This is a genomic window from Citrobacter sp. C13, assembly GCF_014596815.2.
GTDB lineage: Bacteria > Pseudomonadota > Gammaproteobacteria > Enterobacterales > Enterobacteriaceae > Citrobacter > Citrobacter portucalensis.
The window spans coordinates 57,672-115,342 of sequence record NZ_CP115025.1 but is presented as its reverse complement, the minus strand read 5'-3'; the positions used below and the strand labels follow the sequence as shown (position 1 = coordinate 115,342).

The window sequence follows — 57,671 nt, the reverse complement described above, 5'->3', positions numbered from 1 at the left end:
GCCCCCGTTCCGATTCGCATTATGGCATTGAAACCGGGATGTTCGCCATTGAAGCCGCGCAGCGTCATGGTATTAACCCGGGCCTGAGTGTTGATAACGAAACGTCTTACAGTACCGATATGTTTATGGAAATGCGTGTGGCCTTTTACCTGCAAAGGGTAATGGGCATGCACCAGCAGCACTGCTGCGAGTCAACCCACTCGCTGAAAACGCTGCCGGCAGCGCAGCTCCTTAAATCCGCGACTGTCGATGGCGCAGCCTGTGCAGGGCTGCAGGACAAAATTGGCAGCCTGACACCCGGCAAACAGGCAGACCTTATCCTGATCAACGCCGACGATATCAACCTCTACCCGAACGGAAATGTGTTTGGCACCGTGGTGCATGCAACGGAGCGAAGCAACATTGATACCGTCATGATCGGCGGACGCATCGTCAAGCAGCATGGCAAAGTCGTGGGCGTGGACAGCGCGCGTCTTCACGCTGCAATTGATGAATCCCGGGCGCATCTGTTCGCCGCTGCCGGGTATGAGCCAGACATTTTTGCAGAGACCTTCCTGCCGCCGGAACAGACTCACTGACAGGTATGAAAAGTATGGGCATGATTTATTACGTCATCGCTTTTGCCGCAGGTCTTGGTATCACCCTGCAGACGACCCTGAACAGCCAGCTGGCCAGGGGGCTGGGGGGGATCCCGTTACCGCTGCATTATTTTCGTTTACGGTCGGCGCATTCAGCCTTGGCGTTTACGTATTGCTGCGTGGAGGATTGTTCACCTCGCTTGTGGCAATTCCTTCTCAACCGCTGTGGAGTCTGGCGGGAGGCCTGATCGGGGCCTGCGCTCTTTTCAGCTAGGTTGTGCTCGCGCCCAAAATTGGGTTTTCAGCCCTGCTCGGCCTGGCCATTGTCGGACAGTTACTTTCATCTCAGATGATTGACCATTTTGGCCTTCTGGGTGCCATAAGACGACCGGTCTCGTTGCTCAAACTGGCTGGGATGCTGGTCATGCTGGCCGGTCTTGCAATCATGCTCTTCGGCGATCGCCTGTCACACCGTTTCGTGAACTGATAGAGAAAAATCATACGCCGGTGGCGTCAGAATTAATCCATTAAGGCAGGAATCCTGCCTCACGGAGGTAACAAAATGCTTACGATCGCAGCTCATGTCAGCAATGAACTGGGAGAATGCCCTCTATGGTACGAAAGAACGCGCCGCCTGTACTGGACAGATATTGAGGGCCGTGAATTACTCGCCATGCAGGAAGATAGTGAAGAAATCAGCCGCTGGTCCTTACCGGAACGCCTGGGATCATTTGCGCTGACTGATGAAGAAAGCGTACTACTGATGGGTTTTGAATCCCGCCTCGGCTATTACGATCTGCAGAACGATGTTTTTACCCTGATTGCTGCTGCACCTGGTGCCTAGGGTACACGTATCAACGACGGGCGCTGCGATCGTGCGGGAAATTTTGTATTCAGCTCGATGCACGACGGCAATCCCCTACAGGCTATTGGCAAATTTCACAGGCTGAACGCAGCCACTCTGGAAACAGAGACGCTGAGCCTGCCTGCGGTAGCCATACCTAACAGCATCTGCTTCAGCCCGGATGGCTGCACCATGTATTACAGCGACTCCATGCAGGGACATATTTTTTGTTGTGATTACCCTTCGCTCAGCAATCAGAGAATTTTTGCTGAAGTAGAAGGTGGCGGCGCGCCTGATGGATCCTGCATTGATGCGCAGGGCTATCTGTGGAACGCAGAATGGGGCGGTAGCCGGGTTGTTCGTTACAGCCCTACAGAAGAAATGGACAGCGTTCTGTCTACTCATGCCATTCAGACGACCTGTCCGGTAATCGGCTATTCGTCATTTAAAACGCTTTTTTGTACCAGTGCACGCGTTGGTCTCGCTGAGCCTACCAACTATGATGGTGCACTTTTCAGTATCCGTTCACCTTTTTTGGTGATGCTGCCAACTTACTGATTTAGTGTATGATGGTGTTTTTGAGGTGCTCCAGTGGCTTCTGTTTCTATCAGCTGTCCCTCCTGTTCAGCTACTGACGGGGTGGTGCGTAACGGCAAAAGCACCGCCGGACATCAGCGCTATCTCTGCTCTCACTGCCGTAAAACATGGCAACTGCAGTTCACTTACACCGCTTCTCAACCCGGTACGCACCAGAAAATCATTGATATGGCCATGAATGGCGTTGGATGCCGGGCAACCGCCCGCATTATGGGCGTTGGCCTCAACACGATTTTACGTCACTTAAAAAACTCAGGCCGCAGTCGGTAACCTCGCGCATACAGCCGGGCAGTGACGTCATCGTCTGCGCGGAAATGGACGAACAGTGGGGATACGTCGGGGCTAAATCGCGCCAGCGCTGGCTGTTTTACGCGTATGACAGGCTCCGGAAGACGGTTGTTGCGCACGTATTCGGTGAACGCACGATGGCGACGCTGGGGCGTCTTATGAGCCTGCTGTCACCCTTTGACGTGGTGATATGGATGACGGATGGCTGGCCGCTGTATGAATCCCGCCTGAAGGGAAAGCTGCACGTAATCAGCAAGCGATATACGCAGCGAATTGAGCGGCATAACCTGAATCTGAGGCAGCACCTGGCACGGCTGGGACGGAAGTCGCTGTCGTTCTCAAAATCGGTGGAGCTGCATGACAAAGTCATCGGGCATTATCTGAACATAAAACACTATCAATAAGTTGGAGTCATTACCGATTTGTCGGTACTATAGCACCAATTTTTAGATCTTCTCGGTTAGGGAAGGTGCGAACAAGTCCCTGATATGAGATCATGTTTGTCATCTGGAGCCATGGAACAGGGTTCATCATGAGTCATCAACTTACCTTCGCCGACAGTGAATTCAGCAGTAAGCGCCGTCAGACCAGAAAAGAGATTTTCTTGTCCCGCATGGAGCAGATTCTGCCATGGCAAAACATGGTGGAAGTCATCGAGCCGTTTTAACCCAAGGCTGGTAATGGCCGGCGACCTTATCCGCTGGAAACCATGCTACGCATTCACTGCATGCAGCATTGGTACAACCTGAGCGATGGCGCGATGGAAGATGCTCTGTACGAAATCGCCTCCATGCGCCTGTTTGCCCGGTTATCCCTGGATAGCGCCTTGCCGGACCGCACCACCATCATGAATTTCCGCCACCTGCTGGAGCAGCATCAACTGGCCCGCCAATTGTTCAAGACCATCAATCGCTGGCTGGCCGAAGCAGGCGTCATGATGACTCGAGGCACCTTGGTCGATGCCACCATCATTGAGGCACCCAGCTCGACCAAGAACAAAGAGCAGCAACGCGATCCGGAGATGCATCAGACCAAGAAAGGCAATCAGTGGCACTTTGGCATGAAGGCCCACATTGGTGTCGATGCCAAGAGTGGCCTGACCCACAGCCTGGTCACCACCGCGGCCAACGAGCATGACCTCAATCAGCCGGGTAATCTGCTTCATGGAGAGGAGCAATTTGTCTCAGCCGATGCCGGCTACCAAGGAGCGCCACAGCGCGAGGAGCTGGCCGAGGTGGATGTGGACTGGCTGATCGCCGAGCGTCCCGGCAAGGTAAAAACCTTGAAGCAGCATCCGCGCAAGAACAAAACGGCCATCAACATCGAATACATGAAAGCCAGCATCCGTGCCAGGGTGGAGCACCCGTTTCGCATCATCAAGCGGCAGTTCGGCTTCGTGAAAGCCAGATACAAGGGGCTGCTGAAAAACGATAACCAACTGGCGATGTTATTCACCCTGGCCAACCTGTTTCGGGTGGACCAAATGATACGTCAGTGGGAGAGATCTCAGTAAAAACCGGAAATAACGCCAGAAATGGTGGAAAAAATAGCCTAAATAGGCTGATTCGATGTGTTTGCGGGAAAAAAATCGGCCCAGATCCGCGAAATTTTAATCAGCGAGTCAGCTTGGGAAGAAATGACCTGCTTATTCGCACCTTCCCTAAGGTACCAGCACTGGCTCAATGGCTACATACGGCACCTGGTTTACGATTACGATATAAAAGCTCAAGGATGATGAATTCTTTTCTTTATGATTTCGACGTTATTTGTCTCCTGCAACACCACGGGGTTGCTATAACCAGCGACGAACCCGTTGGGTATAGCGTTCCCATTCCAACCCGAAACGTTTTCGAAGCTGTACCTCTTCAACATGGATATGTAATCTGGCTACTACAAACATAAACAACGGTACAGCAAGTATCCCCACCAGGCTGCCAAAGCAGAGAGCAACGGATAACTGGAGCCCGCTCATTCCAAGGTAAATAGGGTTTCGACTCCATGCGTAACAACCGACAGTTACCAGCTTGGTGGTTCTATCCGGATGAAGCGGATTAAGCGTCGTGCCGTTCGTGCTCATCTGCCAAGCGGTGTGCAGTATCATGGTAATACAAACACCGGTCAGCAACACGCTTAGCACTATATTCACGATGTCGAAGGTAAAACGCGGGATTGCAGTCAACACATCAGTGACGAAAAACAGCAATAAGATGAGTGGGGGCGGAAACCATACTCTCAATCGAGTCACGAAGTTACGCATTACACAGACCTATCTCTGAACTAAGCAGCCTGATGGCTGCAAAATGAAAATCCAGTCCTTGCCATTCCTATAGTGACCATGAATCTGACATTATATGCCTGATCTGAAAAGTTATTTTTTTCATAACTGTCCTTATAACGGTGCGGGGTCAGTCCACACCTCTGTTCAGGTGAACAAATTCAGCAGACCACTTCACTGTTAAACCTGTGGCGATTCAGGGTGCCATGTGTATGGCACCTCATCTCTTATTTACTTATTGACTCCGTTACCGCCTGCCAGGTTATAAAGCCACCACTCAGATTATATGTCCTGAAGCCGTGGGCCTGAAGAATACGGTATGCCACATGCCCGCGCAGGCCACTCTGGCACCCTATAAAAATCTCTTTATCTTTAGGCACTTTTTCAAGATTCTCCCGCAGGGAATCCAGTGGAATGGATAGCGCGTCAGGATATTCGCCAAATTGTTTCAGTTCGGCAGGAGAGCGAATATCAAGTAAACAATAACTGCCCGGTTCCCGTTGTAACACATCGCTGACATGACATATGACCGTATCTCCTTTCATTACATTTGTCGCCACCATACCAGCCTGGTTAACGACGTCCCTTGCACTGTTAAAAGGTGGAGCATAAGTCAGCTCAAGATGTTCGAGATCGTTGACGGTAAGCCCCGCGCGCTGTGCGACAGACAGGACATCGATGCGTTTATCAACCCCTTTTTTCCCTGATGCCTGAGCCCCGAGAATTTTACCGGTATCGGGGCTGAACAGCAGTTTCAGACTGATCATCGTTGCCCCCGGGTAGTAACCGGCATGATCAGCGGCATGGACGTAAACCTTCTCGTATCGGGTGCCATGAACTTTCAGCTGCTTTTCATTCGCACCGACGCTGCCAATACTCAGCGAAAATACCTTACAAATGGATGTCCCCTGACTGCCATGGTAAAGGCTGTGACGATCTAGCATGTTATCAGCAGCAATGCGTCCCTGGCGGTTGGCGGGCCCTGCCAGAGGAAAATTAGCGGGTTCCTGAAAGACAAAGTCTGGAGTTTCAACGGCATCCCCCACGGCGTAGATGTCAGGGATACTGGTCTGCATACAGGCATTGACGCTTATGCCTCCCCGTTTACCCACTGCGAGCCCGGCTCCTGTGGCAAGGCTGTTCTCAGGTTTTACCCCGATGGCGAGAATAACCATGTCGGTCTGCAGAAACCCACCCTCAGACAGTGCAACGCGGAATCCCGTCTCTGTCCGCAGTACCTCGGTGAGCGCCGTTCTGAGACGCAGATCCACGCCATGACTCCGGATTTCCTGATGCAGGGCAGATGCCATTTCAGGATCAACCGGAGCCATAACCTGTTCCCCCATCTCCAGCAGGGTCACACTGATCCCCCGTTCGCTCAGAGCCTCCATCACTTCAAGTCCGATAAATCCCCCCCCGACAAGCGTGGTGTGAGCTACGTGATGTTGCTCAATCCACCCCAGGATAGCATCCATGTCAGTAAGATTTCGCAGCGTAAAGACACCCTCTTCCTGTAGCCCGGGCAAAGGAGGGACAACCGGAGCGGCGCCGGTACTGAGGAGCAGACGATCCCATTCTTCGCTATAGACCTCCCCTGAGGTCAGATTTTTAACCGTCACCGTTTTATTAACCGGATCCACTGACGTCACTTCATGACAGATACGGACGTCTATGTTAAAGCGGGATTTAAAATCCTCCGGGGTTTTCAGAATCAGTGACTGCCTTAAAGGAATTTTTCCGCCTATATGATAAGGTAATCCACAGTTGGCGAAAGAGACATCGCTTCCCCGTTCAAACACAACAATACTGACATCCTCTGATAACCGACGAGCTCTGGCTGCAGCGGATGCCCCGCCGGCAACACCACCAACAATCACTATTTTCATTACATCCTCTCTGTTCACCCGGGGCAAAAATGCCTGCCAGATATAATCGTTTCCCCGGGCCGGCAGGACGCTGCAGACCTGACGAACACGATGGCAAAATTACGATACCGTTAGTATACTAAATTATATTATATAAAAACACATAGTATGAGAAATCAGCAATGCTCATGAATGAAGACACAAAACGTCAGACAGATATGAAGAATGCGGCCCTGAGGGCAGCAGATGTCTTACGGGGACTGGCCAACAGCGACCGGTTGCTGTTGATGTGTCAGTTAAGCCTGGGGGAAGCGAATGTGGCCGGGCTGGAAGCGGCGGTCGGTATCACTCAGCCGACCCTGTCCCAGCAGCTGGGTGTAATGCGCCGCCTGAAGCTGGTCGAGACCCGACGGGCAGGTAAAATGGTATATTACCGTATTGAGGATAACCGTATCATGACGTTGTTAAATACCTTATATGATCTCTACTGCCCGCAGGCAGGCACCGGTAAAGGAAGCCATAACAACGAATAATATGATCCTGCTTTCCCCGTAAACCGTTTTATCCATGCATCATTAACCCTGTTCAGGCTGTGAAATGCCAGACCGGAACCTGCGATACCTTAACGGGAAAACAACAGTGGTCCGGATATACCAGCCGATGATGCCCGTCACGGACTGTATTTCTCGTTCACGCATTCACTGATTAACCCACTGATTCAATGGTGTTTAATACTGTGACGGTCAGAAAAAACAGCCACAGGAACACGGATGATTCTGCACTGTCAGTAATAGCCTGTGGCTGACAAACCGTTTTTTCTGCTGCCACGGGGTGACATTATTCAAGCAGGCTACGCAACATCCAGGCAGTTTTCTCATGTAACTGGATACGTTGTGTAAGCAGATCTGCTGTGGCTTCATCATTCGCATTATTAACGAGCGGGAACAGGGAGCGTGCAGTTTTAACCACGGTCTCCTGGCCCTGGACAAGATTTTCAATCATGTTTTTTGCTGCCGGAATATCCTTATCTTCATTAACCGCTGTTAAACGTGAAAATTCATGATATGTGCCGGGCGCGAAGCATCCGAGCGAGCGTATACGTTCAGCGATATCATCAACGGCAGTGGCCAGCTCATTGTATTGATTTTCAAACATTAAATGTAAGCTGTTAAACATGGGGCCAGTTACATTCCAGTGATAGTAATGTGTTTTTATATACAGGGTATAGGTGTCAGCAAGAAGCCGGGACAGGCCGTCTGCAATCTCCACCCGGGATGATTCAGCAATACCAATATCAATGATTTGTTTACTCATAACTACCTCTTACACGGTTTCAGTGGAATATACGATATGCGATTATTCTTTCCGGTCTGAGCAAAACACGCCTCAAATTTTTATAATAACCAGGTACACCTGTCGTCTGTCACACTAGCGATGCGCCAGAGCAATATCCTGCGACGGAACAATGAATTTCGCCGTGGCACGTGCCACTGTCTGCTGTCCTTTTGTCAGCCATGCTTCAAGCAGGTAAATCCCCCTGCGTTGCCCAAGCAGTCTGGCACATACCATCAGTTTGTCTCCGGTACAAACGGGTGAAATGAATCTTACCGTCAGTTCAGCCGTCAGGGCTTGCACACCCTGCATGAACAAACAATGAGTCATTGCTGCATCCAGCAGGGTACTCGTCATTCCGCCATGTAAAAGACCCGTATACCCCTGATGCCTGTGATTGGCCGTGTAGTCCGCACATACAGAGCCATCCGGGTGCTCTGAAAACATTAAGTTCACCGTATCAGGGTTGTTGTCGCGGGAACTACAGACCATACAACAGGTATGGGCCTTTCTGGCATCAAGATAACAATTCATCTGTTTCTGCTCAGCGTCCGGTTGTACTGACGGGAGGCATCCGGAATTCAGTCAGCTGAGGGGCTCCCCCGGCATCATTACTGCCTCCTCCACACATTCCGGCTCCTGGTTTATACACAATACGGGTCTGATAAAAATCACCGCCCGTGATGAAATAAACTCATGAATGGCAACAGCGCCCGTTTCCGTGATGATGCTGACGCCCACCCTGGCACGCATTTTCTGCTGTGTTCCCGTCAGAGTGACAGCATTTTTTCCCTTTCGCCTCATGATGAAAGGACTGGCGTCCCTGCTCCGGCTTATTCAGTTCAGTCAGAACACGGGTATCCGGATCACACAGTTCAGTGAACAAACGACGACCACAGTCAGTCTGGTACACCGCGATCTGATGCCCCAGTAATTTACCCAGCATCCGTTCCCCGATGTTACGGACCACAACGCGGCTGACTTGCTGTTGAACCAGCAGGTCAACCAGCTTCCGTTTACCTGAACAATCTGCGCCCAGCGCGGGATTTTCTGTCCGGCTGAGCTCCACACCGCGCTCATCCACCAGGACAAGGTGACTCGCTTTGGTAAAATGATTTGCTACCCGGTCGTCATTCACTGGAATGGCTGTGATCATCTTGTGTAACTCCTTCCCTTTCAGAGTGCATTATTAAGGCCTTGCCCTGAGTGAGACAGTCCACAACCTTAAAACGGGCTGCTTTCAGGACATTGGCCAGTGTCTGCCTTGAAACCCCCATTGCAACAGCCGCTTCCTGCTGTTGCATGCCCAGTAAATCGACCAGCCGTAACGCTTCAAACTCATCTTCTTTTAAATGAACATGTTCAAGCTGGCTCATCGGTCGCGCATTGGGCTTAAAACAGGTATCCGCAGGGCGGCCACAGATGTTACGGGGAATTCTGGGTCTTGGCATGAAGGCTCCTTATTGGCATATGCTATATATACACTCATAAACTGGCATATGCAATATACTCTGCTCACCGGTGGAGAATTTTTTGCTTTACCCTGGAGTCTGTAAGTGGGCAGCAGGTCATGAGAGATGAAGAGAAAGAAAACAGATACTGTATGAGACTCAATTTAAAGTGCTGCCATAAGGGGGTCGTCTCAGAAAACGGAATCTATGGTCACTCCCGTTTTTGCAACACCGATTTTGACGACAAGTTGGCTTGCTTGAATCTATCCGGCGTCTGAATGGGATTTTATTCCCGCGCCTCGATGAGTTCCGCGCCTGATGAACCTCCAGAAAATATACGGCTTCAATGAGCCTTTCCGTTTTACAGGTTCCTCAACAGGCCGGTGGGCCGTTAGTATCATCAATATCAGTATTCGCAAAACCAGATGAATGATTGTTTAAACTGGTGTATTTCTGCCTTTATGCTTCGTAAGTTTGCTGTCGCGCCGTCAGTGCCCAGGCTATTCTGGCCAGCTTGTTTGCCAGAGCACAGGTGACGACAAAGTTGCTTTTCCGACACAACAACTCCCTGACCCAGTCGGCCAACTTGCCAGACTGGTGTTCCAGTTTTTGTATGAATACCCTGGCACACTGAACCAACAAAGTTCGGATCTTTTTGTTGCCCCGCTTGCTAATCCCTAACAATGTCGTCCGACCTCCCGTGCTGTACTGTCGGGGTACCAGCCCTGTTGCCGCCGCAAAGTCACGGCTGCTGGCGTACTGCTTCCCGTCGCCAATCTCAGTTGAAATAGTACTGGCAGTCAGCGTTCCAACGCAGGGAATACTCAGCAAGCGCTGTCCAACCTCATCTTCGTCCAACTTTCGTTTCAACTGAGATTCCAGATCTTTAATCTGCTCAACAAGATAGTGATAATGCTGTTGTAATTTCAGCAGTAACTGGCTGAGATAAAGAGGCAAACTACTGTCCTCAAGAAGGGTACTCAGTCGACTAATAACGGCAGCACCTCGCGGAACGCTGATACCAAATTCCAGCAGAAAAGCATGCATCTGATTAGTTGTTTTCACCTTATCCTGAACCAGGGATTCACGGACACGATGCAGAGCTCGCATTGCCTGCTGAGATTCGGTTCTGGGCTGCACGAAACGCATAGATGGACGTGATGCTGCTTCACAGATAGCTTCAGCATCAACGAAGTCATTTTTGTTGCTTTTAACGAATGGGCGGACAAATTGCGGTGATATCAGCTTTGGAAAATGCCCTAACTCTGCCAGCTTGCGTGCCATAAAGTGAGAACCGCCACAGGCTTCCATCGCGATGGTTGTTGCCGGGCATGTCGCCAGAAATTCGATTAGCTTTGGTCGGGTGAATTTTTTACGGTAAACGGCCTTCCCACGATGATCCTGACAATGAATATGGAAAGAGTTCTTACCCAGATCGATACCAATAAGCGCAATGTTTTCCATGATGGTTCTCCGAATGAAAGCCTGTCCTCAGCATAGTACTGGGAAGGAGGGAGTGACCATCTCATTAAATAAAGCACGTTAAGCCCATTGCAGACTCTAGATATTGACGAGTACGTCGGGTTTTCTCTTGTTTGAGTTGCCTCTTGTGGTAAGGTAGTAATCAATTACTATCTTACAAGGAGTGCTCGTGGACACCCATCCAAAGCATCTGCCGGCCGATGAACGTCGTGCCGTAACTGTCGAGTCCGTCGTGGCGCTTGCCGGTTCACAAAACCCAAGCGAGATAACCACTGCGGCTATCGCTAAACACATGAACTTGACCCAGGGTGCGCTGTTTCGGCACTTCCCGAACAAGGAAGCCATTTGGCAGGCGGTCATGGAGTGGGTAGCAGAGCGCCTATTAGCCAGAATCGATCGATCCGCACAAGGAATCGAGTCGCCCTTGGCAGCCATGGAGGCGATGTTCATGAGTCATATCGAATTCGTAGCTGAGCACCCAGGCGTGCCAAGAATGATGTTTGGTGAGCTTCAGCGTGCCGAATCGACACCGGCCAAGCGCATGGTGCAAACCTTGATTCAGCGCTACAGCGAACGTTTGCATCGTCTCATCGAGAAAGGCAAGGCCAGCGGCGAGTTGTCTCCCTCGCTTGACAACGAGGCGGCGGCAACGCTGTTCATTGGCACGATCCAGGGCTTGGTCATGCAATCGCTGTTGGCGGGTGATGTGGGACGTATGCACCGCGATGCGCCGCGCGTCTTTGCAATTTATCGGCGTGGCATAAGGAGTGCGCAATGAAAAAGTTACCCTTGCAAGGCCGCACCCTGGCACTGCTTGCCGTCATCATTCCTTTGCTGGTGCTTTTTATTTATGTCGGTCTGCGATCAGGGCCGCTCGCCCCGGTCGCTGTGACGGTGGCAAGCGTGGAATCACGGGCTATCACACCGGCGCTGTTCGGCATCGGCACGGTGGAGGCGCGCTACACCTACAAGATCGGGCCGACGTTTGCCGGGCGCGTCAAACGCCTGGAGGTGCATGTAGGCGACCAGGTCAAGGCCGGACAGGTGCTCGGCGAGATGGAGCCGGTCGACCTTGATGATCGGGTGCGCTCACAGGAGTCTGTATTCAAGCGGGCGGAAGCGGCTTTGCGCGAGGCAGAAGCCCGGCAAGCCTACGCGCAAACCCAGGCGCGCCGCTATGAGCAATTGTTTGCGGTGCGCTCGACCAGCGAGGAAATCGTCACCACCAAGCGGCAGGAACTGCAGATCGCCGATGCCGCCCTATCCGCCGCTCGGGAAGATATTGCCCGGGCACGCTCCGACCGCGAAGCACTCGTCGCGCAGCGGAGCAATCTGCGCCTGATCGCGCCGGTCGACGGTGTAGTCGCCGTGCGCGATGCCGATCCCGGCACGACCATCGTCGCGGGCCAGGCCGTGGTGGAAGTGATCGACCCCAAGAGTTTGTGGATCAATGTGCGCTTCGACCAGATCAGCGCATCGGGGCTGGCTGGGGGGCTGCCGGCTCATATCGTCCTGCGTTCGCGTGGTGGCCAGACCTTGAAAGGTCGCGTGCTGCGGGTGGAACCCAAGGCCGACGCGGTAACCGAGGAAACGCTTGCCAAGGTGACATTCGATAACAAACCAGAACCTTTGCCACCAGTGGGTGAACTGGCCGAAGTCACGGTTGACTTGCCGGCGCTCCCGGCCGCTCCACTGATCCCCAACGCTGCCGTCCAGCGTGAAGGCGATAAAGTTGGTGTCTGGCAAATCGTGGATGGTGATCTGCATTTCTCCCCGGTCAAGCTCGGCACTTCCGACCTCAATGGTTACGTGCAGGTGCGCGAAGGGCTCAAGAATGGGGACCAGGTTGTGACCTATAGCGAAAAGGCACTGACGGCGCGCAGCCGCATCCATGTGGTCGAGCATATCCCGGGAGTTTCACGATGATCAGCCTGGCCGGCCGCGACATTCTCCATGCCTGGGGGAAATTCGTCTTCACCGGCATCGGTCTGGGTCTGCTGATCGGCGTCACCCTAGTCATGGCTGGGGTGTACCGAGGCATGGTGGACGACGGCAAGGCGTTGCTCGACAACAGTGGCGCTGACCTTTGGGTGGTGCAAAAGGATACTCTGGGTCCTTATGCGGAGTCGTCCAGCCTCAACGATGACGTGTATCGCGCCATTCTCGCCATGCCGGGAGTCTCACAGGCAGCGAACGCGACCTACCTGACCATGCAGGTACGCAAGGGCGAGAGTGATGTACGCACCATGGTGGTCGGCATCGCGCCCGGTGCGTTGGGGGCTACACCCGGATGGCCTCCTTATCTCGTCGCTGGACGCCAGATCACGCGCGGTCACTACGAGGCTGTGGCCGACATCGCCACCGGCTTCAAACTGGGAGATCGTCTTACCATTCGCCGCAATCATTACACCGTCGTGGGGCTGACACGGCGTATGGTGTCGTCCAGCGGCGACCCGATGGTATTCATTCCGCTCAAAGATGCCCAGGAGGCCCAGTTCCTCAAGGACAACGATGCCATCTGGCAAAGCCGGCGTCGCACCGAAGCCAACCCGGTCTTCAATCGACCCGGTGATCCAGGTTTGCTGGATGCCGTGATTGCTTCACAGAGCAGCAACGCGTTCGTCAATGCCGTGCTGGTCACTCTGAAACCTGGTCATGCGCCGGACGAGGTTGCCGAATCCATCCAGCGCTGGAAGCGTTTGACGGTCTACACCCGGGCACAGATGGAAGACATCCTCGTCGGCAAGCTGATCGCCACCTCGGCCAAGCAGATCGGCATGTTCCTTGTGATTCTGGCCATCGTTAGCGCGGCCATCGTTGCCTTCATCATCTATTCGCTGACGATGGACAAAATCCGTGAGATCGCGGTGTTGAAGCTCATCGGCACACGCAACCGAACCATCGCCGCGATGATCATGCAGCAGGCGCTCGCCCTGGGCGTGATTGGCTTCGTGGTCGGCAAGATCACAGCCACCTTTTCAGCACCGGCTTTTCCAAAATATGTCCTGCTCACGCCAATGGATTCTGTCGCCGGTTTTTTTGCCGTGCTCGTGATCTGCGTTCTAGCTAGCCTCGTCGCCATTCGCATAGCACTCAAGGTCGATCCGGCCGAAGCCATTGGAGGTTGAGATGAGTGGCAAAGGGATACACATCGAAAGTTTAAGCAAGCGGTATGGCGATGGTGACACCGCTGTCTTTGCCTTGAGAGACGTGAATATGCATGTTGCGCCTGGTGAAGTGGTGGGACTGATCGGCCCTTCCGGGTCCGGCAAGAGCACGCTGCTCAAGTGTCTGGGTGCGGTGATCGAACCGACCGCCGGTCGCATGACGCTGGGCGATGAAGTGATCTACGCCGATGGCTGGAAAGTCCGCGACCTGCGCGCCTTACGGCGTGACAAGATCGGTTTCGTTTTCCAGGCGCCGTACCTGATTCCGTTTCTCGATGTCACCGACAACGTGGCGCTGCTGCCGATGCTTGCAGGCGTCGCGAATGGAGAGTCGCGCGCGAAGGCACTGGAATTGCTCACAGCGCTTGATGTGCAACACCGAGCTCGCGCAATGCCCTCGCAACTCTCCGGTGGCGAGCAGCAACGGGTCGCCATCGCGCGCGGACTGGTCAATCGTCCGCCGGTGATCCTGGCCGATGAACCCACTGCGCCGCTGGATTCCGAGCGCGCCATGGCTGTAATCCGCATCCTCAACGACATGGCCCGGAAGTTCGAGACCGCCATCATCGTCGTCACCCATGACGAAAAGATCATCCCCACATTCAAGCGCATCTACCACATCCGCGACGGCGTGACCCATGAGGAAGCTGGCGAAGGGCGGGAGTTCGAATGAGAGAACGATTGAATTACAGGAGAATTTCATGACCCACCGCAAACACAGCCACGCATTTGGAACTATCACCCTGACCGTTACGGCCTGCCTGCTTTTATGGGGTTTTCAGTTGCCAGCTTGGGCTGGTGACGCTACCCAGGTTGAGCCACTGGCGCTACGCAAGATCATGCAGGAACTCGGGCGCAACATGCAGGCTATTACCGGTGCGATTTCGCAGGAGGAATGGGTTCAGGTCGTTCAGCTCGCCCCAAAAGTTGCTGCACACCCCGAGCCACCGCTTACTGAAAAAATGCGCATCCTTGCTTACCTCGGCGCTGATGCGACCAAGTTCAGAAACTTTGACGCGCAGACTCACGAGGCGGCGCTGGCCATGAAGCTGGCTGCTGCGAGCAGCGACGGCAAGGCGGTGACCCAATCATTCGCCCACGTGCAGGAAAGCTGCTTGGGCTGCCACCAAGCTTTCCGTAAACCTTTCGTGGAGCATTTTTATGGAGCACGCTAAAACATGCCAGCGCCCCATCAGCCTCGAAAGACGGCTTGCGGCAACTTACCTGGTAGCTGGTCTGGTCACCGCCGGTCTGGCCGGCTGCGCCGCCGGCCCTGATTTTCAGCGTCCCACCGCACCCGATGTGGCTCGCTACACTGCAACACCGGTAGCTGATAGAACCGTGTCCGCTCCCACGCAGTTCGGCGAAACACAACGTCTAGTCGAAGGGCTTCCGATCGAAACGCAATGGTGGCAAAGCTTGGGTTCATCCGCACTCGACGGACTGATAAACGAAGCTTTCCATGTCAGCCCGACGCTGGCGAGCATCAGCGCCAATTTGCGACAGGCGCAGGAGCTTCTTGCCGCACAGGCGGGCTCGACGCAATATCCACAGGTAGATGTCGCACTGGGATCTCAGCGCCAGCAAATGAGTCCCAGTAGCCAAGGGTTGAGCGGAGACGCACGTCAATTCAGCCTCTACAACGCCAGCGTTGGCGTGCATTACAACCTCGATCTGGCTGGCGGCAACCGGCGCGCACTCGAAGCCTTGGCTGCTCGCGCCGACTACCGTCGCTTCGAACTGAATGCTGCGCGCCTGGCCCTTGCCGGCAACATGGCAACCGCTGCCATTACCCGAGCACGCCTCGCCGCGCAACTAGAAGCCACTACTGCCATTTTGCGCGTGCAGGATGAGCAACTGCGCCTGGCCCATGAACGCGTGCGTATCGGTCAGGCCTCACCTGATGAAGCGTTGAGCCTACAAGCTCAGGCGGAGCAAACGCGGGCAGAACTGCCTGCGCTGCGTAAACAACTGCAACAAACCGAACATCTACTGGCGGTGCTAGCCGGTCGTGCCCCAGGCACGGGTGGCATCCCGGCCTTCACTCTGGCCGATTTCACTCTACCCGTCGAGATGCCGCTCGTCGTGCCCTCAGAACTGGTGCGCCGCCGACCGGATATCCAGGCGTCAGAGGCGCTGTTGCATGCGGCCAATGCAGACTATGGTGTGGCTGTCGCCAAGCTCTACCCACAGATCAACCTGAGCGCCAACCTTGGTTCTCAGGCGCTGACCACCGGTGCCCTGTTCGGTGGTGGCTCGGCAGTGTGGGGCCTGGTTGCGCAGCTCACCCAGCCTCTTTTTAATCCAGGGCTACCCGCTGAAAAAAGAGCGGCGCTCGCCGCTTTTGATGCCGCCGTAGCCAATTACCAGAGCGTCGTATTGGAGTCTTTGCGTAACGTCGCCGACACCCTGCGCGCGGTGGAAAGCGATGCACAAACTTTGACTGCCCTCGCTGCCGCTGATATGGCTGCACAGGCCTCCTTGCAGTCGGTCGAGCGGCAATACCGGCTGGGCGCGGCCAGCTACCTGCAACTGCTCATCGCGCAGCAACAGGCACAGTCAATCCGGATCAATATGGTTGCGGTCCAGGCACAACGCCTAGTCGATAGTGTTGCTTTATATCAGGCCCTGGGAGGTGGTGTCAGTTAAGACTAACCCTAACCTGATGTCAGATGTTGAGCACAAACAACGTCAGAGTAGGGTATTAATTTATATTTATTGACACATTCAGCCAAGGGTAATAGATTTCATCCTGACATTTTTACCTTTGGAGGCATCTTGCAAGGTCAACGTATCGGCTACGTTCGCGTCAGCAGCTTCGACCAGAATCCTGATCGACAACTGGAACAAATAGAAGTCGGCAAGGTATTCACCGATAAGGCTTCAGGCAAGGACACACAACGTCCCGAACTTGAAAGGCTGCTGGCCTTCGTCCGCGAGGGCGACACCGTGGTGGTGCATAGCATGGACAGGTTGGCACGCAACCTTGATGACCTGCGCCGCATCGTCCAAGGGCTGACACAACGGGGCGTGCGCATGGAGTTCGTCAAAGAAGGGCTAACGTTCACCGGCGAGGACTCACCGACGGCCAATCTGATGCTGTCGGTCATGGGAGCCTTTGCTGAGTTCGAGCGCGCTCTGATCCGCGAACGTCAGCGCGAGGGAATCGTGCTGGCTAAGCAGCGCGGGGCCTACCGGGGACGAAAGAAATCGCTGAACAGCGAACAAATTGCCGAGTTGAAACGGCGAGTTGCGGCAGGCGAGCAGAAAACCTTGGTGGCCCGTGACTTCGGCATCAGCCGCGAAACCTTGTACCAGTACCTGCGGGAAGACTGACCATGCCACGCCGCTCAATCCTGTCCGCCACCGAGCGCGAAAGTCTGCTGACACTGCCAGATGCCAAAGACGAACTGATACGGCACTACACGTTCAACGAAACCGACCTGTCGGTGATCCGTCAGCGTCGCGGCGCCGCGAATCGATTGGGCTTCGCCGTGCAGCTTTGCTACTTGCGATTCCCTGGCATCTTCTTGGGCGTCGATGATCCTCCATTTCTGCCCCTGCTGCGCATGGTGGCCGCACAACTCAAGGTGCCGGTGGGAAGCTGGAACCATTACGGCCAGCGCGAGCAGACACGGCGGGAGCACTTGGTCGAGCTGCAAACGGTGTTTGGATTCAAGCCCTTCACCATGAGTCATTACCGGCAAGCCGTGCATACATTGACCGAACTGGCCTTGCAAACAGACAAAGGCATTGTGCTGGCCAGCACCCTTGTTGAAAACCTGCGGCGGCAGAGCATCATCCTACCCGCCATGAATGCCATCGAGCGCGCAAGCGCCGAGGCCATTACCCGTGCCAACCGAAGCATCCATGCGGCATTGGCCGATTCCTTGATACCTGTCCATCGCCAGTGCCTGGACGAACTGCTCAAGCGCAAGGATGGTAGCAAAATGACGTGGCTAGCGTGGCTGCGCCAATCGCCCGCCAAGCCAAACTCGCGCCACATGCTTGAACACATCGAACGCCTCAAAGCCTGGCAGGCGCTTGACCTACCTGCTGGCATCGAACGGCAGGTACACCAAAACCGCTTGCTCAAGATCGCCCGCGAAGGCGGCCAGATGACGCCCGCCGACCTGGCCAAGTTCGAGTCGCAGCGGCGTTACGCCACCTTGGTAGCACTGGCCATCGAGGGCATGGCCACCGTCACTGATGAAATCATCGACCTTCACGACCGTATCATCGGCAAGCTGTTCAATGCGGCCAAGAACAAGCATCAACAGCAGTTCCAGGCTTCCGGCAAGGCGATCAACGACAAGGTGCGGATGTATGGGCGCATCGAGCGCACGCTGTTCATTCTGGATTGGCTGCAAAGCGTGGAGCTGCGCCGCCGCGTCCATGCGGGGCTGAATAAGGGCGAGGCGCTGGACGACACGTTGCTGCAATATCTGTCCCCGCTGGGGTGGGAGCATATCAACCTGACCGGCGATTACCTATGGCGCAGCAGTGCCAAGGTCGGTGCGGGGAAGTTCAGGCCATTGCGACCGCTGCCACCGGCTTAGCGTGCTTTATTTAATGAGATGGTCACTCCCTCCTTCCCAGTACTATGCTGAGGACAGGCTTTCATTCGGAGAACCATCATGGAAAACATTGCGCTTATTGGTATCGATCTGGGTAAGAACTCTTTCCATATTCATTGTCAGGATCATCGTGGGAAGGCCGTTTACCGTAAAAAATTCACCCGACCAAAGCTAATCGAATTTCTGGCGACATGCCCGGCAACAACCATCGCGATGGAAGCCTGTGGCGGTTCTCACTTTATGGCACGCAAGCTGGCAGAGTTAGGGCATTTTCCAAAGCTGATATCACCGCAATTTGTCCGCCCATTCGTTAAAAGCAACAAAAATGACTTCGTTGATGCTGAAGCTATCTGTGAAGCAGCATCACGTCCATCTATGCGTTTCGTGCAGCCCAGAACCGAATCTCAGCAGGCAATGCGAGCTCTGCATCGTGTCCGTGAATCCCTGGTTCAGGATAAGGTGAAAACAACTAATCAGATGCATGCTTTTCTGCTGGAATTTGGTATCAGCGTTCCGCGAGGTGCTGCCGTTATTAGTCGACTGAGTACCCTTCTTGAGGACAGTAGTTTGCCTCTTTATCTCAGCCAGTTACTGCTGAAATTACAACAGCATTATCACTATCTTGTTGAGCAGATTAAAGATCTGGAATCTCAGTTGAAACGAAAGTTGGACGAAGATGAGGTTGGACAGCGCTTGCTGAGTATTCCCTGCGTTGGAACGCTGACTGCCAGTACTATTTCAACTGAGATTGGCGACGGGAAGCAGTACGCCAGCAGCCGTGACTTTGCGGCGGCAACAGGGCTGGTACCCCGACAGTACAGCACGGGAGGTCGGACGACATTGTTAGGGATTAGCAAGCGGGGCAACAAAAAGATCCGAACTTTGTTGGTTCAGTGTGCCAGGGTATTCATACAAAAACTGGAACACCAGTCTGGCAAGTTGGCCGACTGGGTCAGGGAGTTGTTGTGTCGGAAAAGCAACTTTGTCGTCACCTGTGCTCTGGCAAACAAGCTGGCCAGAATAGCCTGGGCACTGACGGCGCGACAGCAAACTTACGAAGCATAAAGGCAGAAATACACCAGTTTAAACAATCATTCATCTGGTTTTGCGAATACTGATATTGATGATACTAACGGCCCACCGGCCTGTTGAGGAACCTGTAAAACGGAAAGGCTCATTGAAGCCGTATATTTTCTGGAGGTTCATCAGGCGCGGAACTCATCGAGGCGCGGGAATAAAATCCCATTCAGACGCCGGATAGATTCAAGCAAGCCAACTTGTCGTCAAAATCGGTGTTGCAAAAACGGGAGTGACCATAGATTCCGTTTTCTGAGACGTCCCCAGTATGGCAACCACGATCAGTCTGCTGGAGCCGGTTATAGCCGCACTGCTGGCCGTTGTGCTCGTCGGTGAAAGGCTGCCGCCTTCCGGATGGGCAGGCGTCGGACTGATAGTTGCGTGTCTGGGGCTCATCACCGTTCCGGCTGGAAAGTTACGTTTCAGTCTGTTCCGGCAACGGAAAGAAAACTTTGAAATCGCAAAAAGGAAAGAATTATGAAAGATAAAGCGTCATTTGACTCATTTTCGGCTCTCGATATGCGTGCCGGTACCATCATCAGGGTTGAGGAGAGTAAAACATCAAAGCCCACCTGGCGCATGACTATTGACCTAGGACCAGAACTGGGAACAAGGGTGTCATGCGGTGCGTATACTAACTATGCAGCAGAAGACCTGCAGGAAACGCAGGTAATCTGCATCGTCAATCTGGGTACCATGAAGATGGGACCTGAAAAGTCAGAGGTGCTGGTACTTGGTGTGTCTGATGGTTCAGGCGGGACGATCCCGCTGACGACAGAAAAGCGCGTCGATAACGGTGAATGCGTTTTCTGAAAATCGGCAGATAAAGCCACGTATGGGCAAGAAAATGCTTCCTAAAAATTTCAGTGAATATGTCTGCTTCACGCCCTGAGACATTCGACAAGCTTTTTATGGCTTCAGTAAGGGCGAGTGTCTCGCTTCGAGAGCCAGCAAATATTTCGCTTCGTCATAACAGGTTCTGGCCTTCCAGCAGCGGTAAATGATCCTTATCCATTTGAACGCCAGTGCCCGGATCGCAGACTGATGAGATTTGCCCTTTTCTCTGAGGCCCTGATAATACAGTTTGGCCCAGTATGATGAATTAACCGTCTTGGCAGCCCATTCAACAAAGGTCTGCCTGACGAACTTGGCACATTGCCATCGCCAGTGAACCCAGGATTTTTGGCCGCTTCGTTCGGTCACCGGTGCTATACCTGCGTAGTTTTGAATTTCTTCAGCGCTGTTAAACCGGTCACGGTTATCACCAAGTGCAGCAAGCATCCGTGGGCCCATGCACGGTCCCATGCCCGGAAGTGATTTGAACAGCCCCGCATCTGGCAATGTGTCAAACAGCGTTTCGATTCGTTCGTCATAGGTTTTGATGATTTCACTCACGACTTTAATTTGTGTCGCCAGTGCTGCTGCCATCAAAGCATTAGCCTCTATAACACTCGGGTCTGTAGTCAATGGGATCGCATTATCAATACTCGCAACACGTTGCTCGGTAAGGGCCATAGCGCGACCACCTTTGGCATTCAGAAAGTTGCGGATCGTGTCGCGTCTGGCTCGTTTCAGTTGTTGCAGACTGGGCCACCGGATAATCAGCTCACACAACAGTAAGCTACCCCGATGTGAGAACCACTCCAGTGGCTGAGGATAATACTGTTTAAGCGTGTTGATTATCCGGTTCACAAAGCGTCGTTTATCTTCAACCAACTGACGACGTTGCTCAACCAGTTGCTGAAGTAAGCGAATATCCGCATTGTCGGGTTCAATAGCTTTTATCTTCTGGGGGTAACGCAGCATTAACTCTAATGCCAGCTCGGCATCCTGCGGATCATCTTTAGCGCCGCTGGGCGAGAAGGCTTGCCGATAACGAGCCAGGGACAATGCGTGGACGGGGAAAACGGTGATAAAGGGGTATTTTTGAAGAGCATATACCACGGGGCCCTTCTTCAGTTCGAGAGCTATTGCGATTCTACCTTTTACTTTCTGGTGTAACTCAGTAAGCCAGGCATCAAGCGCTTCTGCTGTATGTTCAATCACATCGAATACGCGTTCACCGTTTTTAAACTGAACACAGACATCGTGTTTTTTATCAGCCCAGTCCAGACCAACGTGCGCAGCAAATTGATTAGTCACAGTCATCACCAACTCCTTTTTATCGGGGATTGGTATGCATTCCACGCTCTTCGAAAGAAATATAGCCAGCAGTTTATCTGCATGCCCTGAGTATTCGTTAGCGAACGTGGAGCACCTACTGGCTCGAAAGAAAAGCGGCGATCATCACATGATTCTCGCTCAATATTCGTAACCAGTAAGCGCATACCCTGAATCACTTCAAAGTGTAATTCTCAGGGTACGAATGACTATATATCGCTCAAAGCTGCCTGTCAAAGTGGTCAAGCTTCACATAGCTCAGAGGTACAAAAAATAACCTTAACGAATGGAAGGGACTTCCCCTGGATATGCGCCTGATTAACTCTTGTGCAATCATGGGGTAAACATAGCCCCGGAGGGATTCGTTATGACCATCACGACTGTCGGTATCGATCTTGCTAAAAATGTGTTCGCTGTTCACTGCGTTGACCAACACGGTAAAACTGTTCTGGTTAAACCCAAAGTATCGCGTGCTGCCCTTCCTGAGCTGATTGCCAGTTTACCTCCCTGTGTTATCGGGATGGAGGCATGCTCCGGGGCTCACTACTGGGCAAGGTTGTTTCGGCAATATGGTCATGAACCACGGCTGATGGCTGCTAAATTTGTATCTCCTTACCGCATGGCCGGTAAATCAGGCAAAAATGATGCAGCTGATGCTCAGGCTATCTGTGAAGCAGTTCGTCGCCCGCATATGCGGTTTGTACCAGTGAAGGATGAGAGCCAGCAGGCGATGCAATGCCTACACCGTATCAGACAGGGTTTTATCGAAGAGAAAACAGCAACATATAACCGATTGAGAGGTTTGATATCGGAATTCGGTGTCATCGCCCCACAAAGTACAGATGCCCTGCGTCACATGGTTTCTGAGCAGAAGAGTTCTTTGCCACTTCAGGTTCAACAATGTGTTAATGACCTGCTGGAACACATTGATCGTATTGAAGATAATATTACTGAATATGACCGGATTTTGTCCCGCATGGCAAAAACAGATCACCGCAGCCAGCGATTGATGGAACTGAAAGGGATTGGTCCCACAACGGCCTGTGCGCTGGTCGCCAGTATCGGTAATGCACACGATTTTAAAAATGGGCGACAACTGGCAGCCTGGCTGGGACTAACGCCATCGCAGTACAGCAGTGGTGGGAAATCAAAGCTTGGCAGGATAACTAAAGCTGGCGATTCGTATCTGCGAACGCTACTGGTTCAGGGGGCTCGTTCGGTTCTGATTGGTGCCGAGAAAAGGACTGATTTATTCAGTCGTTGGGTCTGTTCACTGGTCGATCGCAGAGGATACTGGCGTGCCGTTGTAGCCATCGCCGCCAAAAACGCAAGGCTGTGCTGGGCATCATTGCATTACGGTGATGATTTCAGGCTGTACTCAGCCAGCTAAAGCACGAAACAAAATAACCATCTGACCTGCAATTCGTTGATGATAAAGGGTTATACCCCGTGAGGCCTATCTGGCTATTGTACAGGATATACGTATCCGCTTAACGAACAAGAACCTCACGCGCGTCTTTCATCAGGGTCCGAATCGATGACGATTCATCATGGCCGTTTATAGTACCGCAGTCTCTCCCCTTTATTTTTACTGAAGAGCAGACAGAAACCATAAACACCGGCGTTGACACGCCGGGGAAGCCCTTATAGTACAATAATTTTCGAAATCCAACCCATCCCGCCTACAGGAATGACGGATTTTTCGGCGGTTCCGGCGTAGACCCACCACAACTGCTGTATAGCTTGTGGGTAAGTGATAATGAAGTGCAAACGAGATGGCGCAAATACTCTTTTGGTTTATCTTTTAATTACTTACGTATTAAAAGATAAACCAAAAAATAAAAGACATTACTGTTATCCCCTTTAAAAAGTGGATAACCGAACAGCATCGGCGCGAGCGCCTCAAAAGTAGCTCCCCACGCTAAAGCGCGGGGCATTCAGAACGGAATCCCTCGATGGCTAACAGCTCGCCTGTTAGCCATCGAGGGATTGGACAAATCCGGCCACGCCGGATACGTCAGCAAATATCGCTGAAGAATTAGCTTACACGCTCGTAAGCGGCTCTTACGACCCGCTAACGCGGAGATACGCCCCAACTGCGGCTTCGCCTTGTTGTGACCACTCCGACCGCGCACAAAAGCCTCTGAGCCGCTTTTAGCGGAATATGGCTTTGCAAGGTGAAGGGATGGATAGGCGATCCCTTTCGATCCCTCACTGGTATCGGCGGCTAACCCTCGGTGCTACCTGTCATTTCATCCTGCCGCCTTACATGCGCTAACGCGCATAAATCCCCGTTCCTCAGTGGAACGAAAACTCACGCTAACAGGGTAGTGACCGGGTAGCCACGATAACTGCCAACAAAATTAGCTTATAGGTTAATTCTACCTTGTCTGAAATTAGCCTATAGGTTAATATTAATAGAAATGGGAGGTCACATGTTTAGCGTTGTTTATCACCCGGAAGCCAGGGAAGAAGCCACAGCATTACCCGTAAAAATCAGGGTGAAGTTTGACCGTCTCATCGGCAAACTGGAGTATGACGCCCGATTACTGCGGGAGCCGGACACGAAGCCCCTGGGCGATGGACTTTTTGAGATCCGCACGATGGGGACGGACATAGCCAGGGGAATCTGGGTATACCACAAAGGCAATACCATCATCATGCTCCGTGTTTTCATCAAGAAGTCACAGAAAACGCCAGCGAAAGAAATCGATCTCGCCAAAAAGCGGTTAGCGGAGGTACTTAATGAAACTGGTAAGCCATAAAGAACTGCATAACGAGTGGATGCAGGACGATGAATATCGCGCTGCATGGCAGGAAGAAGAACGTAAGGAAAAGCTCAGGGAGCTGCTTGCTGAATGGCGCAAGCATGACAACCTGACAAAAGCGCAGGTTGCTGAACGCATGGGGGTTACACCTCCGGTTATTTCTCGCCTGGAAAACAACATCACCAAAGCCAGCATCGACACACTGACCCGCTACGCTCACGCCTGCGGCATCAAGAAACCTGTCATTGCCCTGTACTGAATAGCCAGCCCTCCGGGGCTGGCCTTTTTGTTTCGGTCAGTCCCAAAATTTTGTTAAAGCAAGTTTAAAATGTCACCTGTTTCTCCAAAGTTGAAATGTCACTTCTAAGCCAATCTATTTATACATAATCTTTACATCTTTCCCCGGTGACAAAGTGCTAATTGGTCTGTAATGTTCAATGTGTGGCAGGCAAGCCGCCGGTGACTTAGGGAAGGTGCGAACAAGTTCCTGATATGAGATCATCATATTCATCCGGAGCGCATCCCAGAGGGACATCATGAGCCATCAACTCACCTTCGCCGATAGTGAATTCAGCACTAAGCGCCGTCAGACCCGAAAAGAGATTTTCCTCTCCCGCATGGAGCAGATTCTGCCATGGCAGAATATGACCGCTGTCATCGAGCCGTTTTATCCCAAGGCGGGCAATGGCCGACGGCCCTATCCGCTGGAGACCATGCTGCGTATTCACTGCATGCAGCATTGGTACAACCTGAGCGACGGTGCCATGGAAGATGCCCTGTACGAAATCGCCTCCATGCGCCTGTTTGCCCGATTATCCCTGGATAGCGCCCTGCCGGATCGCACCACCATCATGAATTTCCGCCACCTGCTCGAGCAGCATCAACTGGCCCGTCAATTGTTCAAGACCATCAATCGCTGGCTGGCCGAAGCAGGCGTCATGATGACCCAAGGCACTTTGGTGGATGCCACCATCATTGAGGCACCCAGCTCTACCAGGAACAAAGAGCAGCAACGCGATCCGGAGATGCATCAGACCAAGAAAGGCAATCAGTGGCACTTTGGCATGAAGGCCCACATTGGTGTCGATGCCAAGAGTGGCCTGACCCACAGCCTGGTCACCACCGCGGCCAACGAGCATGACCTCAATCAGCCGGGTAATCTGCTGCATGGAGAGGAGCAATTTGTCTCAGCCGATGCCGGCTACCAAGGAGCGCCACAGCGCGAGGAGCTGGCCGAGGTGGATGTGGACTGGCTGATCGCCGAGCGTCCCGGCAGGGTAAAAACCTTGAAGCAGCATCCGCGCAAGAACAAAACGGCCATCAACATCGAATACATGAAAGCCAGCATCCGTGCCAGGGTGGAGCACCCGTTTCGCATCATCAAGCGGCAGTTCGGCTTCGTGAAAGCCAGGTACAAGGGGCTGCTGAAAAACGATAACCAACTGGCGATGTTATTCACCCTGGCCAACCTGTTTCGGGTGGACCAAATGATACGTCAGTGGGAGAGATCTCAGTAAAAACCGGAAATAACGCCAGAAATGGTGGAAAAAATAGCCTAAATAGGCTGATTCGATGTGTTTGCGGGAAAAAAATCGGCCCAGATCCGCGAAATTTTAATCAGCGAGTCAGCTTGGGAAGAAATGACCTGCTTATTCGCACCTTCCTTAATATAAAGACACAAGCAGAGACATTTTTGGCACGATATAAAAACGCTAAGTTAAAAAATCACTATGACGTGTTGGGTATCAAATGTTCACTGGCATAAACCTCTGTTTCTGATGTAAAACAGATTTTCTGAGGAGGCGTAAAACCTCCTCGTACTGCGAAATTGATTTAGTGATAGCAATCGATCACGCCAACCAGATAGTGGTCGGTTTGCTGCATGTTGATGCCCGCTTTTTTAGCGCTGCGGACTTCATCCAGAATGATTTGCAACAGCGTCCCGTCCACGATTTCCTCTTTTCTGTATCGCTTCAGGAAGTTAATCGCTGACTTATCGTTTGCTGCCTGGGCGTCTTCCGTCAAAGAGGTCAGCGCATTAATGCGCTTCTGGTAATCGCTTACCGTCTGCTCAAACAGATCTTCCAGCGTGGAAAATTCACCGCACCGGGTGTGTTGCTCCTGTAACACCGGCGTGGCGCCGCTCTGTTTGATGTATTCGTACATGCGCATCATTTGCGTCACCGTATTTTGCGCCTGATGACGCAAAAATAGTGCGGTGCCATTAAGGCTATTCTCGCTGCACCTCTGGCTGAGCTGAAGATACAAATTTGAGGTATAAAACTCCTGATTCATTTGCGCATTCAGTTTTTGAACTATTCCGCTAGCGATCATAGGACTTCCTTATTTCTTGTCATCTCAGAAAACGGTCACTCTTCGAAAAAACAACCAGAATAAAAGCGATTCTTTCGCTTTTTTTATTGCGCCTGGTTACGCAGTCATATTCATTTTAAGTCGGGATGCTCCTTATTTAAATATCCAACCCTACTATCGCATTTCTATCTGGCATTATTCTGTGATGGTGTTTCGATATTCACACTCCCTGTGCCAATCCTTTCTTATCGACAGTAGGAAACTTCCTCCGGCTATTCTGCTGAACACGATTAGGGGCACTGTTGCAAAGTTAGCGATGAGGCAGCCTTTTGTCTTATTCAAAGGCCTTACATTTCAAAAACTCTGCTTACCAGGCGCATTTCGCCCAGGGGATCACCATAATAAAATGCTGAGGCCTGGCCTTTGCGTAGTGCACGCATCACCTCAATACCTTTGATGGTGGCGTAAGCCGTCTTCATGGATTTAAATCCCAGCGTGGCGCCGATTATCCGTTTCAGTTTGCCATGATCGCATTCAATCACGTTGTTCCGGTACTTAATCTGTCGGTGTTCAACGTCAGACGGGCACCGGCCTTCGCGTTTGAGCAGAGCAAGCGCGCGACCATAGGCGGGCGCTTTATCCGTGTTGATGAATCGCGGGATCTGCCACTTCTTCACGTTGTTGAGGATTTTACCCAGAAACCGGTATGCAGCTTTGCTGTTACGACGGGAGGAGAGATAAAAATCGACAGTGCGGCCCCGGCTGTCGACGGCCCGGTACAGATACGCCCAGCGGCCATTGACCTTCACGTAGGTTTCATCCATGTGCCACGGGCAAAGATCGGAAGGGTTACGCCAGTACCAGCGCAGCCGTTTTTCCATTTCAGGCGCATAACGCTGAACCCAGCGGTAAATCGTGGAGTGATCGACATTCACTCCGCGTTCAGCCAGCATCTCCTGCAGCTCACGGTAACTGATGCCGTATTTGCAGTACCAGCGTACGGCCCACAGAATGATGTCACGCTGAAAATGCCGGCCTTTGAATGGGTTCATGTGCAGCTCCATCAGCAAAAGGGGATGATAAGTTTATCACCACCGACTATTTGCAACAGTGCCCTTACGTTCATGTTACATACTGCGAATAAAATGACTGTCATTGAAATCTCTGAGCCTGGCGGGCCAGAGGTTTTAACGCCCGTTCAGACAACGATTCCGGTGCCAAAGGCTGGGGAAATTTTGGTTCGCGTCAAGGCCGCAGGTGTTAATCGTCCTGACGTCATTCAACGCCAGGGTCATTACCCTATGCCTGACGACGTAACCCCTATTCCTGGTCTTGAGGTCGCTGGAACGGTTTCATCAATTGGAGAAGGCGTCACGGGCGTAAAGATTGGTGACCGAGTCTGTGCTCTGACGAATGGCGGTGGTTATGGTGAGTATTGCATCGTGCCGGAAAGCCAGACACTGCCGGTGCCAGACAGCATGTCAATGATAGCAGCGGCGGCACTTCCTGAGACTCTGTTCACCGTCTGGGCAAACTTGTTCAAGATTGGTGGCGCAACACAGGGTCAGAGTGTTCTGATTCATGGGGGAACAAGTGGTATCGGCACAACCGCGTTGATGCTATGCCGCGAAATCGGTATCGAGGCATATGCGACGGCTGGATCAGATGATAAATGCGATGTGATCGCAGAGCTTGGCGCTACGCCAGTCAACTACCGGACAACTGATTTTTCTGATTTCATTTTGAAGCAAACGGATGGCCGTGGCGTTGATATCATTCTCGATATAATGGGTGCATCCTATTTCTCCCGAAATATGAGGAGTTTAGGAATGGATGGCCGGCTGGTAATCATTGGCTTCCTTGGCGGAGCTTTCGCAGATCAAGTGGATCTGCAAGAACTCGCGTTGAAGCGAGCGGTTGTCACGGGTTCAACGATGCGAGCACGAACTTCGGTCGAAAAAGCCGAAATTGCCAATGACTTGCTTAAAAATATCTGGCCGATTCTCAATGCAGGTCGTTGCCATCCCATGATTCACAGCACATTCCCGTTACGCGAAGCAGCACGCGCGCATGCATTGATGGAGTCCGGCAAGCATGTTGGGAAAATTGTTCTTACGGTGAATTAGCTTTAAGCCCGACACAACTCCCACGTTAGGTCATCAGGAATATGACCATTTAAATATCCACCAATGTTGAGCCAGCATTTATTAATACGCTTATCGGGTGATAGTAATCAAATATCACAGGACACGATATGTGGCGACTAAAATATCTGATTTCGTTTTCTGGCTTTTCTATGGTGGACACCGTCTAACACATTCGCGGTAATGACTCCAACTTATTGATAGTGTTTTATGTTCAGATAATGCCCGATGACTTTGTCATGCAGCTCCACCGATTTTGAGAACGACAGCGACTTCCGTCCCAGCCGTGCCAGGTGCTGCCTCAGATTCAGGTTATGCCGCTCAATTCGCTGCGTATATCGCTTGCTGATTACGTGCAGCTTTCCCTTCAGGCGGGATTCATACAGCGGCCAGCCATCCGTCATCCATATCACCACGTCAAAGGGTGACAGCAGGCTCATAAGACGCCCCAGCGTGGCCAACGTGCGTTCACCGAATACGTGCGCCACAACCGTCCTCCGTATCCTGTCATACGCGTAAAACAGCCAGCGCTGGCGCGATTTAGCCCCGACGTATCCCCACTGTTCGTCCATTTCCGCGCAGACGATGACGTCACTGCCCGGCTGTATGCGCGAGGTTACCGACTGCGGCCTGAGTTTTTTAAATGGCGGAAAATCGTGTTGAGGCCAACGCCCATAATGCGGGCGGTTGCCCGGCATCCAACGCCATTCATGGCCATATCAATGATTTTCTGGTGCGTACCGGGTTGAGAAGCGGTGTAAGTGAACTGCAGTTGCCATGTTTTACGGCAGTGAGAGCAGAGATAGCGCTGATGTCCGGCAGTGCTTTTGCCGTTACGCACCACCCCGTCAGTAGCTGAACAGGAGGGACAGCTGATAGAAACAGAAGCCACTGGAGCACCTCAAAAACACCATCATACACTAAATCAGTAAGTTGGCAGCATCACCCAGTTTGCCAGTCGATTTGACTGTGGCGATAAAAGACCCGGCCAGGTGCTCGGGTCTTTATCGAACTAAATATGCTTCAAGCGCGATCAGAAGGGAGCGTTGATATCCACCACGTTGATCAACTTGTGGTTGACGAACTCTTTCAGGCCTAAGTCGATCAGTTCACGACCATAGCCGGAGCGGCGGATGCCGCCAAAGGGCAAATCAGCCTTAACCATGGTGGGGTGGTTGACAAACATCATCCCGGTAGAGACTTGCTTGGCTACCGCCAGACCGCGCTGTTCATCGGCGGTGAACACAGAGCCACCGAGGCCGAAGGGCGAATCGTTGGCAATGGCAATCGCTTCCTGTTCATCCTTTGCCTTGAGGATCATGGAGACAGGGCCGAAGAACTCCCAATAGTAAGCCGGGTTGTCCGGGGTCACATTGGTAAGTATGGTCGGCTGTACAAAAGCGCCTTGCTCCGGCACTTTGGGACCAACTTCGGTAGCTGTGGCACCATGCTCAACCGCTTCACGAATTTTCTGCTTCACTTCATCGGCAGCACCCTGGGAAGACAGGGGCGCCAGAGTCGTGTTCGGATCCATAGGGTCACCGGCTTTAAGCGCGGCTACGCCTTTGGTATAGCCTTCCATAAACTTGTCATAAATGGCTTCCACCAGGATCATCCGTTTGGATGAAACACATACCTGACCGGCATTCCAGTGACGGCCGAATACCGCCCAATCTATGGTTTTCTCAAGCTCGGCATCTTCCAGCACGATAAAGGCGTCAGAGCCGCCCAGCTCCAGAGTGGATTTTTTCAGCGCCTTACCGGCCTGAGAGGCAATAACGGCGCCTGCACCTTCAGAGCCGGTCAGAGCCACGCCATGTACCTTGGGTGAGTTGATGATCTGCTCGACTTGATCCCGGGTAGCATACAGGTTCTGGAAGGCGCCCTGTGGCAGTCCGGCATCCCGCATCAGGCTCTCAAAAGCGGCGGCGCACTGAGGCACATTGGAAGCGTGTTTCAGCAGCAGGGTGTTGCCGGCAGAAAGTTGCGGAGCCAAGATCCTGGCTATCTGGTAATAGGGGAAGTTCCAGGGTTCAATGGCCAGCAAGACCCCAAGAGGTTCATTGACCAGCAGCGCTTCCCCTTCGGCGGGATCGGCCACAGGCAGTTTCTGCGGTGCCAGCAGTCTCTCGGCATGCTCGGCATAGTATTCGAGGATCTGCGCCGACAGTTCTACTTCGGCCTCGGCCTCTCCAATGACTTTACCCATCTCTAGGGTCAGCAGCTCTGCATAGCGGCGCTTGCTGTCTCTGAGCAGGGCTGCAGCCCGATTGAGTATTTCAGCCTTGTTGGCAAAAGAGGTATTGCGCCAACTCAAAAAGGCCTGGTGGGCCGATTCAATTGCCTCTGTGACTTCGGCATCAGTGGCATTGGGAAATTCTTTGATGAGCTCTCCCGTGAAGGGATTGATCGTTGCATATGTCATGTGTTCCTCCCAGCGTTGCAAGTAATAGGGGTCAGTTTGGAGATCGGAAATTTTTGTACGTTAAGCGCATTATTTAACCAATCTTGGTTCGTAAGGGGTTGATTTTGCGTCAGTGGCTATCGCTTTTAAGTTGTCGCTCTTGCAGTATCGCATTTAGGTTATCCGATTAAGGTCAAACCTCTGAAAATGCCGTATAGCGCGGGAGTACACCCTATTGCCATAGGTAAGTCTGTTCAAAAAACAGGCTTACCGTACAATAATTCTCTATATCCAAACTGACCCCGATATTAATCAATTCTCTCATGGGTGCAAGCCCATCATTTTTGATAACGACATTTTTTGCGCAATAGCGACAGTGCATAATTAGAAAGAAAATCCCGGCGATCACGAGACCAAAATAGCTTTCTCGACTCCCCCAAAAATGTGCGCTTAATTTTAAATAAGTTAATCCCCATACGCTTAGGGAAGGTGCGAACAAGTCCCTGATATGAGATCATGTTTGTCATCTGGAGCCATGGAACAGGGTTCATCATGAGTCATCAACTTACCTTCGCCGACAGTGAATTCAGCAGTAAGCGCCGTCAGACCAGAAAAGAGATTTTCTTGTCCCGCATGGAGCAGATTCTGCCATGGCAAAACATGGTGGAAGTCATCGAGCCGTTTTACCCCAAGGCTGGTAATGGCCGGCGACCTTATCCGCTGGAAACCATGCTACGCATTCACTGCATGCAGCATTGGTACAACCTGAGCGATGGCGCGATGGAAGATGCTCTGTACGAAATCGCCTCCATGCGTCTGTTTGCCCGGTTATCCCTGGATAGCGCCTTGCCGGACCGCACCACCCCGTCAGTAGCTGAACAGGAGGGACAGCTGATAGAAACAGAAGCCACTGGAGCACCTCAAAAACACCATCATACACTAAATCAGTAAGTTGGCAGCATCACCCGCACATTCATTGTGACTCATTAGATTAAAAAAAAGACGTCTACCGCGTGGCTAACAATGTGCCATCAAAACATCATTCCAGCCAATAGGTTACATAACGTGTTTAATGTCTACTTTTACCTAAAACCCCTGTTTTTATATGCCTTTTTGCGTTGATTTTCGGTGCTATCCGCTGCGTAAATCGCGTTGATTCTCACTGCGTTGTCGCCTGCGTTGTCGAAAAATAAGCACGGAAAGGTAAAATTTTAGTAAACATTGCATTCTTTCGCTTTTAAAAATAAGTCGATTTAAATTGATTTAGATCAATTTTACCAGCCGCGTAACGGCGTAAAAATCGCCACTTGCGGTGACTGGAAACAATGTTGTACGCCGATTTTACCAGCAGAAAAAACAGGTGCAGGGACATTAAACCGCAGAGGAAAGCGCGGACCAGAACGCCATTTTCAGGCGATCCCTTGCGAAAGGAGAGTCCGCAGAGTGCGGAATGTCATCCCGCTCTGGGCTACAACGCCAGAGCGGGCTTATTCACGAATCTCAACAATCTTCAATAATCAGATACACCGCCTTCACCGGACCATGCACCCCGACCACTTTGATAAGCTCAATATCCGCCGTTGAGCTGGGCCCACTGATGATGTTAATGCACGACGGCATACGCTCACCGGCCTGCGCTTTCTGATGCAGAACCTGCGCCAGTTGCGCCACACGCGGCAGGATGCTGCTTTTACGCAGCACGAAAATAGAGGACTCGGGCAACAGGCTGATTGAACGCCCGCGCTCCGGAGCGGAAAACAGCACCACGCCCCCGGACTCCGTCAGGCCATACTCGGCATACACCACGCCAACTTTCGCCTGCTCGGCCTGAACAATATTCTCGGCTCCACGCACCGGATCCCAGACCACAGCATTACACTCTCGCTGCAAACGCTCGGTTATCCCCAGTTCTGCCAGCCGACTGTCGCCGCTAACCACCACCGGCTGCTGCCCCAGCTGTTGGCACAAACGTAACGCCGCCTCAGGGGCCTGCGCCTCATGGGTCAGTTCGCACTGCGCCAGCATCACCTCGCTGGCAAACTGCACAAACGCGTCGCAGCGCTGCTGCGGGCTGAGTTCGGTCAGCCGCTCGTTCGCATAGTTATTCACCGGCGCGGCTTCGGCCTGCGGTTCCCGCCGCTGCGGACGGCCCAGTGCCTGGGCAACGGTGTTTAAAAACGCGGTACGGTTATCCATTCTTTTTCTCCTGCGCCTGATGTTTCTTAAACCAGCTACGGAAACTCTCTCCGTCAGCATCAGGAAGATCGCGCGCTTCCATCCAGTCGCCAATCGCGCCAACCTTGAGCGGCGTTTTACCGCCATTGATAAACCAGCTCGCCGCGTGGGCACCGGCCATCATGCCGACCTTCCACAACCCTGGATGGCTGTTGGCATAAGCGAACATTTTGATCGCCCGACGTTCCGCTTTCGGGGTAATCCCTTCCTCGGCCATTACCCGGCGATGGCGCAGGATCAGTTTTGACAGCGGGATCTGTACCGGACAAACGCTGTCGCAGGCCGTGCACAGTGAACAGGCGTAAGGCAGGTCTTTAAAATCTTTATAGCCGCCGAGCAGCGGAGAGATCACCGCCCCGATAGGCCCTGGATAAATAGAACCGTAGCCGTGCCCGCCAATATGGCGATACGCCGGGCAGGTGTTCATACAGGCTCCACAGCGGATGCAGCGCAGCACATCGCGAAACTCAGAACCCAGCACCTGCGAGCGACCGTTATCCACAATCACCAGGTGAAACTCTTCCGGCCCGTCGACGTTATCCGCCTCGCGCGGCCCGGTAAGCCAGGTGTTATAGCCCGTCAGACGAGCGCCCACCGCACTTCGTGCCAGCATAGTGATCAGCACGTCCACGTCGGCAAACGTCGGCGCAATGCGCTCCATGCCCATCACCGCAATGTGTGTTTTCGGTAACGTGGTACACATCCGCGCGTTACCTTCGTTGGTGACCAGGCAAACCGAGCCGGTCTCCGCCACCGCGAAGTTACAGCCGGTAATGCCAATTTCAGCGCTGAGGAAATCCTCGCGGATCTTCTGGCGGATGAACAAGGTCATCGCTTCCGGCGTTTCCGGACCGTCATAGCCCATCTGCTCATGCAGCACGCGACGGATCTGATAGCGATCTTTATGGATAGCCGGGACCACCACATGCGAAGGCGGATCCTGATCCAACTGGAGAATATATTCGCCCAGATCGGTTTCGATCACCTGAATGCCGGCATCCTGCAGCACGTGGTTAACGCCGATCTCTTCGGTCACCATCGACTTGGACTTCACCACCTTCTTCGCATTTTTCGCTTTCGCGACCTGCAAAATGTAGCGGGTAGCCTCTTCCTTGGTCTTTGCGAAAAACACCTGACCGCCGTTTTCCGTCACTTTCTCGGAGAGTTGATACAGGTAGGCGTCGAGGTTACTCAGAACGTGGTCGCGGATCTGGCTGGCACGGTCGCGCCATTCTTCCCAGTGCCCTAACTCATCGACCATTTTTTGCCGGTTCGCGCCGATGCGCCCCTGCGCGTTAGCCACGGCTTTGCGCATAATCGGATCGTCAATTTGCTGGCGAATGCGCGTTTTAAACTCTACATCGCTGGTTTTTATCGACATCTCTTTCCCCTCAGCGGCTCATCAGCACTTCAGCAATATGCATCACTTTGACCGGCTGGCCTTCACGCTGCAGTCGGCCGCCAATGTTCAGCAGGCAGCTAACGTCGGCACCAATCAAATACTCCGGTTTCGCATCCATGAGATGCAGGACTTTCTCTTTCACCATCTCGCCGGATATTTCGGCCATTTTGACCGAGAAAGTGCCGCCGAATCCGCAGCAGGTGTCCTGATCGGCAAAGGTTAACAGCTCCAGACCGCGTACGTTTTTCAACAGCGTGAGCGGCTCTTCTCTCACGCCCAGCTTGCGAGTCAGGCTGCACGAAGGGTGATAAACCGCTCTGCCCTGCAGGCTGGCACCGACGTCCACGACGCCCAGTTTGTTGACAATAAAAGAGGTGAGATCCTGCATACGCGCGGCAACCTTTTCGGCGCGCAATGCCCATACAGGTTCATCGGCCAGATACGTCGGGTAGCTTTTGACCGCATAGGTGCACGAACCTGCCGGAGAGATAATCGGATCGTCATTATCCTCCAGCGCAGCGATCATGTTTTTCATCCCCGGGATGGCTTCTTTGATATAGCCACTGTTAATGGCGGGCTGACCGCAGCACCCCTGCTTCTCGGGGAAATTAACGCGGCAGCCGAGCTTTTCCAGCAACAATACGGAATCGCGTGCCATCCGTGATTTCAGCGCGTCACCAATACAGGTGACAAAGAAATTTACATTCACAATAAATACCCCATTGCTTCATTGCCTTTTAAAACCGGCGACACATCGCCGCCCGGTAATAATTCAATAATAAAAACTGGCCATTAATAAAACGGTGATACCTGACCTTTACTGTTTTATTGTCTTTTCGTCAGGCCCAGTTTTTACGTTTACTGGTTTTACCAATGCCCGGGTTCATGCTGTTGGTCGGGTCATTTTCCTGATAAAACCGCGCCAGGTTTTCAGGCGCTTTATAAAGGTGGCCAACATTATGTTCTGCCGGATATTGCGCCCCGCGTTGGCGCAACAGTTCGAGCATCTGTTCTTTTAACGCGTGCGCATCAACGCCTTTTTTAACGATATAATCCTGATGGAACACATGGCACATAAAGTGTCCATAATAAAGTTTATGCACCAGCTGACTGTCAATTTCAGCCGGCAGATGTTCATACCACTCGGTATCATTGCGGCGTAGCGCAATATCCAGCGCGAGAATATCCTCAACCTCATCAGAATGAACGGCCTGATAGCGAATGGCGGCTCCCGCTGCAGCAAAGCGGTGCAGAAACGCCTTGCTGCCCTCTTCCGGGGTACAGGCAAAGAAATCTCCGTCTGCCGTTTTAAAGTACTCGGTTAACCACGCCTGCGCTTCGCCAATGCCGTCCCCTGCCATTTTCAGCATCAGATGATGCTCGTAGTTGTCACGCCAGGTTTTCATGCGTGGCGGGAGATGGCTCGGGAAAAGATGACTGAATGTCTGCATTGCGCGGTCGGTAAAGTGCGGGCGGAAAATCTTCACCTTCTCCAGCATGGCCTCGGTGCGCCCCTTCAGATTAAAGAAAAACGGCATTTTGTCGGTGCCGAGTTTGTCGATCATCAGGAAGGTGTCTTTGCTGTATTTCTCTGCAACATCATAGATATCACGATGCATATACTCACCGGCGACCGGTAAGTGTGTAAACGTCGCCAGCATATGGCGGCGTATGTCCGTCAACACCGAGGTCTGATTGGTACCAATGTAGAACACCTGCTGATTCTTCTCAGCTTCAAAGGTGTCCAGACGCACGGCAAACACCGCCAGTTTCCCCGCGCAGCCTGAGGATTCGAACAGGCGATCCGGGTCGGCGTTGTAGCGCGCCGGGGTGTCGGCATCAACGTCTCTGACGCGGGTTACGTAGTCGTGGTCGTGCGCGTGACGCCCGTCATGACTGACGTCAGCACGCGCAATCGCGTTGTTATCCAGGCGGGCGAGGATCTGTTCCGGCGTCTCGCCCAGTTCGATGCCCAGATGATTGACCAGTTGTAGCTGTCCCTGTTCATCCACACGGGCAAACAGTGACATCTCGGTGTACGCCGGGCCACGCTGAACCAATGCACCGCCGGAGTTATTACAGATACCGCCAATCACCGACGCACCAATGCAGGAAGAGCCAATCACCGAATGCGGCTCGCGGCCAAACGGCTTCAGCGCCTTCTCCAGCGAATACAGCGTGGTGCCCGGATACGCCAACACCTGCTTGCCCTCATCCAGCACATGCAGACTGTCGAGGCGCAGCGTGCTGATGATAACGATGTCGCGATCGTAGCCCTTGCCGTTCGGCGTGGAGCCTTCCGTCAGGCCGGTATTTGAGGCCTGCATCAGAATGATTTTATCGGCCTCCACGCAGGCCTTGAGCACCTGCCACAGTTCAAGCAGAGAGCCGGGGATCACCACCGCCAGCGCCTCGCCCTGACCCGAGCGGAAGCCCTTGCGATAACGCGCCGTTTTGGACGGATCGGTAAGGACGTAGGCGGGGCCAACCCGTTGGGTAAGAGCAGTCAAAAAGGATTTATTATCAGTGTTTTTCATGGAGGGCGGCTCTCCGCTCCTTATATCAGGGCAATCGAAAATGGCGATAGATTCATTTGTATGACAAAACAAAATAAAATAATCCCCCAATCATTACTTACATGCAATACCCTGGTTTATTTCTTTCGGCCTCGCTCACATTTTTACATTGAATCCTGATCTCATGAAAATTCATTCAACAACCGTTAAGCCATCACTAAACATCTTATTTCCTTTATTCCACAAATCAATTCATACCTATTTAGAGCTAACCCTATTGAGTATCACAATATTTAGTAGGTATTCTTTTTTAATTAAAAAATAACATTATTAATACAATAAATAAGCATTATATTATTTATTTCGCTGAAGCGATTCAGTCTACATTTTTTATTCTCACGTTCATGTAACTTTCCCAACCCAAATTAGACTAAATTAAATAAATCCATCAGGAATAGCCATGCACGGATATTTAATGTTCGCTTTAGCCCTTTCACCCTTGCTGCTTATGGTATTTTTAATATTGAAATTAAAAATGCCAATTCATTATTCAGTCTTGATTACGCTGGCCTTTACCATCGCGCTGTCGGCGATATTCTGGGATATGCCGTTACAGAATTTGAAAGCCTCCGTGGGCTATGGTGCCCTCAAAGGGTTATGGCCGATTGTGATTGTGATCCTCGGTGCGATATTCAGTTATAACGTGATGCAGGCCACCAAAGCGCTGGATATTCTGCGCGATATTCTCGCCAGTATTAGTGAAGATAAACGCATCCAGGTACTGCTTATTTCGTGGTGTTTTGGCGGATTTCTTGAGGCCGCCGCTGGCTACGGCACCGCGGTTGCCATTCCTATCGGCATCCTGATCGCACTGGGATTCAATCCGCTCAAAGCGGCCATCGCCTCACTCGTCGCCAATACCGTGCCGACGGCATTCGGCGCGGTGGGTATTCCGGTTTCAATTCTCGCTGAACAGGTTAACCTGCCGGTTTTCACCCTCGGCGGAACCATTATTATGCAGCTGGCGCTGTTTAATATTCTGCTGCCGTTTGTGATTATTTGTATTATCGGCGGTGGCCTGAAGGCGATTCGCGGCGTGTTCTTCATCACACTAATTTGCGGTATTACCACGCTGGTGCCGCAGTATTTTGTCGCTATCCACCTTGGCGCAGAACTCCCTGCATTTGCCGGCAGCCTGGTCAGCCTGTTTGCCGTCGCCATTCTTGGTCGCCTGCGCAACGGCAAAACCGCTCCCGAATGGCGCATTGAAACCAGCCATACCCGGGAAACCACACCGCGCTCGGCGAAGGTGCTGTTCCGGGTCGGCTCCATCTACCTGTTTATTTTTATCTTTATTCTGCTGTGCTCGCCGCTGTTCCCGGCGGTAAAAGCGGCAGCATCGCAGCTGGCTTCGGTGCTGCATTTCACCCTCGCCGACGGTAAAACGCTGGCGCTGAAAATCGAGTGGGTCACCACGCCGGGGATGCTGATCATCTTTGCGACCCTGATCGGCGGTTTTATCCAGGGGGCTTCGGCGCGCGGGATGCTGGAAGTGTTTGTCAAAACCATTTTCCAGTTGAAGAACTCGATCGTCGCCATTATGGCGATTGTTGCGCTGGCCACGGTGATGGATCTCAGCGGTATTATCGCCACGCTGGCTCAGTCGATTGTTGACCTGACCGGCGGCTCGTATGTCTTTCTCGCCCCGGTTATTGGCGCGCTGGGTACGTTTGTCACCGGCAGCGACACCAACTCGAATATTCTGTTTGGTAAACTGCAAACCATTGCTGCCAGCAAGTTGAATATTGACCCTAACTGGCTGGCGGCGGCCAACACCTCCGGCGCGACGGGCGGGAAAATGATCTCCCCGCAGAGCATCGCCATTGCGGTTTCCGCCACCAAAATGGAAGGCCAGGCGAACCAGATTATGTCTGGCACCATGAAATACTGCTGCGCCTACATCGTGATCCTCGGCTTAAAGGTCGGCCTCTTTTACTACTGGTTTATGGCGTAACGCATTGTCAACCCCAGCCATATTCTGGCAAGCGTGTTTGACAAGACGGTGAACAAAAAGGTTTACAGCCACCCGGTCAGGAGAACGCCGCGGCTGGCTTTACGATTTGTCGGCGCTGACTAAAATAGCGCCGATATTTCAAAGAGAGGATTGTTGTTATGTTGTTCTGGAAAAAGATGGTGAAGAAGTTCGACGCCTTTTCTGCGTTGATCCCACCACGCTACTTCCGCGTGTAATGCCTGGCACTTATGCCTGATGGCGCTTCGCTTATCAGGCCTACGTTTCACGCACATTTGTAGGCCGGATAAGGCGCAAGCGCCGCATCCGGCTGCTACAGCAGAGTAAAACACTCACCCCTTTCTCTTACGCATTCCGCACGTTCTTAACACCACCACCCGTAAACGCAGCCACGCAAAGCGATAAACCAGCGGATGCTGAAACCGTAGCAATGTCAAAAACATAGCGCCTCCCGTTACCGGAACGTAGGCAGCAGGCCAAACACGTCCAGCACCACCGTCAGATAGACAACCGCCCCGCAGACGATCACCAGGTTAAGCACCGTGTTATTGCAGGGTGCAGTGTAGCTGGCCGTAGGGAAACGCTTACGCGCCGCTTTTACCAGGAACGGTGGCAGGATCACGCTCCAGATGGTGAAGGCCAGACCGGCATAGCCGATCGCATGAACAAAACCATTCGGGAAGAAAAAGCACACAGCAGCCGGTGGGAAGTAGGTTACCAGCGCAGTTTTCAGACGACCGACGCCATTATCCGGGAAGTGAAACAGGTCAGCGATATAGTCAAACAGGCCGAGGGTTGCCGCCAGCAGGGAACTGGCTACCGCAAAGTTGCCGAAGAAGGTCAGGATCAGATCCATATAGCGGCTGGTAAACAGCCCGCTGATGGCCTCGACAAACACGTCGATATTGCCGCCTTTAGCGATAATCGGCGGGAATTCCGAACGGCTGATGTTGCCCATCGTCACGCCCAGCCAGAAGACATACAGCAGCAGAGCAAACAGCGTACCGATGATTGGTGATGCTGCCAACTTACTGATTTAGTGTATGATGGTGTTTTTGAGGTGCTCCAGTGGCTTCTGTTTCTATCAGCTGTCCCTCCTGTTCAGCTACTGACGGGGTGGTGCGTAACGGCAAAAGCACTGCCGGACATCAGCGCTATCTCTGCTCTCACTGCCGTAAAACATGGCAACTGCAGTTCACTTACACCGCTTCTCAACCCGGTACGCACCAGAAAATCATTGATATGGCCATGAATGGCGTTGGATGCCGGGCAACCGCCCGCATTATGGGCGTTGGCCTCAACACGATTTTCCGCCATTTAAAAAACTCAGGCCGCAGTCGGTAACCTCGCGCATACAGCCGGGCAGTGACGTCATCGTCTGCGCGGAAATGGACGAACAGTGGGGATACGTCGGGGCTAAATCGCGCCAGCGCTGGCTGTTTTACGCGTATGACAGGCTCCGGAAGACGGTTGTTGCGCACGTATTCGGTGAACGCACTATGGCGACGCTGGGGCGTCTTATGAGACTGCTGTCACCCTTTGACGTGGTGATATGGATGACGGATGGCTGGCCGCTGTATGAATCCCGCCTGAAGGGAAAGCTGCACGTAATCAGCAAGCGATATACGCAGCGAATTGAGCGGCATAACCTGAATCTGAGGCAGCACCTGGCACGGCTGGGACGGACGTCGCTGTCGTTCTCAAAATCGGTGGAGCTGCATGACAAAGTCATCGGGCATTATCTGAACATAAAACACTATCAATAAGTTGGAGTCATTACCTAGTTGATGCTGCCTATGACGAGACTTTAAATGATAATGCACCCGAAATTGTAATAGCTGGAGGATTCAAAATTGATATCCAAGGTAATGCAGTTCCGGTTGAGGGATATGATAATTGCTCTTTGAATACTCTTCAGGGAAGCGTTGATACGGATAAATCAAATTGTATTGTTCTGGATAGAACACGTAAAAAAGTACCGGTTCTAGTTCATTTGTCATCCGGTCCCGTCAAAGAAGAATGGAAGATCGAGCACCAGGTTGAAAAAACCAAATCCGGCAAAAATTTCATCCAAACTCGTATGATTAGACCTGACGGTAACTTTGTAGTGCCTGCATCCTCAGAACGAGGGATCTTTAGTGGCAAACATTACAGTCAAGCCAGCTAAGTCAAGTCTGTCCGTTCAAACAGAAAAAAGGTTTCTTAAAAATGACGTTATCCGCTGCATTGCAAGGCACTTTTAAAGAGATGAGGAAAGACAATACAGTAGACATCACAGTTCAAACTTGTTCAGATGTTTTTGACAGCAATGTTCCTCCGGCTTATGTTTTCTGGCTTTATCGTCTCAAAGCAGGAGAAACTTTGCCGCGCGGAAGGTTCTTCAGAAAAAGAAAGCCAATCATCAATGTTATGGCAGTTGTTCATGATGCTGCATTCGAAAAATAACTGCGCTATCAGGAAAGTTACTTTTATGAACGTAATTGCAGCTGGAATTTTTTGCTTTATTTTTTACCCTACAGCTTTCGCTTATGCTTGTTATAAAAAGAGATGGCTAGAGTGGATTTTTCTTACTTTAATTATAATTTTTGCTTCTGCCATTTCGATTCAACAATACAATGAAGCGAATTTTGTAAGTGAGTTAAATTACCCTATGTTTATCTCCGCCATATATGGCCTGTCACTGGCATGGTTTTCTTTTCCGATTGCTTATGTTGTTCTGCGCTTCCTTCTTGATGATTTACAGCATGAGTACCCTAAACAGTGAGCAGATTTTAAGACTCATGAACAACATCGAAAGCACGAAACAGTCTGCACAAGGAAGATAAGGAGTATTCTTAGCAAGATATCTTTGTACCTGAAGACATAAAGCTGGCATCTTTTTCCTTATAGAGTGTATTATGATTAAGTAAATCCTTATCAAAGAATTAGAAAGTGAGGTCGTATGCCTGAAGCACTCAAATCGTTAAACAATATTCGTACTCTTCGCGCCCAGGGCCGCGAGCTGCCTTTAGAAGTACTTGAGGAAATCCTCGAAAAGCTTAATGTCATTGTTGATGAGCGTCGTCAGGAAGAATCATCCAAAGCTGCCGAACTGCAAGCTCGTCAGGAGAAACTTGACGCCCTGCGTAAGTTAATGGAAGAAGATGGTATCAACCCGGAAGAGCTGCTTGGCTCATTCCAGGCCAAATCTACGGCTACCAAGAAAAGCCGTGAACCACGCCCGGCCAAATACTCATTTACTGATGAAAATGGCGAAACAAAAACGTGGACTGGACAGGGCCGTACCCCCAAAGCTCTGGCAGAACAAATTGCAGCCGGTAAAAGTCTTGATGATTTCCTGATCTAACTTTTGCCACCAGTTTTGATAGAGGCCACTTCGGTGGCCTTTTCTCATACGGAATCAATTTCAGGTACAGAACATATGAAAAATTCAGAACCTAAGAGCTGTGATCCCTATGTGGACAGTTTGATTAGAAATGCAGATGCAAAGGAAGCCAGGTCATTTCTCAAGATATTGAAGCCCTTACCATTCCTTATCGTTATCATCGCTGTATTCTTTTTTTGGGTATCGTTTTCCCGTTTATTATCCCAGGTCGCGTAAAACCTTTTTAAAGACTCTTCTTTACCAGATATGCTCCCTCACCGGGATGGTTTCAACCTCTTCAGTTTCCCATATTGGCAAAACCGTCAGGAAATAAGACGATACCCTCCACGCTTTCCATTAAAGCGGGATGACGACGCCCAGTTCTTACGACCAGACTCCACGTTTTCGATTAGGATGCCTTTGGGCCCTTCTAACGAGGCCACCTCAACAACTCGCACTTTCCGGATCAGTCTTGGATCCACTTCTTCCCAGATCTGGCCAACTGTAATATCTTTTTGAGTTTGCATTTAATCTCTCGCTGTCATTTAGTGAACAAGACTAATCCTCGCCGTGGTTCAGCTTATGGCTTTATTTACGCTGACGATCCTTAGCCTTAAATTTTTGCCATCGTATCCGAAGGTTTTCGATGTTAACCGGAACCTGCATGCGTGTCGTCTCTATCTCATTCCCATGCCATTTCAGGAGATCATCATCCAACTCCCGGGCCTCCCGGCTGAAGTAAATTTTCATAGTGTCAGGGTTTATGGCGCAATGGTCATTGTCGAACAGTGTATGGATATCACGGCGAAGTAAAATTCCGTTCGTTACGTCGGGAATGCCTTCTTCATGACGTGGCGTTAAGTGCGCGGCCTCAGTACGCCAGGGGGACCTTACGCCGGTGACAACACATCGCCCGTAGCAATTCAACCTAACATCCCGGGCGAAAGGACCTTGGTCAGGACTGGTGACAGAAGTACATTCCTGGCCCTCTTTGTAGATACGCTTCGGGAAGTCGATAGTGGTTTGAGCTGTTTGGGAAAGTGACACATACGTAACCCCTTTGTATCTCTTTATCCCACCATTAAAAGTGGTAGGAATCGAGCTGGTTATGGCCACCAGTTTCACATCGCCCATTTCGACGATCTTAAGGCTCTTATTAGCGGCTACATGTAACTGGATGAATTTACCTACGTACACATCATGGTTCTCATCTTGTCTTTCAACACACAGAACGACATGGTCGAAGGTTCTCTTGTCAGAGATTACCCAGTTGCCGGTTTTCACACGGCCTGCTTCACTCACCCCTGCGGTAAGATCGGGTATGAGCGTCCCCTGCATGCCGTCAGTTCGAATTGAAAGAATTTCACCCGATAAACCCAGCTCTGCAAGCTCACTAATAAACGGTCTTTTCATCCGGCTTACCGGTTTTGGCTTCGTCATTTTCATCTTTGCTGTAGCACCTCAGTACCCCATTGCTCGTTCCTGGCGGGACAGCCGTTCATCAGCAGCCTGAAGACGCTCATCACGCCGCCGTGCTGCCAGAACCCGTCGTTCTGAAAAAGACATAGCCGCTACGTTTGGTACGCTGAGCTTACCGTCACCGGCACAAACGTCACAGCGAACATCAAATGCTCCGGCAAAATACTTTTCACGCATTTCTGGCTCCCACTCAGCCATTTCTGATTGGGTGAATCCATTTTCAAAGGCCGGGTTTTCCATGGTCCCGTGGCCTTCGCACTGGTGACAGATTATGTACTTAAATTTGCGCATGTAACGCTCCTGTATATGATGGATGAACCACTCTCGTTCAGGGTTATGGCGAAATGTTTATCGCCGCAGCGAGAGATTCAGTCTTGCTATCAATATTCCTGAAGGTTGTCCGCCTGATTTCAGGGTAAGCATTCATTCACTGGCCGGTTCTACCTTATTATTCATACAGATTAAAGTAGTTGTGCCTGCTACTGCGGTCACCTTCCTTGACAAAGTAAGCAAAGTTTGAAAAATTTAACACCGACGAAAGGCCATACCTTCGTTAGTGTGCGAAAGCCGCTTGCGAGCGACGGAATAGGTGAAAGCTTTAGTCAGGGTTAATTACCCTGTCTGCGGTGATGGGATGGCTCAGGCGTATATCATCACTCCTTCCAAAGTCCGTACACACTCTTTCAGCCTTTGCAGAAATGCAGGGGCTGTTTCATATCAGACAAGCGCAATGAAATTTTCAAATGCTTTCCAGAAATTCAAAGGCCTTAAGCTTTATCTGTATCTTACGGTCCCCGCACGGAAAGTAACTTTCCTGAACAGGAACCGCCTTGCCAGCCTTAACTTTCTAAATGGTTAAAGTTACACCAGGCTGTAAATGGTGAAACAGTTTTTGAAGCCCATGAAACACCGCTGTCGGAAAGATAACTAGCCCCAAGACGTCTAACTTCTTTTTGATGTAGAGCTAATTCTTTCGGATCGGCAATATCTTCCACCACGCTCATCATGGCCATCTGAACTCCGGGAGATGCCATTTTATAAGCTGTCGAGCTTGCAACTGAATTTTTCAGGATTGCCACTCTTTCTTTTTCTGGTCGTCCATTGTCAGACGTATTCGCATAAGTTGTACCGGCAATCAACAACGGAAGGCTGGCATTGGCACAGAAATGCATAACGCGTTTTTGCTGGAGCTGTAATTCAGTGGCTGCAAATGCTTTACCACATCCGAGGATTCCCAGAATCATAATTAAAGCTGTTTTATTCATAAAATTAAAACCGTCCTTTTTAGCTCTTTAACTGTTGCGGTTATCTCGGTGTGGATATTTATGAAGTGTATGATACCCACTTACCTGAGACTGCCAGTATACTGGCTCAGGTATTAAACCTAAGAGGTCTGGTGCACCGGTTTTAACCTTTTCATTTCGCTTTTATCTTGTGCCAGGCTGTTGAGTCAGAATTTAAAGGTTTGTGGCATGCAGGTTTTACTGCCAGGTTTAGGCACAACCTGGCTGTCACCCTTCATTGATCCTGAGCAAGGCCCTGGTATTCTGCCCAGCGTACGGCCAGCCGCTCTAAGTCCAGATCGTACACCAGCGGTGTGATTTTACGGCCTTCAAACAGCTCGCCCACCTCAATGCCTGGCTTAAAATGAACGGTCAGGGTGGCCGGATCTATGCCCATAAGATCGGCATCAAACAGCGCATGCATTGTTGGAGTCATCAGGATGCCATTAGACGGATTGTACCGGGTTCCATGTTCAATGTGTGCCGCATCCAGGACACCTCCATTAACCCAACCGGTTACCGCACAACGGCCCGCGAAATTCTCGATGAGCAGAGCTTTGAATTTACCCTGTGCCACGCCACTACGTTGCGTCACTACGCGCTCGCAGTGCTCACCCTGGATATCTACGTCAGGTTTCCGAATTGGCTCGCTGGTGGCCGTCTCAGCTTGTTTTAGGGTGGAACGTGGATAGGCCAGGTTATATGCTGCGCCTGTGGTCATTTGCTCGATGACCGCGGGCGCATAACCTTCTGCTTCCAGCTTACGATATGCAGCCCGGTAGTCTCTTTGGGTTTTCAGCGGGTAAATCTTCCCGCCTTTACCATCGAAAGCGATAAACCAGAAATCGTCCGTGCCAGTTTCAAGATTTCTGCAACGTTTCAGATGCCATCCGCCTTCTCTCGCCCAGATGGTACGGTTATTTCTGGCATTCGTTTTGTCATACCCGTGCTCGTCAAGCCAGCTATCAAAGCTGGTCAGCCCCAGGTCCTGAACCTCCAGAGAAGGGACACGAATGACCTGCAAGGTATGGCGTGGTCTTGGCTCTCTCATCTTGATCTCTTCCTAGCGCTGGTCTGGGAAATACGGATATTGCGGGCCATATTCATAATCATGCGGGCCTGGCTCAACTTCCCAGAATGGACGGCCGCTAATAGTCTTTGGACCGCGCTCGTTTACGATGTCTTCTACATCCTGAATATTAAATGGCATCGTTGCCAGTAACAGCTGATCTTCGGGTGTCAGCGTCACAGTTGCACCGTCGATACGGCTGTAAAGGTCGGCAAACTGTTTACCTGCACCGTGCAACCGGTGCTCCGCTACACTTCTGATTGCGTGTAAGTCCAGCTCCGCCGCTTCCATGCGATCCACGTATAGTTTCATTTCTTTACGCAAAGCGCTCAGCTCACGGGTTTTAATAAATCCGTAGGCGTACCCACCCAGGGCGATAACTGCAATGATTGCTAAAATAGCCATTTATTTTCTCTTACGTTACTGCGGCCGCCGCTTTAGTCTTAATGTGAAGCCTGGGAATTCGCTGAATGAAGAATACGTTTTCACCCCCAGACCGACAGCTGTTAAGGCGCGATCCCAACACTCCATTTGTAAGTATCAGGCCCATCTTCTCCGCTGGTGGCATCAGCTACAATCTGTGCATAACGTTCTCCAGCAAGTTCTCTTACCATCTGATCCACGACCCATTGCAGATGATGCATTTCATCGGTTCCGCCGTAACGACAAGCCAACTCAATAGCCCGCTCTATTCTTTTTTGTTCTTCAGTCATACTGAATCCTCACGCTTACATCAGCTATTCTGAAAACATGCACACTATAAATTGCGGCTGTCATTTCTCAGCCAGGCGCCTGCATTGCTGCCTCATTCCATCAAAAATACTTTCCGCAAGCTGCTGGGGGAACTGGTCCGGAAGAAGCCCGCTAACACGTTCAATGACACCCGGGGTTCTGGCGATGATTTCCTCTATCATCGCCTCTGTCTGCTGTTTACTCAGGCCGGTTATCTCACCATGCCTGATCCAGTGGCGTCGTTGTATTCGATATATCTGGTAATAGTTGCTACTGCCACGTACGGCCATCGCCAGTTTGCACTTCTGCCAAGATATCTGATTGTTCCCATGACCGATCACCGGCCATGCCGACAACACATCATAGTTTGGTGTAAGGTGATAACGTCCCTGTGGCCCAATAGAAATACTGAAATTTTTAGCGTGGCCATCTGTTGCGGCCATCATCCAGAAAATTATCTGCGTCATAAAAAACTGCGCTTTGTCACGCTCAGCACGGTCTGAATTACTCAGAACCTCCATAATTTCCGATATACCTGGCCCGCCGTCCGCCTGATATTTTCGTAATGGCGAAACGCCCAGGGCCTGACACATATCCTCCTGGGGTAAACGAATGATCCATTGTCCGTCTCCTGACCATTTTCGGTCAAAACGTTCTACCACCAGCGCTTTCTGATCTTCAAAGTGAGCAATCTGCGTTCTTGCCACGGGGAGCCCGTACTGGTCGAGAAGTACCGAGCAGAGCCATTCATTTTCAACCGACGAGCTCATGTCGGCTTTCATGTTCCCCACAAGTCCGAGCGGTAGCTTGAATATATGCGTCGTTGGTGTATTACCCTCCGGCATACACCACCGCTCTTCATGCCACAGTAGGGCTGTTTTCTCCTGAGCACCGGCAATAGATAAACGTAAGTCGTCGTTATCTTCTGGCCTGCCCGGTAGCAATGTCTCCGTGGTATTACGCAAAGTTGCCGCAATTTCTGATTCAGTAAGCGGGTGATACTTCACGGAATATAAATCAGTGGGTTCATCTCCGTCATGAAGCAGCTGTATCGCGCCCACGCAGTCTTTTCCCAGCTCCGTCAGCAGATCAAAAGGCTCCAGGCTATCGGCCTTGTAACGCATTGCCAGACGTCTGCGTATGCCTTCGCTGTCCGGGAGTAAATTATCAAAATAGTCACGTACCACATTTCCACGCCAGACCTGGTTCCCGGGAGTAAAAGGAAGGGACAATGACAGCGGCCTTCCCTGTTCGTCAGCAACCCATTCAGGAAGGTATTCTAAGCTGTCTACCCCTTTGCTTTTTTCCCAGTACCCGACTTTGATGCCGTTCATCCAAATTACCAGACGTTGCTGTTTCCGGCTCATATCGTTACCAATCCTCCTGTCGTGCAGGTGAATTTAATTTATATATTTCTTCCGTCTGCTTCCTCTCTGAAGAAGTGGTTGCCGAGGAGAAGCTGATTTTTACACCCAGGACGGAAAACACCTTGAATAGCCGTTCAATGCTCGCACTGGCAGGGTTGGCTTCCAGACGTGAGTATGTCTGTTGAGTGACACCTAACCTTTCGGACAGGTCTTTTTGCGTCAGGCCATTCGCCTTGCGAAAACCAATGAGCAAGGGACGCAACTGGTTGAGCGTGTTTAACGGGTAATCATTATTGATCATAAGCTGGCCTCAGTAGTTCCTCTGATACACCTTGTACGCTGTTTTCTAAACATACACCCTAAAAGCTGTAATATCAAATTAACAGCCTAAAAGCTGTTAAATAGAGAGTACAACCTTTAGGCTGTTACCAAGTGGCAGCATAAATCTTTATGACGTTTGATATGAGAGAACTATCAATAATAAGCCGTTACGCTCGTACAGCATCCGGGAAGAGAGCTGACAGATCAGGATCATCGGTAAACGAGAAGCGGAGTATCTTATGGCCCTGTTGTGAGCTGTATAAATAACTACGAGCTACTCTCTGCCTCGGGGAGGAGGCAGAGAGAGTATTAAAAGCAAAGGCAGACATTTTTAGCAGCTGGTGGGCTATGGGGTTCCGGAGGTGCTCCGGTGAATGTTACTTGACTGGCAAGTTTCCTGCTCTGATGGTCAATGCCTCGATGCTGTCTATATTGTTCTGAAGCCGTTCCAGTTCTGCCTTTTCAATACCGGCCCAAAGCTTTAAGTGTCGCTGATAAAGGGACCACTTGAGTGAGTGAAAACCATTCCAGGCCAACCCCATCCAAGAGGCGTAATTCGCATTGAGAATATTGCCGGTGATATACATTTTACCTGCGTTAACAGCACTGGAAGTTCCATAACCCAGGGCAAGCATCATCCGGAAGCGTGGATTTAGCCGCAACGGCATGGTATCCAGTAAGGTCTCCCCAAAAGCTCCTTTTCCCAGCGATACCTGTTTCACCACATAGAAAACCCGCATCAAAACTTCCATTATGGTCATCGGAATACTTGTCACGATAAACTGACGAAAGTCATATCCGTTGACATACATGTACTCTATTTGTTTGCCGAAGTTAGAACTCCCCACAGGGATCCCCTCAAGCATACGAAGTAGCCCCATAAAAGGAGCCGGTAAACCCATGCCACGGTTTCCTTTTGCTGAGGGGGCATTAACATCCGATGCCAGGTGTCCAAACATTCTGGCGATGAGCCTGAAAATATTGGTTTCGTCAGTAACGCCTTTACTGGAAGGATAAACCACGATCTGTCCATTCTGAACCACCGTACAGGTCCCGTTCAGCATATCCTTTATACCGAAAATAATGCCCAGTATGGGATCGTGTGACAAAGCTCTTAAGCGGTGATTTGTGGGAGACAAAACGCCACCGGCCGCACCCACTAAATCGCTGCTGATCGAACTGTCTGGTGCCCCTATAGGGAACAAATCTGAGAGTTTTGTACTCAGGTCCTCCGGCAAAATGGCATTGAAGGCTTTCTGCACCTGTTTATTGAAAATACCATCCACTTCTGCCGTAAAGCTCACCGTAGGTTTTGGCGGGGCTCTGACGCAAAGTAAATCCAGCATGGATGCTATGAGCCCGCATCCGCAGGCAATAGCATAATCCCAGGCGTCGAGTGCGTAGCGATCATTAAATTCTTTAATATGATTCTGGATCCGGGCATCTACAACAGCCAGGTCATCCGTGGAGAGTATTGTGGCCAGTCCAATATCACCGCATACACGCTGGTTAGCCTCGCTATATATAGTCTTGAGACCAGTAGAATGCATGGCAGTATCTGAAGGGGTCATTTCTCGCAGATGATGTTCTTTAAGCGCCAGATGCTCCGCTTCATCAAGTTCAGTGCCGCTGATTAGCCCGGTCAACTGTGCCTTAAGGCTCTCTATATCACTGTTAATTGTCTCGTGAGCGTTCGCGATATCCTGACCACGGAGCTGAATATAACGGATGGCCCTGAACTCATCATCATAAGGAGACTGACTCATGTGTTTACCTCACCGCGACCAGGCTACCTTTTGGAGCTTTCTTAGTAAGCATGTCGATTGTTGCCTTGATGCCAGCAATTTCTGCCTTAAAATATTCCGCATTCGACATCAACCTTTCCTGAACTTCGTAGAGCTTTTGGATGGCCTGACTAAGGGCGGCTGTCAGTTTCGCATTTTTTTTGTGTTTCACTATCGCGTACCCGCCAATCCCTAATACTGCTACAGGCGCGGCCAGAACCCCAATTCCTGCCACCATACCACCACCGACGATAGACCCTGCTGTTGCGAGCCCGGAGGTTATGCCAGCTGCTGACACTCCCGTTGTCCCAAGCGTATAGAGAGCACCAAAGGAAGCCGCAGCGCCGACACCTGACCCAGCCAATGCTGCTGCCCCCTCAGTTATCCCCGGGAACATTTTATCAAGCGCCTGGAGAGCGCTCGTAACTTCATCCATTGCCTTTTTGCCAATTTTTTCGAGCTCTTCAGTTTCAGTAGCGTCCATTACAGGCCTCGTATTCTTAACGTGCTGTGTTATAGGTGAAAAAGTGCACCATAAAAGTGATGTGGAAATCATGACTTACTATTGAGGCACTTTCCAGTTCATGTTTGTCAGTTTCAATGCTGTTGCTGTTAGTAAGGGCAGACGCCATATCGGGCAGACCCAAAATAACTATCGTGCCAGCGTCATTTTGGAACTGACTTTGCTAAAAATCAGTAGCGGACTGAACAGACATGTGTGGATTTGAATCTGGGCAGGTTCCAGACATTATTCCAACCAGACTTCCAATGACAAAATGCTCGTCATTCTCGGAGACGACATAGGGTCCACCAGAGCAACCATCGGTGTTGAAATGTGCTATTACAAAGCGAGTTGTGAGATGTTGGGGAGAATGATTTGAGCAATTTAAAGGCCAAATGCCTGAAACTTCACCAGGGAATGTCGAAATTGTTGTCTCATTCATTGGATATCCGACACCCAATGTATCCATGCCAGCTGCGGGAGCTAGGACCTTAAAGTAACTACTTACAGGCTGTTGTATTCCAGCTGGTAATACGATTTCTGCACTGTCAACAAACGGAATGCCGTCTTTAAAGTCTGCCCTGTCATTAGCCTCATTGAGAATGAAATCGACTAGAACAGGCTCTTCGTTCACCAGTCCTTGATGGTTAAGAAATTTGACGTAAAGTTTAAGTGTATTGCTGACGGGATAAATTTTTCCAAGAGCATTGGTAACAACATGGGCTGCGGTGAGAATCTTTTGCTGCTGACCATTATCGAAACCAAATGCAGTTGCTTCGAGATGGCTACTAAAATGAGGATCATTGCTTACATAGATTTTACAAACGTAGTTTTCAAACATTATTTCCTCCTTTTGCCGGTACCTAATCAGTTACACGGCTGCATGTAATAAACAACTAAACTCGCTTCCTGATATTTGAGTTTGTATGTTTTGGCAGGCACCAGCTCACCTCTGAAACACGGTTAGTCTCCTCCATGACATGGTTATGGATCGACGAAAGGCTGGAATTCCTTTAATGGCATTATCCATTTCAAGTCGTATGTCCTGAACGGGAGCGTATATTTTTATGATTCCAGGTCTTAACCCTGAAACATTCCCCGTATCAAAAAACTGACCCGTTACAGATAAGCCACCACCGGTGCTGGCGATTAATTTAGTAAATTGCATGTCCTCATCCCATAAAGGGTAGGGCCTACCCCCGGCATCGAGCAAACCTGACCACCCTGCCCTTATTAAGACCCCACATGCGGCAATTGTGCCCTGTCCACGCCGCCCGCGAACTTTGAGGAAATGGGGAGTAAATAAAAAGAAAACAAAAAGTTATCGGCTGAAGTACGTGCAAAGGTCGGGAATCAGGCGAAGCCTGACAGCACGTTGGGGCCTGGCAGGGGGCATTAGGGATGAGGACATGCAATTGTGTTATCACGTCCGCACCAGCTGTCGTGGAAATCATCCCCGGCCGGTTAACCCGGTTTCGGATGTTCACCAGTTTTCCGGGTAGCAAGGCCAGCTCATCCAGACATCGAGCACCTCGGTATCACTGACCGCCGCAGCGTAAATCCCGGCACCCGGGAAGAAATAGACAGGCAGGCTGGCGGCGGGTGACGTGCTGTCATCCGTCAGGGAGCCGACAACCTCATGCGGCCCCCGGAGTAAATCACCCAGGTAGTCATCCGGCCTGATGCCGTTGCGGGATGCAGCCATCGCCACAAACTCCGCCAGCGGATGGCGGGTCGGATAACCCCTGAACACTTCATACGATGGCGAAACACATTCGCCGCTGGTGGACCGCCCCCAGTACCCGGCCAGTTGTTCCGGACCGAGTCCACAGGCATGTTGGGTGACCTGTGCTTTAAACTGTTCGAACGTATTCATTCCTGAAGTCCCTGTAGGGTATATTTGGCAAACCTCCCTGCCAGCGTCACTACCGGCAGGACACCGCATTGTCAGACGCGACCACCGGCTATGAACCGGCAAGACGTCAGTCGCCCGCCAGCCCGGGTGAGGTGGAATACAGTTTACCAGTTCCGGCCGACTGACTTTGCCGCCAGGAGACGCTAATTACACTATTATTGAATCTTTGCATCTTCGATGACCAATATCGCCCCGACGCTGAACGCTACTGGAATGCATCTCTTGCCACGATTGAAAGGATCAAACACACCTACCGCGCAAAAATCCGGAACTCCTGATCCAGTCTTTCGGCCATAACAGCCCAACGCTAATGTATGTCCATTAGCGTTGGGCTGTTATGATGGCTGTGCCAGTTTATATTACCGGACTGATCATGATAGGTACTCTGAGACCATGTAAGAAATGAACAACCCATTACTGCTTAAGGCGAGCAAGTAGATTTTGTTTACGTTTCCATGCCCGCCAGGCCCGTAACTCACCAGCCCCCTTCAGAGCAATGAGAAATTTGTTGGTCCTTCAGTTGTTGCCACCTTACTGTCTTCGCAGGCCGTCAGGCAGACACTTTTAAGTCGGTGGTTGTAGAGGCCAATACGGGCGATTTCCTGGAGATAATCCCGTTCCTCCATCGTTAGCGACTGCCCTTCCTGTGATTTTGTGATCATGTCCTGCCAGTTCAGCAATTTCTCGTAATTCACATGCTCACTGGTGTCGAGACAATGCAGACGGAAGTAACGTATAAACAGCGGAAATTCATCAGTCTGGGCTATATTGGATGCTCTGACGGTGAGCCGACACAAACAAACGATGGTGTCCTGCTGCATTCTTATCAGCGTATTCATGCTCTGGGGTAAGATGTCCGGCAGCTTCATGTAGCAGTCGGAAAGACGCTGGAGAAGTGGTCCTGCTTCCGCAGGCTCACGGCCCTGATAAACCTTCAGGGGTTCAGTCCCCAGTTCCTGCATCATGGGATGATACAACCACTCTCGTGACTCCGTCTCATCAATGATAATTTTCTCGATACGTTCGCTGTAGGTTCCATCTCGCCTGCCAAGTTGTACCTGACTGATTTCGTATTCTATATCCGGCAGATCGATACGTAATGCTGCTACCATTTCCGAGGGATGGAGATGGTCGAACGTCAGCTTCCCGGCCACGCTGCGATCGGTATCAAGAAACACGGCGACACAGAGGTCGTTAACCTTCACAAACAGATCTGCCGTGGCGCCGAACATGCTTCCGCTGCCGCTTACCTCATCAAGTGGCACCTTCCCGCCTTCATAACCGGCCAGAAGATGCGGGAAACCGAGAAGATGTCTTTCCCGGACAACTTCAATAATTTTTCCCCGAATCGCCTCCATCAAGCCGTCACAATCACCGAAGAGGTCCGTGGTGTGGCTATAGTGCCAGAGTTTGACCTCACCCTGCCTGGCGATCAAATCCGTACGACACCCGGGGCAGATACAGTTGCATGCACTCCCTCTGCTTACTTCCGTGATGTCCAGATACCGCCCAGTTTCGCGATGGAGTCCGAAAGGAATCCCATAGGTATAGCTCTTTCGCATGTTATTTCCCCCGCAGCATACAGACATTCACTATATCGGACGAAAGCAGTATGACATTTCGATAAGAGGTCTTTTTTCATGAGTTTTTAAGTTGCTTTTATTACTGTGGCAGGGGCAAATGGATAAAGCGATGGCAATTCTATGCTGGTAAAAAGTTACTTTTCCGGTTGCCCGTCCCTCCACCAGCAGTGAGACTTATTAATACGGACGGAACCGGAATTAGTGAGCATTCCAACAGTGGGCTCACTTTCAGGACGAAAGCTGATTTAATATAAATACTGGACCCTACATTCAATGCAGTTTGTGTTGATCAATATAACCCATCATAAATTGCATAAGTTCCGGGTCACTCCGGGCAGAAAAAAGTACAGTCACTACGTTTTTCATCGCACTTGTCGCATTGCTGGCGTCAATAGCATTCTTGTCATTTATAATTGCATTATTCCCAATTTTATTAATCTGATTAATTACTTCATCCTCACTGATGCTTGTACTCCGGATTGAATCAAAAATCGGGTAGGCCTGCGCCGCATATTCAGTGAAGCGGACAGCATCAAGGCTCGATGCCAACGCCGCCTTTTCCTGTCGGGAATATACCGCCAAAGCGGTCTGACTCAGCAACTCCGAAGGCGTCTCGCAGGCCGCAGTACTGGTGTTCCCCTGGATCATGCCCATTCTGAAAAAATTCGAGACAACCTTGTTTATTTCATCATTCATTATCTGGCTGAAACCAACTTTTGGGTCTGAGGTAGTGAAATTTGCCCTGTAGTTCTCAAGCGCCAGAGAGGCAACCTCTGCGTTGCCCGTCTGAGTTGCGTTACAGGCGTAACGGTAACCTTCATCCAGTTTTTGACTGAACTCGTTTAGGCTCGCCGCGTTTAAATAAAAGGAGATGAATGGAAGAGTTAAAATTAATAAAGGTTTAATTCCCATGCGTTTTACCACAACAGAGCAAGTAAAGCATTTTAAGTGAAGTTATTACTTTTCTGATTAAACTAATTCCCAGAGGTGGTAATAAATAATTTAATAAATTTATATGTTCAACAGACGATTTCATAAACCTCTTTTTGTTAAACGTCGGCTGTATAATGGTTCCCGGGATTTTCATTTTACTGACGAACCAGGGTCCATACACTGGCGGGGACTTTATCGTAGAGTTTTTTCATTGTCAGTTCAGCTTTTCGATGGTCATATGCCCCGGAAATTTCTAGTGAAACTATACCAACATTCTTTTCACAGAGTCGTTCAAATACTTTTTCCAGTGTGTCAAATGAAGAGCACTTACGAAATTTCATCAAATACGCCTGTTTAGTTTCGGACATGGTCAACCTTAAGTTATTTTCAGCAAAAGTACAGTATCCCAATCTTATGTGGATTTGTTCCGGGAATCTAATTTTTTTTGCAACTATTTGACGTATAACTCCGGCTCGTTGCTGAACTGGCGGGCCCCCTTTTTTTGTTGCCCGGAACCTGTTCATAAGCAGGTACCGCAATGCTAAAATGGCTGTAAATAAAAACAGTGTATTCAGGTGGACACAATGAATAGCCAGCCAGTAACCAGACGGTTTGCAGACAACGATCTCCATCAACAATTGTCTACGGTTAAAGTTAATGACAAGCAACTGATGCGCCTCATCCGCTATTTTTCTCACCTGAAATACCATACGGCTAAGACGTATCTCCATTGGCTGCGTTCCTGGAATGAGTGGCATCAGGCAAATGCAGGAAAGGAGGTGAACGAAGATTGGCCCGCCAGCTCTCTCCCGGTGACTGAAACTCCACTGCTGGCCTATTTAGACCATCTTCAGAAGTCACTGTCACGAAGCAGTATTAAAGGGTGCCTGCATGCCCTGAACAGTATCCAAAGGAAAGCACTCGATCAGCCTGGGATCATCACATCTGAAGTGGGTTATATTCTTGCGGCCCTCGAACAGGCTGAAGCCCGAAAGCAGAAAGTTACCCGCCAGGCTACGCCATTCATGGTGACGGATCTAAAGGCATTGATTAAAGCACACAGTACGACGCAGTCGGTGCGCAAACTCCGCGACCTTTGCCTAATTTGGACAGGGTTTGAAACACTGCTTCGCTCAGCGGAGATCAGGCGAATTCGGATGGAAGACCTTGTGCTGGATGAAAAGACCGGCAGCTTTACCTTGACGGTATACCGGACAAAATCCACTGTCAGTACCCTGCTCACCTATCATCTGACCCCTAACCTCACAGCCACACTGAGAAGGCTGATGGGTATGGTCGGAAGGGATCAATACAGCCATCCGAAGGACTATCTCTTTCAGGCCGTTAACTTTCAGGATAACGGATATATGCCACCTGAATGGGGTTTACGAAGCCAGGGTAACGAAATCAATGCGCTGCTGAGAAACCATAACATGCCCTATCTGCCTACCCGAACCCCGCTCGGGGGAAATGGCGAACCCATTCCCGTCGAGGATGAGGGTATGCTTAGTAAGAACACGCTACTCCGGGCCTTTGAAGCGCTTTGGGAAGAGCTTCATCCGCAGGAAACGGGCACCCGATGCTGGACCGGTCACAGCGTCCGCGTAGGCGGTGCCATCGAACTTGCTCATGCCGGGTATACGCTCTTGCAGATCATGGAGATGGGTAACTGGAGCAACGCGGAGATGGTTTCACGCTATATCCGTAACATTGAAGCTGGTAAAAAAGCGATGACGCAATTCATGCGCGGAGCGCTGGATGAGTAGCGCCCATGCGGGCGCTGCTGAGGGTTATTTCTTACGGAAAGGATTAAACCGGTTCAGATCCTGAAG

At 51.1% G+C, this 57,671-nt stretch carries 56 protein-coding genes and 7 pseudogenes (2 of these 63 cut by a window edge); 29 read left to right on the top strand and 34 right to left on the bottom strand.

The genetic code is table 11. The features are described 5' to 3' along the window. The 5 genes and pseudogenes from IB222_RS23900 to IB222_RS23880 form a co-directional block, all read left to right on the top strand. On the top strand, window positions 1-578 hold the 3' portion of the coding sequence (locus IB222_RS23900) for an amidohydrolase family protein (protein ID WP_149385143.1). The gene continues 820 nt to the left of window position 1, outside the view; 578 of the gene's 1,398 nt are visible here — the last part of the coding sequence; its start codon lies off the left edge, out of view; it ends in the stop codon at window positions 576-578. A gap of 14 nt (window positions 579-592) precedes the next feature. Further along, window positions 593-1,065: pseudogene (locus IB222_RS23895) on the top strand (DMT family transporter). Between the two features lie 75 nt (window positions 1,066-1,140). Continuing rightward, a pseudogene (locus tag IB222_RS23890) lies at window positions 1,141-1,980 on the top strand (SMP-30/gluconolactonase/LRE family protein). A gap of 33 nt (window positions 1,981-2,013) precedes the next feature. Then, window positions 2,014-2,711, top strand: a protein-coding gene (locus tag IB222_RS23885) for an IS1-like element IS1A family transposase (RefSeq protein ID WP_103215986.1) whose coding sequence is annotated in 2 segments (ribosomal slippage) — window positions 2,014-2,263 and window positions 2,263-2,711 — 699 coding nt in all. Because the reading frame shifts where the segments join, the coding sequence is not laid out codon by codon here. Between the two features lie 128 nt (window positions 2,712-2,839). Beyond that, window positions 2,840-3,820, top strand: a pseudogene (locus IB222_RS23880) (IS5-like element IS5 family transposase). Window positions 3,821-4,099: 279 nt separating this feature from the next. Here IB222_RS23880 and IB222_RS23875 read toward each other — a convergent pair. After that, the gene (locus IB222_RS23875; RefSeq protein ID WP_001243598.1) at window positions 4,100-4,564 is read right to left on the bottom strand and encodes an isoprenylcysteine carboxylmethyltransferase family protein; all 465 of its coding nucleotides are present in this window, start codon (window positions 4,562-4,564) and stop codon (window positions 4,100-4,102) included. Window positions 4,565-4,809: 245 nt separating this feature from the next. Next, entirely contained in the window at window positions 4,810-6,468 is a 1,659-nt protein-coding gene (locus tag IB222_RS23870) for an FAD-dependent oxidoreductase (RefSeq protein WP_000706606.1), read from the bottom strand. 161 nt (window positions 6,469-6,629) lie between these two features. On the opposite strand from IB222_RS23870, the gene IB222_RS23865 reads away from it, so the two are divergent. Beyond that, window positions 6,630-6,980 (top strand): metalloregulator ArsR/SmtB family transcription factor, encoded by a 351-nt coding sequence (locus IB222_RS23865; RefSeq protein WP_000928911.1) that lies wholly within the window; start codon window positions 6,630-6,632, stop codon window positions 6,978-6,980. Window positions 6,981-7,284: 304 nt separating this feature from the next. Here IB222_RS23865 and IB222_RS23860 read toward each other — a convergent pair whose 3' ends face one another. The 5 genes from IB222_RS23860 to IB222_RS23840 all read right to left on the bottom strand — a co-directional run bounded on the left by IB222_RS23860 (window position 7,285) and on the right by IB222_RS23840 (window position 10,694). Further along, complete coding sequence (locus tag IB222_RS23860; RefSeq protein WP_000043177.1) at window positions 7,285-7,761, bottom strand: Dps family protein; 477 nt, start codon at window positions 7,759-7,761, stop codon at window positions 7,285-7,287. A gap of 114 nt (window positions 7,762-7,875) precedes the next feature. Beyond that, window positions 7,876-8,226 carry a PaaI family thioesterase gene (locus tag IB222_RS23855; protein ID WP_023135766.1) on the bottom strand — a complete coding sequence of 117 codons (351 nt, stop codon included), beginning with the start codon at window positions 8,224-8,226 and terminating at the stop codon, window positions 7,876-7,878. 247 nt (window positions 8,227-8,473) lie between these two features. After that, entirely contained in the window at window positions 8,474-8,935 is a 462-nt protein-coding gene (locus IB222_RS23850; RefSeq protein WP_000626969.1) for a NifB/NifX family molybdenum-iron cluster-binding protein, read from the bottom strand. Next, window positions 8,910-9,230: a DUF134 domain-containing protein gene (locus tag IB222_RS23845; RefSeq protein ID WP_001137910.1), complete on the bottom strand. Its 321-nt coding sequence runs from the start codon at window positions 9,228-9,230 to the stop codon at window positions 8,910-8,912. The genes IB222_RS23850 and IB222_RS23845 overlap by 26 nt, the downstream gene beginning before the upstream one ends. A 459-nt stretch (window positions 9,231-9,689) precedes the next feature. Continuing rightward, the gene (locus IB222_RS23840) at window positions 9,690-10,694 is read right to left on the bottom strand and encodes an IS110-like element IS5075 family transposase (protein WP_000427614.1); all 1,005 of its coding nucleotides are present in this window, start codon (window positions 10,692-10,694) and stop codon (window positions 9,690-9,692) included. A gap of 187 nt (window positions 10,695-10,881) precedes the next feature. Between IB222_RS23840 and IB222_RS23835 the strand changes: the two genes are divergently transcribed. From IB222_RS23835 to IB222_RS23785, 11 genes and pseudogenes are all read left to right on the top strand, one after another. Further along, window positions 10,882-11,490: a TetR/AcrR family transcriptional regulator gene (locus IB222_RS23835; RefSeq protein ID WP_000379506.1), complete on the top strand. Its 609-nt coding sequence runs from the start codon at window positions 10,882-10,884 to the stop codon at window positions 11,488-11,490. Further along, entirely contained in the window at window positions 11,487-12,638 is a 1,152-nt protein-coding gene (locus IB222_RS23830) for an efflux RND transporter periplasmic adaptor subunit (protein WP_016236501.1), read from the top strand. Before IB222_RS23835 ends, IB222_RS23830 begins: the two co-directional genes overlap by 4 nt. Further along, window positions 12,635-13,840, top strand: a complete 1,206-nt coding sequence (locus IB222_RS23825; protein WP_000624215.1) for an ABC transporter permease — start codon at window positions 12,635-12,637, stop codon at window positions 13,838-13,840. Before IB222_RS23830 ends, IB222_RS23825 begins: the two co-directional genes overlap by 4 nt. 1 nt (window position 13,841) lies before the next feature. After that, the gene (locus IB222_RS23820) at window positions 13,842-14,552 is read left to right on the top strand and encodes an ABC transporter ATP-binding protein (protein ID WP_004393997.1); all 711 of its coding nucleotides are present in this window, start codon (window positions 13,842-13,844) and stop codon (window positions 14,550-14,552) included. 28 nt (window positions 14,553-14,580) lie between these two features. Further along, on the top strand, window positions 14,581-15,054 hold the full coding sequence (locus tag IB222_RS23815) for a cytochrome c (protein ID WP_016236502.1): 474 nt from the start codon (window positions 14,581-14,583) through the stop codon (window positions 15,052-15,054). Further along, the gene (locus tag IB222_RS23810) at window positions 15,041-16,528 is read left to right on the top strand and encodes an efflux transporter outer membrane subunit (protein WP_011784757.1); all 1,488 of its coding nucleotides are present in this window, start codon (window positions 15,041-15,043) and stop codon (window positions 16,526-16,528) included. The genes IB222_RS23815 and IB222_RS23810 overlap by 14 nt, the downstream gene beginning before the upstream one ends. A 129-nt stretch (window positions 16,529-16,657) precedes the next feature. After that, window positions 16,658-17,215, top strand: coding sequence for a recombinase family protein (locus tag IB222_RS23805; protein WP_130975182.1), 558 nt, complete (start codon window positions 16,658-16,660; stop codon window positions 17,213-17,215). Window positions 17,216-17,217: 2 nt separating this feature from the next. Then, window positions 17,218-18,252 (top strand): annotated as a pseudogene (locus IB222_RS23800) (DUF4158 domain-containing protein); the annotation flags it as partial. Between the two features lie 264 nt (window positions 18,253-18,516). After that, complete coding sequence (locus IB222_RS23795) at window positions 18,517-19,521, top strand: IS110-like element IS5075 family transposase (RefSeq protein ID WP_000427614.1); 1,005 nt, start codon at window positions 18,517-18,519, stop codon at window positions 19,519-19,521. Window positions 19,522-19,798: 277 nt separating this feature from the next. Next, a pseudogene (locus tag IB222_RS23790) lies at window positions 19,799-20,014 on the top strand (EamA family transporter); the annotation flags it as partial. Continuing rightward, entirely contained in the window at window positions 20,011-20,346 is a 336-nt protein-coding gene (locus IB222_RS23785; protein WP_016236507.1) for a hypothetical protein, read from the top strand. The pseudogene IB222_RS23790 and the gene IB222_RS23785, both read left to right, overlap by 4 nt. Before the next feature lie 96 nt (window positions 20,347-20,442). On the opposite strand, the gene IB222_RS23780 is transcribed toward IB222_RS23785, so the two are convergent. Beyond that, window positions 20,443-21,681: an IS110-like element ISEsa2 family transposase gene (locus IB222_RS23780; protein ID WP_000219087.1), complete on the bottom strand. Its 1,239-nt coding sequence runs from the start codon at window positions 21,679-21,681 to the stop codon at window positions 20,443-20,445. Between the two features lie 379 nt (window positions 21,682-22,060). On the opposite strand from IB222_RS23780, the gene IB222_RS23775 reads away from it, so the two are divergent. From IB222_RS23775 to IB222_RS23760, 4 genes are all read left to right on the top strand, one after another. Then, entirely contained in the window at window positions 22,061-23,083 is a 1,023-nt protein-coding gene (locus tag IB222_RS23775) for an IS110 family transposase (protein ID WP_001572362.1), read from the top strand. Between the two features lie 1,045 nt (window positions 23,084-24,128). After that, on the top strand, window positions 24,129-24,458 hold the full coding sequence (locus IB222_RS23770; protein ID WP_000493286.1) for a type II toxin-antitoxin system RelE/ParE family toxin: 330 nt from the start codon (window positions 24,129-24,131) through the stop codon (window positions 24,456-24,458). Then, complete coding sequence (locus IB222_RS23765) at window positions 24,439-24,720, top strand: helix-turn-helix transcriptional regulator (protein WP_000780222.1); 282 nt, start codon at window positions 24,439-24,441, stop codon at window positions 24,718-24,720. Before IB222_RS23770 ends, IB222_RS23765 begins: the two co-directional genes overlap by 20 nt. Before the next feature lie 277 nt (window positions 24,721-24,997). After that, complete coding sequence (locus IB222_RS23760) at window positions 24,998-25,978, top strand: IS5-like element ISKpn26 family transposase (protein ID WP_151114789.1); 981 nt, start codon at window positions 24,998-25,000, stop codon at window positions 25,976-25,978. Window positions 25,979-26,294: 316 nt separating this feature from the next. Here IB222_RS23760 and IB222_RS23755 read toward each other — a convergent pair whose 3' ends face one another. Continuing rightward, window positions 26,295-26,795 carry a non-heme ferritin-like protein gene (locus IB222_RS23755; protein ID WP_149384990.1) on the bottom strand — a complete coding sequence of 167 codons (501 nt, stop codon included), beginning with the start codon at window positions 26,793-26,795 and terminating at the stop codon, window positions 26,295-26,297. Window positions 26,796-27,121: 326 nt separating this feature from the next. Continuing rightward, the gene (locus tag IB222_RS23750; protein ID WP_001067855.1) at window positions 27,122-27,826 is read right to left on the bottom strand and encodes an IS6-like element IS26 family transposase; all 705 of its coding nucleotides are present in this window, start codon (window positions 27,824-27,826) and stop codon (window positions 27,122-27,124) included. 93 nt (window positions 27,827-27,919) lie between these two features. On the opposite strand from IB222_RS23750, the gene IB222_RS23745 reads away from it, so the two are divergent. Further along, window positions 27,920-28,900, top strand: a complete 981-nt coding sequence (locus IB222_RS23745) for an NAD(P)H-quinone oxidoreductase (RefSeq protein ID WP_196479507.1) — start codon at window positions 27,920-27,922, stop codon at window positions 28,898-28,900. 212 nt (window positions 28,901-29,112) lie between these two features. On the opposite strand, the gene IB222_RS23740 is transcribed toward IB222_RS23745, so the two are convergent. Together IB222_RS23740 and IB222_RS23735 are read right to left on the bottom strand one after the other, a co-directional pair. Beyond that, a protein-coding gene (locus IB222_RS23740; RefSeq protein ID WP_225386177.1) for an IS1 family transposase occupies window positions 29,113-29,810 on the bottom strand; the annotation gives its coding sequence in 2 pieces (ribosomal slippage) (window positions 29,113-29,561 and window positions 29,561-29,810; 699 coding nt in all). Between the two features lie 141 nt (window positions 29,811-29,951). Then, the gene (locus IB222_RS23735) at window positions 29,952-31,343 is read right to left on the bottom strand and encodes an NAD-dependent succinate-semialdehyde dehydrogenase (RefSeq protein ID WP_023205627.1); all 1,392 of its coding nucleotides are present in this window, start codon (window positions 31,341-31,343) and stop codon (window positions 29,952-29,954) included. A gap of 531 nt (window positions 31,344-31,874) precedes the next feature. Between IB222_RS23735 and IB222_RS23730 the strand changes: the two are divergent. Further along, window positions 31,875-32,186, top strand: a pseudogene (locus IB222_RS23730) (IS5/IS1182 family transposase); the annotation flags it as partial. On the opposite strand, the pseudogene IB222_RS23725 reads toward IB222_RS23730, so the two are convergent. From IB222_RS23725 to dld, 5 genes and pseudogenes are all read right to left on the bottom strand, one after another. Next, window positions 32,159-32,233: pseudogene (locus IB222_RS23725) on the bottom strand (IS1 family transposase); the annotation flags it as partial. The pseudogenes IB222_RS23730 and IB222_RS23725 overlap by 28 nt on opposite strands. A gap of 589 nt (window positions 32,234-32,822) precedes the next feature. Further along, the gene (locus IB222_RS23720) at window positions 32,823-33,518 is read right to left on the bottom strand and encodes a lactate utilization protein C (protein WP_149385163.1); all 696 of its coding nucleotides are present in this window, start codon (window positions 33,516-33,518) and stop codon (window positions 32,823-32,825) included. Continuing rightward, entirely contained in the window at window positions 33,511-34,938 is a 1,428-nt protein-coding gene (locus IB222_RS23715) for a LutB/LldF family L-lactate oxidation iron-sulfur protein (RefSeq protein ID WP_072663053.1), read from the bottom strand. The genes IB222_RS23720 and IB222_RS23715 overlap by 8 nt, the downstream gene beginning before the upstream one ends. A gap of 10 nt (window positions 34,939-34,948) precedes the next feature. Next, window positions 34,949-35,668, bottom strand: a complete 720-nt coding sequence (locus IB222_RS23710) for a (Fe-S)-binding protein (RefSeq protein WP_149385164.1) — start codon at window positions 35,666-35,668, stop codon at window positions 34,949-34,951. 130 nt (window positions 35,669-35,798) lie between these two features. Beyond that, window positions 35,799-37,496 (bottom strand): D-lactate dehydrogenase, encoded by a 1,698-nt coding sequence (gene dld, locus IB222_RS23705; RefSeq protein WP_149385165.1) that lies wholly within the window; start codon window positions 37,494-37,496, stop codon window positions 35,799-35,801. 439 nt (window positions 37,497-37,935) lie between these two features. Between dld and IB222_RS23700 the strand changes: the two genes are divergently transcribed. Beyond that, complete coding sequence (locus IB222_RS23700; protein ID WP_029396275.1) at window positions 37,936-39,489, top strand: L-lactate permease; 1,554 nt, start codon at window positions 37,936-37,938, stop codon at window positions 39,487-39,489. A gap of 472 nt (window positions 39,490-39,961) precedes the next feature. Here the strand turns inward: IB222_RS23700 and IB222_RS23695 are convergent, their stop codons facing one another. Beyond that, entirely contained in the window at window positions 39,962-40,543 is a 582-nt protein-coding gene (locus IB222_RS23695; RefSeq protein ID WP_275052596.1) for an aromatic amino acid transport family protein, read from the bottom strand. 32 nt (window positions 40,544-40,575) lie between these two features. Between IB222_RS23695 and IB222_RS23690 the strand changes: the two genes are divergently transcribed. From IB222_RS23690 to IB222_RS23675, 4 genes are all read left to right on the top strand, one after another. Further along, window positions 40,576-41,273, top strand: a protein-coding gene (locus IB222_RS23690) for an IS1-like element IS1B family transposase (protein ID WP_223822560.1) whose coding sequence is annotated in 2 segments (ribosomal slippage) — window positions 40,576-40,825 and window positions 40,825-41,273 — 699 coding nt in all. Because the reading frame shifts where the segments join, the coding sequence is not laid out codon by codon here. 442 nt (window positions 41,274-41,715) lie between these two features. Beyond that, the gene (locus IB222_RS23685; protein ID WP_149384840.1) at window positions 41,716-41,952 is read left to right on the top strand and encodes a hypothetical protein; all 237 of its coding nucleotides are present in this window, start codon (window positions 41,716-41,718) and stop codon (window positions 41,950-41,952) included. A 25-nt stretch (window positions 41,953-41,977) separates the two neighbouring features. Then, the gene (locus IB222_RS23680) at window positions 41,978-42,271 is read left to right on the top strand and encodes a hypothetical protein (RefSeq protein ID WP_149384839.1); all 294 of its coding nucleotides are present in this window, start codon (window positions 41,978-41,980) and stop codon (window positions 42,269-42,271) included. A gap of 177 nt (window positions 42,272-42,448) precedes the next feature. Then, window positions 42,449-42,853, top strand: coding sequence for an H-NS family nucleoid-associated regulatory protein (locus tag IB222_RS23675; RefSeq protein WP_149384838.1), 405 nt, complete (start codon window positions 42,449-42,451; stop codon window positions 42,851-42,853). Between the two features lie 606 nt (window positions 42,854-43,459). Here IB222_RS23675 and IB222_RS23670 read toward each other — a convergent pair. From IB222_RS23670 to IB222_RS23600, 15 genes are all read right to left on the bottom strand, one after another. Next, complete coding sequence (locus IB222_RS23670) at window positions 43,460-44,317, bottom strand: HNH endonuclease signature motif containing protein (protein WP_000784387.1); 858 nt, start codon at window positions 44,315-44,317, stop codon at window positions 43,460-43,462. A 15-nt stretch (window positions 44,318-44,332) separates the two neighbouring features. After that, window positions 44,333-44,641, bottom strand: coding sequence for a hypothetical protein (locus IB222_RS23665; protein WP_001224686.1), 309 nt, complete (start codon window positions 44,639-44,641; stop codon window positions 44,333-44,335). 548 nt (window positions 44,642-45,189) lie between these two features. Then, window positions 45,190-45,615 carry a hypothetical protein gene (locus IB222_RS23660; RefSeq protein WP_149384837.1) on the bottom strand — a complete coding sequence of 142 codons (426 nt, stop codon included), beginning with the start codon at window positions 45,613-45,615 and terminating at the stop codon, window positions 45,190-45,192. 253 nt (window positions 45,616-45,868) lie between these two features. Beyond that, window positions 45,869-46,684: an HNH endonuclease signature motif containing protein gene (locus IB222_RS23655; protein WP_001572439.1), complete on the bottom strand. Its 816-nt coding sequence runs from the start codon at window positions 46,682-46,684 to the stop codon at window positions 45,869-45,871. 12 nt (window positions 46,685-46,696) lie between these two features. Further along, window positions 46,697-47,107 carry a hypothetical protein gene (locus IB222_RS23650; protein ID WP_000985911.1) on the bottom strand — a complete coding sequence of 137 codons (411 nt, stop codon included), beginning with the start codon at window positions 47,105-47,107 and terminating at the stop codon, window positions 46,697-46,699. 101 nt (window positions 47,108-47,208) lie between these two features. Beyond that, window positions 47,209-47,415: a hypothetical protein gene (locus IB222_RS23645; protein ID WP_000134171.1), complete on the bottom strand. Its 207-nt coding sequence runs from the start codon at window positions 47,413-47,415 to the stop codon at window positions 47,209-47,211. A gap of 60 nt (window positions 47,416-47,475) precedes the next feature. Then, window positions 47,476-48,801 (bottom strand): type II toxin-antitoxin system HipA family toxin, encoded by a 1,326-nt coding sequence (locus tag IB222_RS23640; RefSeq protein WP_149384836.1) that lies wholly within the window; start codon window positions 48,799-48,801, stop codon window positions 47,476-47,478. Between the two features lie 4 nt (window positions 48,802-48,805). Then, the gene (locus IB222_RS23635; RefSeq protein WP_024143021.1) at window positions 48,806-49,099 is read right to left on the bottom strand and encodes a helix-turn-helix transcriptional regulator; all 294 of its coding nucleotides are present in this window, start codon (window positions 49,097-49,099) and stop codon (window positions 48,806-48,808) included. 400 nt (window positions 49,100-49,499) lie between these two features. Further along, complete coding sequence (locus tag IB222_RS23630; RefSeq protein ID WP_053271570.1) at window positions 49,500-50,888, bottom strand: hypothetical protein; 1,389 nt, start codon at window positions 50,886-50,888, stop codon at window positions 49,500-49,502. 4 nt (window positions 50,889-50,892) lie between these two features. Next, window positions 50,893-51,390 carry a hypothetical protein gene (locus tag IB222_RS23625; protein WP_103798315.1) on the bottom strand — a complete coding sequence of 166 codons (498 nt, stop codon included), beginning with the start codon at window positions 51,388-51,390 and terminating at the stop codon, window positions 50,893-50,895. A 202-nt stretch (window positions 51,391-51,592) separates the two neighbouring features. Continuing rightward, a complete protein-coding gene (locus IB222_RS23620) occupies window positions 51,593-52,249 on the bottom strand; it encodes a trypsin-like serine protease (RefSeq protein ID WP_149384835.1) in 657 nt (218 codons plus the stop codon). A 642-nt stretch (window positions 52,250-52,891) separates the two neighbouring features. Continuing rightward, window positions 52,892-53,284 (bottom strand): hypothetical protein, encoded by a 393-nt coding sequence (locus IB222_RS23615; protein WP_149384834.1) that lies wholly within the window; start codon window positions 53,282-53,284, stop codon window positions 52,892-52,894. 527 nt (window positions 53,285-53,811) lie between these two features. Further along, window positions 53,812-54,759, bottom strand: coding sequence for a hypothetical protein (locus IB222_RS23610; RefSeq protein WP_223203166.1), 948 nt, complete (start codon window positions 54,757-54,759; stop codon window positions 53,812-53,814). A 417-nt stretch (window positions 54,760-55,176) separates the two neighbouring features. Further along, window positions 55,177-55,818: a hypothetical protein gene (locus IB222_RS23605; RefSeq protein ID WP_015063153.1), complete on the bottom strand. Its 642-nt coding sequence runs from the start codon at window positions 55,816-55,818 to the stop codon at window positions 55,177-55,179. 176 nt (window positions 55,819-55,994) lie between these two features. Beyond that, window positions 55,995-56,207, bottom strand: a complete 213-nt coding sequence (locus IB222_RS23600; RefSeq protein ID WP_022652191.1) for an Hha/YmoA family nucleoid-associated regulatory protein — start codon at window positions 56,205-56,207, stop codon at window positions 55,995-55,997. A 216-nt stretch (window positions 56,208-56,423) separates the two neighbouring features. Here IB222_RS23600 and IB222_RS23595 point away from each other — a divergent pair, with 216 nt between their 5' ends. Further along, complete coding sequence (locus IB222_RS23595; RefSeq protein WP_149384833.1) at window positions 56,424-57,605, top strand: tyrosine-type recombinase/integrase; 1,182 nt, start codon at window positions 56,424-56,426, stop codon at window positions 57,603-57,605. A 24-nt stretch (window positions 57,606-57,629) separates the two neighbouring features. Here the strand turns inward: IB222_RS23595 and IB222_RS23590 are convergent, their stop codons facing one another. Beyond that, a protein-coding gene (locus IB222_RS23590) for a hypothetical protein (RefSeq protein WP_015063150.1) crosses the window boundary here: on the bottom strand, window positions 57,630-57,671 show its 3' portion. 303 nt of this gene lie beyond the right edge of the window; the window shows 42 of its 345 coding nt (coding positions 304-345); its start codon lies beyond the right edge, outside the window — the gene reads right to left on this strand; the stop codon is at window positions 57,630-57,632.

Coding starts and splice junctions, on each gene's coding strand:
- IB222_RS23875 (WP_001243598.1), bottom strand. CDS start 4,564: ATGCGTAACTTCGTGACTCGATTGAGAGTATGGTTTCCGCCCCCACTC.
- IB222_RS23870 (WP_000706606.1), bottom strand. CDS start 6,468: ATGAAAATAGTGATTGTTGGTGGTGTTGCCGGCGGGGCATCCGCTGCA.
- IB222_RS23865 (WP_000928911.1), top strand. CDS start 6,630: ATGCTCATGAATGAAGACACAAAACGTCAGACAGATATGAAGAATGCG.
- IB222_RS23860 (WP_000043177.1), bottom strand. CDS start 7,761: ATGAGTAAACAAATCATTGATATTGGTATTGCTGAATCATCCCGGGTG.
- IB222_RS23855 (WP_023135766.1), bottom strand. CDS start 8,226: ATGTTTTCAGAGCACCCGGATGGCTCTGTATGTGCGGACTACACGGCC.
- IB222_RS23850 (WP_000626969.1), bottom strand. CDS start 8,935: ATGATCACAGCCATTCCAGTGAATGACGACCGGGTAGCAAATCATTTT.
- IB222_RS23845 (WP_001137910.1), bottom strand. CDS start 9,230: ATGCCAAGACCCAGAATTCCCCGTAACATCTGTGGCCGCCCTGCGGAT.
- IB222_RS23840 (WP_000427614.1), bottom strand. CDS start 10,694: ATGGAAAACATTGCGCTTATTGGTATCGATCTGGGTAAGAACTCTTTC.
- IB222_RS23830 (WP_016236501.1), top strand. CDS start 11,487: ATGAAAAAGTTACCCTTGCAAGGCCGCACCCTGGCACTGCTTGCCGTC.
- IB222_RS23825 (WP_000624215.1), top strand. CDS start 12,635: ATGATCAGCCTGGCCGGCCGCGACATTCTCCATGCCTGGGGGAAATTC.
- IB222_RS23820 (WP_004393997.1), top strand. CDS start 13,842: ATGAGTGGCAAAGGGATACACATCGAAAGTTTAAGCAAGCGGTATGGC.
- IB222_RS23815 (WP_016236502.1), top strand. CDS start 14,581: ATGACCCACCGCAAACACAGCCACGCATTTGGAACTATCACCCTGACC.
- IB222_RS23810 (WP_011784757.1), top strand. CDS start 15,041: ATGGAGCACGCTAAAACATGCCAGCGCCCCATCAGCCTCGAAAGACGG.
- IB222_RS23795 (WP_000427614.1), top strand. CDS start 18,517: ATGGAAAACATTGCGCTTATTGGTATCGATCTGGGTAAGAACTCTTTC.
- IB222_RS23785 (WP_016236507.1), top strand. CDS start 20,011: ATGAAAGATAAAGCGTCATTTGACTCATTTTCGGCTCTCGATATGCGT.
- IB222_RS23780 (WP_000219087.1), bottom strand. CDS start 21,681: ATGACTGTGACTAATCAATTTGCTGCGCACGTTGGTCTGGACTGGGCT.
- IB222_RS23775 (WP_001572362.1), top strand. CDS start 22,061: ATGACCATCACGACTGTCGGTATCGATCTTGCTAAAAATGTGTTCGCT.
- IB222_RS23770 (WP_000493286.1), top strand. CDS start 24,129: ATGTTTAGCGTTGTTTATCACCCGGAAGCCAGGGAAGAAGCCACAGCA.
- IB222_RS23765 (WP_000780222.1), top strand. CDS start 24,439: ATGAAACTGGTAAGCCATAAAGAACTGCATAACGAGTGGATGCAGGAC.
- IB222_RS23760 (WP_151114789.1), top strand. CDS start 24,998: ATGAGCCATCAACTCACCTTCGCCGATAGTGAATTCAGCACTAAGCGC.
- IB222_RS23755 (WP_149384990.1), bottom strand. CDS start 26,795: ATGATCGCTAGCGGAATAGTTCAAAAACTGAATGCGCAAATGAATCAG.
- IB222_RS23750 (WP_001067855.1), bottom strand. CDS start 27,826: ATGAACCCATTCAAAGGCCGGCATTTTCAGCGTGACATCATTCTGTGG.
- IB222_RS23745 (WP_196479507.1), top strand. CDS start 27,920: ATGACTGTCATTGAAATCTCTGAGCCTGGCGGGCCAGAGGTTTTAACG.
- IB222_RS23735 (WP_023205627.1), bottom strand. CDS start 31,343: ATGACATATGCAACGATCAATCCCTTCACGGGAGAGCTCATCAAAGAA.
- IB222_RS23720 (WP_149385163.1), bottom strand. CDS start 33,518: ATGGATAACCGTACCGCGTTTTTAAACACCGTTGCCCAGGCACTGGGC.
- IB222_RS23715 (WP_072663053.1), bottom strand. CDS start 34,938: ATGTCGATAAAAACCAGCGATGTAGAGTTTAAAACGCGCATTCGCCAG.
- dld (WP_149385165.1), bottom strand. CDS start 37,496: ATGAAAAACACTGATAATAAATCCTTTTTGACTGCTCTTACCCAACGG.
- IB222_RS23700 (WP_029396275.1), top strand. CDS start 37,936: ATGCACGGATATTTAATGTTCGCTTTAGCCCTTTCACCCTTGCTGCTT.
- IB222_RS23685 (WP_149384840.1), top strand. CDS start 41,716: ATGACGTTATCCGCTGCATTGCAAGGCACTTTTAAAGAGATGAGGAAA.
- IB222_RS23680 (WP_149384839.1), top strand. CDS start 41,978: ATGAACGTAATTGCAGCTGGAATTTTTTGCTTTATTTTTTACCCTACA.
- IB222_RS23675 (WP_149384838.1), top strand. CDS start 42,449: ATGCCTGAAGCACTCAAATCGTTAAACAATATTCGTACTCTTCGCGCC.
- IB222_RS23670 (WP_000784387.1), bottom strand. CDS start 44,317: ATGAAAATGACGAAGCCAAAACCGGTAAGCCGGATGAAAAGACCGTTT.
- IB222_RS23665 (WP_001224686.1), bottom strand. CDS start 44,641: ATGCGCAAATTTAAGTACATAATCTGTCACCAGTGCGAAGGCCACGGG.
- IB222_RS23660 (WP_149384837.1), bottom strand. CDS start 45,615: ATGAATAAAACAGCTTTAATTATGATTCTGGGAATCCTCGGATGTGGT.
- IB222_RS23655 (WP_001572439.1), bottom strand. CDS start 46,684: ATGAGAGAGCCAAGACCACGCCATACCTTGCAGGTCATTCGTGTCCCT.
- IB222_RS23650 (WP_000985911.1), bottom strand. CDS start 47,107: ATGGCTATTTTAGCAATCATTGCAGTTATCGCCCTGGGTGGGTACGCC.
- IB222_RS23645 (WP_000134171.1), bottom strand. CDS start 47,415: ATGACTGAAGAACAAAAAAGAATAGAGCGGGCTATTGAGTTGGCTTGT.
- IB222_RS23640 (WP_149384836.1), bottom strand. CDS start 48,801: ATGAGCCGGAAACAGCAACGTCTGGTAATTTGGATGAACGGCATCAAA.
- IB222_RS23630 (WP_053271570.1), bottom strand. CDS start 50,888: ATGAGTCAGTCTCCTTATGATGATGAGTTCAGGGCCATCCGTTATATT.
- IB222_RS23625 (WP_103798315.1), bottom strand. CDS start 51,390: ATGGACGCTACTGAAACTGAAGAGCTCGAAAAAATTGGCAAAAAGGCA.
- IB222_RS23620 (WP_149384835.1), bottom strand. CDS start 52,249: ATGTTTGAAAACTACGTTTGTAAAATCTATGTAAGCAATGATCCTCAT.
- IB222_RS23615 (WP_149384834.1), bottom strand. CDS start 53,284: ATGAATACGTTCGAACAGTTTAAAGCACAGGTCACCCAACATGCCTGT.
- IB222_RS23605 (WP_015063153.1), bottom strand. CDS start 55,818: ATGGGAATTAAACCTTTATTAATTTTAACTCTTCCATTCATCTCCTTT.
- IB222_RS23600 (WP_022652191.1), bottom strand. CDS start 56,207: ATGTCCGAAACTAAACAGGCGTATTTGATGAAATTTCGTAAGTGCTCT.
- IB222_RS23595 (WP_149384833.1), top strand. CDS start 56,424: ATGAATAGCCAGCCAGTAACCAGACGGTTTGCAGACAACGATCTCCAT.